At 61.9% G+C, this 57,671-nt stretch carries 49 protein-coding genes (2 of these 49 cut by a window edge); 38 read left to right on the plus strand and 11 right to left on the minus strand.

Annotation, left to right across the window (positions count from 1 at the left end; all coding sequences use genetic code 11):
* Positions 1-866: the 5' portion of a MocR-like pyridoxine biosynthesis transcription factor PdxR gene (gene pdxR / locus AR689_RS00755; protein WP_062065397.1), read on the minus strand. It extends 535 nt beyond the left edge of the window; 866 of the gene's 1,401 nt are visible here — the first part of the coding sequence; its start codon is at positions 864-866; its stop codon lies off the left edge, out of view.
* Between the two features lie 114 nt (positions 867-980).
* On the opposite strand from pdxR, the gene AR689_RS00760 reads away from it, so the two are divergent.
* Both AR689_RS00760 and AR689_RS00765 read left to right on the plus strand, forming a co-directional pair.
* Positions 981-1,757 (plus strand): dihydrodipicolinate synthase family protein, encoded by a 777-nt coding sequence (locus AR689_RS00760; RefSeq protein WP_353611601.1) that lies wholly within the window; start codon positions 981-983, stop codon positions 1,755-1,757.
* 115 nt (positions 1,758-1,872) lie between these two features.
* A complete protein-coding gene (locus tag AR689_RS00765; RefSeq protein ID WP_082697717.1) occupies positions 1,873-3,129 on the plus strand; it encodes an MFS transporter in 1,257 nt (418 codons plus the stop codon).
* 145 nt (positions 3,130-3,274) lie between these two features.
* Here the strand turns inward: AR689_RS00765 and AR689_RS00770 are convergent, their stop codons facing one another.
* Complete coding sequence (locus AR689_RS00770; protein ID WP_062065403.1) at positions 3,275-4,297, minus strand: DUF808 domain-containing protein; 1,023 nt, start codon at positions 4,295-4,297, stop codon at positions 3,275-3,277.
* Positions 4,298-4,502: 205 nt separating this feature from the next.
* Positions 4,503-5,279, minus strand: coding sequence for a type 1 glutamine amidotransferase domain-containing protein (locus AR689_RS00775; RefSeq protein WP_062065406.1), 777 nt, complete (start codon positions 5,277-5,279; stop codon positions 4,503-4,505).
* A 463-nt stretch (positions 5,280-5,742) separates the two neighbouring features.
* Between AR689_RS00775 and AR689_RS00780 the strand changes: the two genes are divergently transcribed.
* The 9 genes from AR689_RS00780 (at position 5,743) to AR689_RS00820 (ending at position 16,879) form a co-directional block, all read left to right on the plus strand.
* Positions 5,743-6,810 carry a LacI family DNA-binding transcriptional regulator gene (locus tag AR689_RS00780; RefSeq protein ID WP_062065409.1) on the plus strand — a complete coding sequence of 356 codons (1,068 nt, stop codon included), beginning with the start codon at positions 5,743-5,745 and terminating at the stop codon, positions 6,808-6,810.
* A 79-nt stretch (positions 6,811-6,889) separates the two neighbouring features.
* Positions 6,890-8,563 (plus strand): ABC transporter substrate-binding protein, encoded by a 1,674-nt coding sequence (locus AR689_RS00785; protein ID WP_062065412.1) that lies wholly within the window; start codon positions 6,890-6,892, stop codon positions 8,561-8,563.
* Between the two features lie 252 nt (positions 8,564-8,815).
* The gene (locus AR689_RS00790; protein WP_062065415.1) at positions 8,816-9,793 is read left to right on the plus strand and encodes an ABC transporter permease; all 978 of its coding nucleotides are present in this window, start codon (positions 8,816-8,818) and stop codon (positions 9,791-9,793) included.
* A gap of 10 nt (positions 9,794-9,803) precedes the next feature.
* On the plus strand, positions 9,804-10,742 hold the full coding sequence (locus AR689_RS00795) for an ABC transporter permease (protein WP_062065418.1): 939 nt from the start codon (positions 9,804-9,806) through the stop codon (positions 10,740-10,742).
* On the plus strand, positions 10,739-11,701 hold the full coding sequence (locus AR689_RS00800) for an ABC transporter ATP-binding protein (protein WP_062065421.1): 963 nt from the start codon (positions 10,739-10,741) through the stop codon (positions 11,699-11,701). The genes AR689_RS00795 and AR689_RS00800 overlap by 4 nt, the downstream gene beginning before the upstream one ends.
* A complete protein-coding gene (locus AR689_RS00805) occupies positions 11,698-12,792 on the plus strand; it encodes an ATP-binding cassette domain-containing protein (RefSeq protein WP_062065425.1) in 1,095 nt (364 codons plus the stop codon). The genes AR689_RS00800 and AR689_RS00805 overlap by 4 nt, the downstream gene beginning before the upstream one ends.
* A complete protein-coding gene (locus tag AR689_RS00810; protein ID WP_062065428.1) occupies positions 12,789-14,336 on the plus strand; it encodes a glycoside hydrolase family 32 protein in 1,548 nt (515 codons plus the stop codon). The genes AR689_RS00805 and AR689_RS00810 overlap by 4 nt, the downstream gene beginning before the upstream one ends.
* A gap of 146 nt (positions 14,337-14,482) precedes the next feature.
* A complete protein-coding gene (locus tag AR689_RS00815; RefSeq protein WP_062065430.1) occupies positions 14,483-15,907 on the plus strand; it encodes a glycoside hydrolase family 32 protein in 1,425 nt (474 codons plus the stop codon).
* Between the two features lie 27 nt (positions 15,908-15,934).
* Positions 15,935-16,879, plus strand: a complete 945-nt coding sequence (locus tag AR689_RS00820; protein ID WP_062065433.1) for a carbohydrate kinase family protein — start codon at positions 15,935-15,937, stop codon at positions 16,877-16,879.
* Between the two features lie 26 nt (positions 16,880-16,905).
* Here AR689_RS00820 and AR689_RS00825 read toward each other — a convergent pair whose 3' ends face one another.
* Positions 16,906-18,354, minus strand: coding sequence for an MFS transporter (locus tag AR689_RS00825; protein WP_197412785.1), 1,449 nt, complete (start codon positions 18,352-18,354; stop codon positions 16,906-16,908).
* Positions 18,355-18,456: 102 nt separating this feature from the next.
* On the opposite strand from AR689_RS00825, the gene AR689_RS00830 reads away from it, so the two are divergent.
* Positions 18,457-19,338, plus strand: coding sequence for a helix-turn-helix transcriptional regulator (locus tag AR689_RS00830; protein ID WP_062065439.1), 882 nt, complete (start codon positions 18,457-18,459; stop codon positions 19,336-19,338).
* 197 nt (positions 19,339-19,535) lie between these two features.
* Here AR689_RS00830 and AR689_RS00835 read toward each other — a convergent pair whose 3' ends face one another.
* Together AR689_RS00835 and AR689_RS00840 are read right to left on the minus strand one after the other, a co-directional pair.
* Positions 19,536-20,981 carry an SLC13 family permease gene (locus AR689_RS00835; RefSeq protein ID WP_062065442.1) on the minus strand — a complete coding sequence of 482 codons (1,446 nt, stop codon included), beginning with the start codon at positions 20,979-20,981 and terminating at the stop codon, positions 19,536-19,538.
* A 12-nt stretch (positions 20,982-20,993) separates the two neighbouring features.
* The gene (locus AR689_RS00840) at positions 20,994-22,112 is read right to left on the minus strand and encodes a PrpF domain-containing protein (RefSeq protein ID WP_062065445.1); all 1,119 of its coding nucleotides are present in this window, start codon (positions 22,110-22,112) and stop codon (positions 20,994-20,996) included.
* A 240-nt stretch (positions 22,113-22,352) separates the two neighbouring features.
* Here AR689_RS00840 and AR689_RS00845 point away from each other — a divergent pair, with 240 nt between their 5' ends.
* The 16 genes from AR689_RS00845 to AR689_RS00920 all read left to right on the plus strand — a co-directional run bounded on the left by AR689_RS00845 (position 22,353) and on the right by AR689_RS00920 (position 40,839).
* Positions 22,353-23,291 carry a LysR family transcriptional regulator gene (locus tag AR689_RS00845; RefSeq protein WP_062065448.1) on the plus strand — a complete coding sequence of 313 codons (939 nt, stop codon included), beginning with the start codon at positions 22,353-22,355 and terminating at the stop codon, positions 23,289-23,291.
* A gap of 122 nt (positions 23,292-23,413) precedes the next feature.
* Positions 23,414-24,088 carry a haloacid dehalogenase type II gene (locus AR689_RS00850; RefSeq protein WP_062065451.1) on the plus strand — a complete coding sequence of 225 codons (675 nt, stop codon included), beginning with the start codon at positions 23,414-23,416 and terminating at the stop codon, positions 24,086-24,088.
* Between the two features lie 22 nt (positions 24,089-24,110).
* A complete protein-coding gene (locus AR689_RS00855; protein ID WP_062065453.1) occupies positions 24,111-25,091 on the plus strand; it encodes a D-2-hydroxyacid dehydrogenase in 981 nt (326 codons plus the stop codon).
* A 114-nt stretch (positions 25,092-25,205) separates the two neighbouring features.
* Positions 25,206-26,795, plus strand: coding sequence for an ABC transporter substrate-binding protein (locus AR689_RS00860; protein ID WP_062065456.1), 1,590 nt, complete (start codon positions 25,206-25,208; stop codon positions 26,793-26,795).
* A gap of 32 nt (positions 26,796-26,827) precedes the next feature.
* A complete protein-coding gene (locus AR689_RS00865) occupies positions 26,828-27,769 on the plus strand; it encodes an ABC transporter permease (RefSeq protein WP_062065459.1) in 942 nt (313 codons plus the stop codon).
* On the plus strand, positions 27,753-28,598 hold the full coding sequence (locus AR689_RS00870) for an ABC transporter permease (protein WP_062065462.1): 846 nt from the start codon (positions 27,753-27,755) through the stop codon (positions 28,596-28,598). The genes AR689_RS00865 and AR689_RS00870 overlap by 17 nt, the downstream gene beginning before the upstream one ends.
* Positions 28,591-30,174 carry an ATP-binding cassette domain-containing protein gene (locus AR689_RS00875; protein WP_062065465.1) on the plus strand — a complete coding sequence of 528 codons (1,584 nt, stop codon included), beginning with the start codon at positions 28,591-28,593 and terminating at the stop codon, positions 30,172-30,174. The genes AR689_RS00870 and AR689_RS00875 overlap by 8 nt, the downstream gene beginning before the upstream one ends.
* A gap of 165 nt (positions 30,175-30,339) precedes the next feature.
* On the plus strand, positions 30,340-30,744 hold the full coding sequence (locus tag AR689_RS00880; protein WP_062065468.1) for a tautomerase family protein: 405 nt from the start codon (positions 30,340-30,342) through the stop codon (positions 30,742-30,744).
* 162 nt (positions 30,745-30,906) lie between these two features.
* A complete protein-coding gene (gene iolC, locus AR689_RS00885) occupies positions 30,907-31,932 on the plus strand; it encodes a 5-dehydro-2-deoxygluconokinase (protein WP_062065471.1) in 1,026 nt (341 codons plus the stop codon).
* Positions 31,929-32,900 carry a Cgl0159 family (beta/alpha)8-fold protein gene (locus AR689_RS00890; RefSeq protein ID WP_062065474.1) on the plus strand — a complete coding sequence of 324 codons (972 nt, stop codon included), beginning with the start codon at positions 31,929-31,931 and terminating at the stop codon, positions 32,898-32,900. Before iolC ends, AR689_RS00890 begins: the two co-directional genes overlap by 4 nt.
* A gap of 38 nt (positions 32,901-32,938) precedes the next feature.
* Positions 32,939-34,867: a 3D-(3,5/4)-trihydroxycyclohexane-1,2-dione acylhydrolase (decyclizing) gene (gene iolD, locus AR689_RS00895; protein ID WP_062065477.1), complete on the plus strand. Its 1,929-nt coding sequence runs from the start codon at positions 32,939-32,941 to the stop codon at positions 34,865-34,867.
* A 43-nt stretch (positions 34,868-34,910) separates the two neighbouring features.
* Positions 34,911-36,422, plus strand: a complete 1,512-nt coding sequence (locus tag AR689_RS00900) for a CoA-acylating methylmalonate-semialdehyde dehydrogenase (protein ID WP_062065480.1) — start codon at positions 34,911-34,913, stop codon at positions 36,420-36,422.
* 68 nt (positions 36,423-36,490) lie between these two features.
* A complete protein-coding gene (locus AR689_RS00905; protein WP_062065483.1) occupies positions 36,491-37,408 on the plus strand; it encodes a sugar phosphate isomerase/epimerase family protein in 918 nt (305 codons plus the stop codon).
* A 47-nt stretch (positions 37,409-37,455) separates the two neighbouring features.
* Positions 37,456-38,469: a Gfo/Idh/MocA family protein gene (locus AR689_RS00910; RefSeq protein WP_062065486.1), complete on the plus strand. Its 1,014-nt coding sequence runs from the start codon at positions 37,456-37,458 to the stop codon at positions 38,467-38,469.
* Between the two features lie 11 nt (positions 38,470-38,480).
* The gene (locus AR689_RS00915; RefSeq protein WP_062065489.1) at positions 38,481-39,353 is read left to right on the plus strand and encodes a sugar phosphate isomerase/epimerase family protein; all 873 of its coding nucleotides are present in this window, start codon (positions 38,481-38,483) and stop codon (positions 39,351-39,353) included.
* Positions 39,354-39,375: 22 nt separating this feature from the next.
* The gene (locus tag AR689_RS00920) at positions 39,376-40,839 is read left to right on the plus strand and encodes a sugar porter family MFS transporter (protein ID WP_062065492.1); all 1,464 of its coding nucleotides are present in this window, start codon (positions 39,376-39,378) and stop codon (positions 40,837-40,839) included.
* A gap of 100 nt (positions 40,840-40,939) precedes the next feature.
* On the opposite strand, the gene AR689_RS00925 is transcribed toward AR689_RS00920, so the two are convergent.
* The 3 genes from AR689_RS00925 to AR689_RS00935 all read right to left on the minus strand — a co-directional run bounded on the left by AR689_RS00925 (position 40,940) and on the right by AR689_RS00935 (position 44,281).
* Entirely contained in the window at positions 40,940-41,962 is a 1,023-nt protein-coding gene (locus AR689_RS00925) for a Gfo/Idh/MocA family oxidoreductase (RefSeq protein ID WP_062065495.1), read from the minus strand.
* Between the two features lie 124 nt (positions 41,963-42,086).
* Positions 42,087-43,106, minus strand: a complete 1,020-nt coding sequence (locus tag AR689_RS00930; RefSeq protein ID WP_062065498.1) for a sugar phosphate isomerase/epimerase family protein — start codon at positions 43,104-43,106, stop codon at positions 42,087-42,089.
* The gene (locus AR689_RS00935; protein WP_062065501.1) at positions 43,103-44,281 is read right to left on the minus strand and encodes a Gfo/Idh/MocA family protein; all 1,179 of its coding nucleotides are present in this window, start codon (positions 44,279-44,281) and stop codon (positions 43,103-43,105) included. Before AR689_RS00935 ends, AR689_RS00930 begins: the two co-directional genes overlap by 4 nt.
* A gap of 149 nt (positions 44,282-44,430) precedes the next feature.
* Between AR689_RS00935 and AR689_RS00940 the strand changes: the two genes are divergently transcribed.
* From AR689_RS00940 to AR689_RS00965, 6 genes are all read left to right on the plus strand, one after another.
* Positions 44,431-45,444, plus strand: coding sequence for a LacI family DNA-binding transcriptional regulator (locus AR689_RS00940; protein ID WP_062065504.1), 1,014 nt, complete (start codon positions 44,431-44,433; stop codon positions 45,442-45,444).
* 144 nt (positions 45,445-45,588) lie between these two features.
* Positions 45,589-46,584 carry a substrate-binding domain-containing protein gene (locus AR689_RS00945; protein WP_197412786.1) on the plus strand — a complete coding sequence of 332 codons (996 nt, stop codon included), beginning with the start codon at positions 45,589-45,591 and terminating at the stop codon, positions 46,582-46,584.
* A gap of 52 nt (positions 46,585-46,636) precedes the next feature.
* Positions 46,637-47,686, plus strand: coding sequence for an ABC transporter permease (locus AR689_RS00950; RefSeq protein ID WP_062065510.1), 1,050 nt, complete (start codon positions 46,637-46,639; stop codon positions 47,684-47,686).
* A gap of 13 nt (positions 47,687-47,699) precedes the next feature.
* Entirely contained in the window at positions 47,700-48,626 is a 927-nt protein-coding gene (locus AR689_RS00955; RefSeq protein ID WP_062065513.1) for an ATP-binding cassette domain-containing protein, read from the plus strand.
* A gap of 419 nt (positions 48,627-49,045) precedes the next feature.
* On the plus strand, positions 49,046-50,161 hold the full coding sequence (locus AR689_RS00960) for a Gfo/Idh/MocA family oxidoreductase (RefSeq protein ID WP_062065516.1): 1,116 nt from the start codon (positions 49,046-49,048) through the stop codon (positions 50,159-50,161).
* Positions 50,162-50,176: 15 nt separating this feature from the next.
* Positions 50,177-51,211 (plus strand): Gfo/Idh/MocA family protein, encoded by a 1,035-nt coding sequence (locus tag AR689_RS00965; RefSeq protein ID WP_062065519.1) that lies wholly within the window; start codon positions 50,177-50,179, stop codon positions 51,209-51,211.
* A gap of 70 nt (positions 51,212-51,281) precedes the next feature.
* Here AR689_RS00965 and iolB read toward each other — a convergent pair whose 3' ends face one another.
* Entirely contained in the window at positions 51,282-52,175 is an 894-nt protein-coding gene (gene iolB, locus AR689_RS00970) for a 5-deoxy-glucuronate isomerase (protein WP_062065538.1), read from the minus strand.
* Between the two features lie 44 nt (positions 52,176-52,219).
* Positions 52,220-52,960: a GntR family transcriptional regulator gene (locus AR689_RS00975; protein WP_062065541.1), complete on the minus strand. Its 741-nt coding sequence runs from the start codon at positions 52,958-52,960 to the stop codon at positions 52,220-52,222.
* A 231-nt stretch (positions 52,961-53,191) separates the two neighbouring features.
* Here AR689_RS00975 and AR689_RS00980 point away from each other — a divergent pair, with 231 nt between their 5' ends.
* From AR689_RS00980 to AR689_RS00995, 4 genes are all read left to right on the plus strand, one after another.
* Complete coding sequence (locus AR689_RS00980; protein ID WP_062065544.1) at positions 53,192-53,617, plus strand: ChaB family protein; 426 nt, start codon at positions 53,192-53,194, stop codon at positions 53,615-53,617.
* A gap of 151 nt (positions 53,618-53,768) precedes the next feature.
* The gene (locus AR689_RS00985) at positions 53,769-54,791 is read left to right on the plus strand and encodes a 3-oxoacyl-ACP synthase III (protein ID WP_024820908.1); all 1,023 of its coding nucleotides are present in this window, start codon (positions 53,769-53,771) and stop codon (positions 54,789-54,791) included.
* Positions 54,785-57,532, plus strand: a complete 2,748-nt coding sequence (locus tag AR689_RS00990) for an alpha/beta fold hydrolase (protein ID WP_062065546.1) — start codon at positions 54,785-54,787, stop codon at positions 57,530-57,532. The genes AR689_RS00985 and AR689_RS00990 overlap by 7 nt, the downstream gene beginning before the upstream one ends.
* Positions 57,529-57,671, plus strand: partial view of an NAD-dependent epimerase/dehydratase family protein gene (locus AR689_RS00995; RefSeq protein ID WP_062066069.1) — the 5' end (the start) only. It continues 844 nt past the right edge of the window; the window shows 143 of its 987 coding nt (coding positions 1-143); it begins with the start codon at positions 57,529-57,531; its stop codon lies beyond the right edge, outside the window. The genes AR689_RS00990 and AR689_RS00995 overlap by 4 nt, the downstream gene beginning before the upstream one ends.

Below are 57,671 nucleotides of genomic sequence, written 5' to 3' on the forward strand. Positions count from 1 at the left end.
ATTCTGCTGTGTCTGAATTCGCTGTCGTAGTCGTCCTCCAGCACAAGTACACCGTGCTGGTCCGCCCAGTTCAGCAGCCCCAGCCTTTCCTGAACGGTCATCCTGCCGCCCAGCGGGTACTGGTGGCTGGGTGTCACCAGAACTGCCTCCGGGATCTCCTTGAGCGATGCCAACTGTGAGCTCTTCAGGCCGTTTTCATCCACGGGCAGTGTGGCGAGCCGGGCGCCGGCCGCCGACATGACCCGGCGCGCAGTGGGGTAGCCGGGGTCCTCAACCAGGATTCGGGGCTGGGTGGCCCGGCTGCGGAGCATGGCGACGATGAGATGCAGCGCGTCGCTGGTGCCCCCGGTGATGATGACGTCATCAGCGTCGACGGCGAGGCCCCTGGACACGGCCAAGTGATCAGCGACAGCTTCACGCAGAGCCGGGATCCCCAATGCGGGCGGGAGTTCGACCTTGCCCTGTTCCGCCACGGCCAACTTCCAGGCACTGCGCCATTGCCTGTCCTGAAACGGGGATCCGGAGGGTCGGCCAGGCGTCAGGTCTATCAGCTCAGCCTGGGGCGAAGTACTTGATGGTTTCCTGCCCTGAGATGGGCGGCTGTGGATGTCCGGACGGATGGCCACTCTGGTCCCGCCCGCGCCGTTGCTCACCAAGAACCCCTCGCCTGAGAGTTGTTCAAACGCCCGCACCACAACACCTCTGGAGATACCAAGTTCCGCGGCGAGCCTACGGGTGGCCGGCAGGGTGTGCTCAGGCTGCAGGACACCGGTGAGGATGGCGGCCCGCAGCTGGCTGGCCACTTGGGCTGCGAGGGAATTGGGGTGGTTCCTATCCAGCTCGATCGGCAGCTCAGCTACTGCCATTTGGACCTCCAGACTTATTCATTCTTGGATCTAGTGTAGGACCAAAGGCTTTGGGAGCATGGAGAAAGTTACTTGAAGCGCTGCCTTCATGCAGCACGACGAAAGAAGGAAACAGTGTTCAACGGCCTCAGCGCATTTCCGCTCACCCCCTTGGTGGGCGAACGCGTGGACCTCAAGGCCCTCGGCAAAGTGGTGAACCGCGCTGCGAAGGCCGGAGTGGACTCGCTGGGTGTTCTCGGTTCAACGGGAAATTACGCCTACCTCTCCCGGGAGGAACGCAAAGCAGTGCTGGAAGCGGCGGTGGGGGCTTCCAACGGCGTCCCGGTACTTGCTGGAGTGGGAGCAGTGCGCACCCGGGATGTGCTGCTGCATGCAGGCGATGCCCAGCGCGCCGGGGCTCAAGCGTTGCTCCTAGCCCCGGTGTCCTATCAGAAGCTTTCCGACGACGAGGTATTTGGACTCTTCGATACTGTGGCGGCAGAGTCCGATCTTCCGATCGTTGTTTACGACAATCCGGGTACCACCGGCTTCACCTTCAGCGATGACCTGCACGCCAGGATTGCCAGGATCCCGGGAATTGCCTCCCTCAAGATTCCGCCGCCCGCGGCCGGAGAAGTCGCTGCCCGGGTCACCAAGCTCAAGGCCGGATTGCCCGGCCACACATCACTGGGCATCAGTGGCGATTGGGTTGCCGCGGACGCGTTGCTTGCCGGATGCAATGTTTGGTACTCAGCGATTGCGGGGGTGTTACCTCGCCAGGCAAGGGCCCTGGTTGATCACGCCGTCGCTGGCCGAAGAGATCAGGCGCTGGCGGCATCCGCGGACTTGGAACCCATCTGGGGCCCTGTTCCGTACCTATGGAAGCCTTCGCGTCGCCGCGGCTTTGGCTGAGGATCTTGGCGTGGTGACGTCCTCGGCTTTGCCGCTGCCACTGCGCGGTTTGGATGCCGAGGGCCGGGACTTGGTGGCCTCAGCCATTCGGCAGTGTGGTGTGGAGGCTTAGCCCTTGGCTCAGGATGAAACGTCCGGGACATTTCACGATGGTGGCGGAAGGGGAGTGGGCCTGGCCGGGAAAGGCCAGGATGCTGAAACGAACCAGCCAGGTAGTTTGGGTGGCCTTGCCCGCTATGTAGTAGCCGCCACCTTGGCACGCAGCGCGGACGGTGGGGCTGTTGTGGCGATAGTCCTGTTGGCGACCACTAGTGGTGCGTCAGGGTGGCTGGCCGGGATTCTGGGTGCGTGCATCACGGCGCCGCATCTCTTCGGGCCGCTGGTAGCGCGAAGGTTGGATACAGCCGAGGATGGCAGGACTGTTATTGCTTGGGCATGTGTATTCCACGGGGCCAGCCTGGCGGCGGCGGTTCTTCTTTTCCCGGTGACTCCGCCCTTGGTGCCCGGGCTCCTCCTGATCGCCTCCGGATTGGTGGGCCCACTCCTCACAGGCGGCATCAGCAGCAGGTTGACAGCAATTGCCGGACCGGAGCGGACCAGCCAGCGCCGGGCTCAAGGCTGGGACGTGGCCAGCTATGGCATCGGTGGCACCATCGGACCGTCCTTGGTTGCGGCGGTCTCGGCCTGGGCCAACCCGGCCGCTGCAGCATTGATCCTTGCAGCGTCGACTTTCGTGGCAGCGGCTCTCATCAGGCTTCTGCCCTACGCGCCTCCGGCCTCCGCTGCCGCTGACGTTCCACGGCCCGGCCGCACGCTCCTGATGATGATCTCCACCGGCCCGCTTCGACGAACCCTCTACATGACCATTGTGGTGGCGTTGGCGGTGGCCGTACTACCCATCACCGCGGTGGCGTCCACGGGGGAACTTGGCGCAGCGCCAGCCGCGGCCGGTCTTTTGACGGCAGCCTATGGGCTCGGCGGACTCCTGGGTTCAGCGGGCGTCATGACCCGGCCGCTGAAAACCGACGCGGATCCGTTGATGACCTGGCTGGCTGCTACTGTCGCGATTGCTCTGGGTGGTGCAGCCTTGGCGGGGACCTTCCCGACGGCGGTTGCGGCCTTTGCTTGTGCCGGCGTGCTGAACTCCTACTTCTTCGCCGCCACGTTGGCGGCCCGCAGCGAATACGCGCCGCCCGCTGCGCGAGGTCAGGTGTTCGTCTGGATCGGCGCACTGAAGATCACTGCCGGTTCAGCCGGCACAGCACTGGCGGGAGCACTCATCGCCCCTGCAACCCGCTTGCCGTTGTTCCTTGCATCCGGGCTCATTGTCTTGGCCGTCGTGACGTCCATGGTGGACCGGCGCAGCGATTAAGGTACTGCTGATGGATTCGCACGCCTGAGCGTCTTGGAGGCCTGACCACAGCAGTTCCCAACGTCAGAACGGCACCCCTCAGGCGAAGCTTGAGGGGTGCCGTTCTGAGGGTCCAACGGTGACCGTGCGGTCGGCCGCCAGCTTGCTAGGAGACTGGATCTTCGGTGTGATTCGTAGGCTTATGACCTGAAATTGCGGCGCGGACATCGCCTTCCTCGTGCCCTTCCTTCTTCTTGCCAAAAGGCAGCACCTTGAGCAGCGGGTGCAGGATGAGCATGATGACCAGACCCCAGACAGCTCCCAGAATGGCCGAGCACAACGTGTTGACGAGCCAGGCGAGGAAACCGCCAACCACCGCGATCCCGGCGAAGGGTGTCTCGAGTACATGAACAAGGTCATAAGGCCCGTGCCAGCCGAGGTCGTACGCACCCTGCAGCATGATGTGGCCGCCAACCCACAGCATGGCGATGGTCCCGATCAGGGTGATGGCAGCCAGTACAGCCGGCATTCCCTTGACAAGCAGGCGGCCGAAGCGCTGGGAACCCGCGGAGTCCTTGGTGGTCAGGTGCAGGCCGATGTCGTCCATTTTGACGATGAGCCCTACCGCACCGTAAACGAGGACGGTGATGATTACTGCTACCACCACCAGGATGAAAGCCCTGACCCACAATGATTCAGCGGCTACCTCATTCATGGCGATGACCATGATCTCGCAGGACAGGATGAAGTCCGTGGTGATGGCGCCCTTGGTCACCTTGGCCTCGGCCTCGGGTCCGCGTTGAACGGCTGGCGCTTTCTCATGCTCGGAGTGGCCGCGGAGTTTGTGCCAAACCTTCTCGGCTCCCTCGTAGCACAGGTAGGTGCCGCCCAACATGAGGATGAACGGAATAACTCCCGGGATGAAGGCGCTGACCAGCAGCAGCGCCGGGAGGATGATCACCAGCTTGTTTCGCAGCGAGCCCCAGAAGATCCGCTTGATCATGGGCAGCTCGCGGGAAGGGTCCGCCCCGGAGACGTACTGCGGTGTGACAGCGGCGTCGTCAATGACCACGCCCGCGGCTTTGGCCCCGGCTTTGGCGGCCCCTGCAGCGATGTCGTCCACGGATGCAGCCGCTATGCGGGCCAGAGCTGCAACGTCGTCCAAAAGCGCTACCAAACCGCCGCTCATCGAACCACCCCGTTCTGCTCATGGGTGGACAGCAGTGTATGGCTACGTAAGTAGAAACGCGTTATTGGCATGCTCGGATTATATGCTGGCGACGTCCACGGTTCTCAGCCCGGGAGCGGAGGCCGCACGGGCAGCCCTGAAACTGTCGGACGGCCCCCAATGAGGGGGCCGTCCGGATCAGTGCCAGTGGGTCAGTGCCAGCAGACTAGTGTTCGGCGTCCGCCGCTTCCTTTTTGGCAGTTTTCTCAGCGTCTTTCTCAGCACGCAGCGCCTCTGCCTCATGCTGCTCTTCAGCCTTTTCCTGGTGGATGACCTCGGCGAAGAGCTTCTCCATTTCTTTGGCGACGCCTGCCGCTGAGGCTGGATTCTGGCCGGTCACCAGCCGCTCGTCCACCGCCACCTTCTCTTCGAAGACACCTGCGGAAACGTGACGGGCGCCCTGTTCTTCCAAACGGTCTGCCAGGAAAAACGGGATGACCTTGTCCTTACCGGCGGCCACTTCCTCATCGTTGGTGAACGCGGCAACGTCCCGTCCTTGTACGAGGCGGAAACCGTTGTTCAGTTCCACGTTCAGCAGTCCAGCAGGACCGTGGCATACCGCGCCCACCAGGCCGCCGGCGTCGTAAACGCTGGCTACCAGGCGCTGGAGTCCTTCGCTGTCCGGGAAGTCCCACATAGTGCCGTGACCTCCTACGAGGTAGACGGCGTCGTATTGCTCTGGATCCACGACGTCCACCCGGGCAGTGTTGTAGAGTCCGGCGCGTGTGGTTTCATCCTTGGTGAAGGCAACCTGGATGGGATCATCGGCGTCTACCTCGTCGGCGGGAGGCTGGCCGCCCTTGATGGAGGCAAAATCAACAAAGTGACCCGAATCTTTGAAGACCTTCCAAGGATGTGCGGCTTCGGCGACGTTGTAGCCGGTCTTCTCGCCTGTGGTGCCGAGTTCGGAAACGCTGGTCAGTACCATGAGGATTTTCTTCATGAAGTGCTCCTTTCGTCCACCATCCACCCTACGCCCCACGTGATTCCGTCCTTGAAGCGTTCTGAAGCAACAGACGAATGGTTTAGAGCGTGACCGCGTCAGTCGAAAAACGTGCGGCGCGTGGGTCGGGCTCAGGTTGCCCGGACGTTTCCACCACAGCATCTTGGAGTGTGGGGACTGCCTGGCTGGAAGAGTGCCGAAATCCCCTGATTCCACTGTTTCTAGAGTTCACTCAGGCCACCTTGAATCTCAGGGGCTGAGGCATGGGGACCGCCGGGGCATCCACGCCTAAGGCACTTTCGCGCGTGCCATTTTGGGCTGTTGACATACTGGAAGTAACGCGGGTAACCTAAGTCACATGCCCAACAGGTAACGCGCGTTACCAACATCGTTCCCTGCGCAGCAGCCAGACAATGAAGCACTGGCAACACCATCTCATCAACCAAGAGCTCCGGAGTATTCAATGGCGAAAACCAACCCCGACGAGTCCGCACCTGTGCGGCAACGGGGAGTCACCATGAAGGACGTCGCCAACCACGCCGGCGTCTCCCGGACAGCAGTCTCGATTGTGCTGAGTAACCGCGAAAACGCCAGCATTTCCGAGGAAACCCGCACCCGGATCAATCACGCTGTGCAGGAACTGGGCTATCGTCCCAATGCCGGCGCGCGTGCGCTGGCATCCCGGCGCAGTGACTGGTACGGGATAGTCACCGAGATCGTCACGGCACCCTTCGCCGTCGACATCATCAAAGGAGCTCAAGACCAAGCCTGGCTTGACCGCCGGTTCCTGCTCATCGCGCCCTCCGACCAGGCCGATGCCGTAGGACCCAACCAGGGCCTGGAAGATGCCGCTACTGAAAAGCTGTTGGAGCAACGAGTGGAAGGACTTCTGTACGCAGCCACCTTTCACCGGGGCGTGCATGTTCCACAGAGCGCCAATGAAGTACCCACCGTCCTGATCAATTGTTTCGACGCGGACGGGAAGCTGCCCTCGATCGTCCCTGACGAGCGTGGGGGCGGACGCGTGGCGGTGGAACGATTGCTCCAAGCCGGTCACACCCGGATTGGCATCATCAACCTTGACCCGGATATTCCGGCTGCAGTGGGACGTTTGGAGGGTGCACGCGAAGCACTCGCCAACGCCGGACTGGAGCTTGACCCTGAACTGGTGGTGTCAGGATACGCAACGGCTGACGGGGGCTACGAAGCCACGTGCCACATCCTGGATCGCTACCCGGAAAGTGACAGGCCAACAGCACTGTTCTGCCTCAATGACCGCATGGCGATGGGCGCCTATGACGCCATCAAGGAACGGGGCCTGACCATCCCCGGGGACATCGCCGTGATCGGCTTCGACAACCAGGAACTTATTGCGGCCTACCTGCGGCCGAAGTTGACCACGGTTGCGTTGCCCTTCGAAAAAATGGGCGCCCTGGGCGTCCAAACGCTCGCCGCTCTTACAGCAGGACAGCCGATCCTTGCCGACCAGCAATTGGTCGACTGTCCGCTGCTAGAACGCTCTTCGGTCTGACCGCGAAATCAACGTCGAAGAGCAAACCCTTACCCACCCCTTCACCTTGGACGATGAAGATAGGAAAGAGATAACCATCATGACACAACCCCGATACTTCCGGGCTGCCCGGATGACGGCGGCAAGCCTTGCAGTGGGCGCGATGCTGCTCACCGGCTGCACAGCAAATGTCACTAAAACAAGTACCTCCGACGCCGGAGCGAACGCCGGCGCGTTCCTCACCATTCCGCGTGAGGACATGGGCACGTTCGTGCAGAACTTCAACCCGTTCGCTCCCACGGTGAACCCGATGGTTCAGCAGTCCATCTACGAATCCCTCCTGATCTTCAACCCGGCAAAGGGAGACACGGTGCCGTGGCTGGCCACCGAGTGGAAGGCGGCAGAGGACGGCAAGTCGGTCACCTTCACCCTTCGTGACGGCGTGAAGTGGTCCGACGGGCAGCCCCTGGTTGCTGATGATGTTGCCTACACTTTCGAACTTCAGAAGAAGATCAAGGGCGGTTTCGAGTATCTGGACACCGTCACGGCCGAAGGTAACAACGTCACGTTCAACTTCAACAAGCCGTGGTCGCCTGCCCTCTACGACATCGGCCAACTCATCATCCTGCCCAAGCACATCTGGGCTGCTTTGCCGGACCCGGAAAAGGATACGAACGCCAATCCGGTGGGTACAGGACCGTACACCGAAGTGGATACTTTCCAGGCCCAATCCTTCGTGCTGAAGAAGAACCCCAACTACTGGCAGCCGGAGAAGCAGAAGATCGCCGGCATCAAGATGCTCGCCTTCGCAGGAAACGACGGCGCCAACCTCGCCGCCGCGAACGGGGATGTGGACTGGGCTCCGCAGTACATTCCCAACATTGAAAAGACGTTCGTTTCAAAGGACAAGGAACACCGCCAGTACTGGTTCCCCGCCACCGGTTCAATGATCAACTGGCAGCTCAATACCACCAAAGCGCCGTTCAACGATGTTGACGTGCGCAAGGCGTTGAGCATGGCCGTTGACCGCGAACAGGTCACCAAAATTGGGATGAGCGGCTACGCCAAGCCGGCGGACTGCACTGGACTCTCCGGCAACTATGAAACCTGGAAGAACGCCGCGGTCAAGGACAACTGCACGTGGACCAACCACGACGTACAGAAGGCCAACGAGCTTCTGGACAAGGCGGGCTATCCCAAGGGAGCAGACGGGAAACGCACTCTCAAGGACGGGAAGCCCTTCGAGTTCAAGATTTCCGTGGGCGCCACTTCTTCCGATTGGCTGTCCGTGGCCAACGTGATCTCGCAGAACCTGGCCGAGGTGGGTGTCACTGCCAAGGTTGAGTCCCCGGACTGGGCTGCAGTGGTTGCCGGCTACGAGACCGGCGACTTCGACTCCGGGATCGTCTGGAGCGCCAACGATCCCAGCCCTTACAAGTACTTCAACACCACCATGGGCACCTCCACTGTGAAGCCGGTGGGCACCAAGACATTTGATAACTACCACCGCTTCGGCGACGCGAAAGCCGACGCCCTGCTGGCCGACTTCGCTGCGGAGGCCGATCAGTCCAAGCAAAAGGACATCGCCAACAAGCTGCAGGAAGAGTACAACGACGCCGCACCCCTGGTGCCGCTGTTCTCCGGCCCTGAATGGGGTGCCTTCAACGACACCCGGTTCACCGGCTGGCCCACCGAGGGCAACCCGTATGCCACCCTCTCGGTCCGCGCGCCCACAACGGTGCTGGTGCTGACCACGCTGGAACCGCGCGCGTAGTCCCCACCGCCGCCCTAACCTCGCAGCGCTTCGGCCAGGGAACCCGGGCGGCGTGGGCCCACCCACCGCCGCCCTAACCTCGCAGCGCTTCGGCCAGGGAACCCGGGCGGCGTGGGCCCATCACAGCGGTGGCCAGCCCTCACCGCACGCCCGGCGGCTCACCGCCGCTAAACCGGCCATCGCCGCCAACCCGGCCGTTGCCGCCGGGCGTGCCCTCTCACACTTTCCGCAATTCCCGAACGGAGGGAAACCGTGCGCTTCATCCTGCGCCGCCTGGGTTTCTACCTGATCGCCTTCTGGGCATCCATCACCCTGAATTTCCTGCTCCCGCGGTTCATGCCGGGAGACCCCGTGTCCCGCATGTTTGCCCGCTCCCAGGACCGAATGCAACCTGAACAGATAGAGGCCCTGCGCAAGCTGCTGGGTGTTGATGACCGGCCCATTTGGGAGCAATACATCGACTACATGCACAACGTCTTCACCGGGCAGATGGGTGTCTCCATCTCCCGTTTCCCCACCCCTGTCACCGAAGTCATCTCGTCCCAAATCGGTTGGACACTCCTGCTGGGCGGAACCGCACTGGTGATCGCCGCCGTCGTGGGCAACCTGCTGGGTATCCTGGCGGCTTGGCGGCGCGGCGGCGCGATCGACTCCGCGCTCCCACCGGTACTGGTGTTCATCGGCTCGTTCCCGTACTTCTGGCTCGCCATGGGTGCGCTGTACCTGTTCGGCGTGGTGCTGGGTTGGTTCCCCATCCGGCATGCGTTCACGGACGGTTTGGAGCCGGCATTCACCTGGGAGTTCATCGGCGACGTCGGTGCCCACCTTGTGCTGCCGGCGCTGACGATCGTGCTGGTCTCCATCGGCGGATGGATGCTCGGGATGCGAAACACGATGATCGCCACCAATTCCGAGGACTACATCACCATGGCCGAAGCCAAGGGCCTCCGTCCGGGCCGCATCATGCTCCGCTACGCAGCCCGTAATGCCATGCTCCCGTCCGTAACGAGCTTCGGCATGGGACTGGGTTTCGTGGTGGGCGGTGCCTTGCTCACGGAGGTGGTGTTCGCCTATCCCGGCGTCGGCTACCAGCTCCTCAATGCCGTTCAAGGCCTCGACTATCCGCTCATGCAGGGCTTGTTCCTGACCATCACTGCCGCTGTTCTGCTTGCCAACTTCCTGGTGGACATCCTGTACGTCCGCCTCGACCCGCGCGTGCGCAGCAACTAGAGGACTGACCATGACAACCGCACTTCTCAAGCAGCCAACCCAGCCCACGGCCGTCCGCAAGCCCAACCGCAGCTTCATCCACGGCCTTATCAGCAACAAGAAAGCGCTGACCGGCATGGCCGTGATGATCATCTTCATTGCACTGGCCTTGCTGGCGCCGCTCCTGTTTCCGGGCGATCCGTCAAGGATCACCGCCATGGCTTCCCTGGAACCATCGGCCGAGCACTGGCTGGGTACCACCGCCAAAGGACAGGACGTCCTGGCGTTGACGGTCCACGGTTCACGAAGCTCGCTGTTCGTGGGCCTGACAGTGGGCATCGCATCGACGTTCATCGGCATCCTGGTTGGCCTGGCTTCGGCGTACTTCGGCAAATTCATTGACGAAGCACTCTCCCTGGTCACCAACGTCTTCCTGCTCCTGCCCGGCCTGCCGCTGCTGGTTATCCTGGCCGCTTTCCTTCCGCCCGGCCTGGGCACGGTGATCCTGGTCCTGGTGGTGACCGGATGGGCCGGCTCGGCGCGGGTCCTGCGTTCACAGGCGCTATCCATCCGTTCCAAGGACTTCGTAGCTGCGGCTGTTGTGTCCGGCGAACGGGCCGGCCGGATCATGTTCCGGGAGATCCTGCCCAACATGGCCTCGATCGTCATGGGTACCCTTCTGGCTTGCGTGATTTACGGAATCGGCGCACAAGCTGGCCTGGAGTTCCTCGGACTGGGCGATGTCAGCACGGTCTCCTGGGGCAACAACCTCTTCTGGGCCGGCAATGAAGGCGCCTTGCTGACGGGCAGTTGGTGGGTCTTCGTACCCTCCGGCGTGTGCATCGCACTGGTGGCCTTCGCCCTGGCCCTGATCAACTACGCCGTGGATGAAGTCACCAACCCGCGGCTGCGAAAGATCAAAACCCCCAAAACAACACCCGCTAAAGTCGAAAGGAGCGCCGCCAAATGACCATCTCCCAAGTTTCCTTCGGCTCCCACGAACCTGTCCTGGACATCAAGAACCTCACGGTCAAGTACATCGGCGACACCCGCTCCACCACCGCCGTCGATCGCGTTTCCTTCAGCATTGGCACCGGTGAGGTATTCGGTCTCGCGGGGGAGTCCGGCTGCGGAAAGTCCACCATTGCCAACTCGATCATGAGGCTCCTGAAGGATCCTGCGAAGATCGCCGCCGGCAGTATTTCCTTCGGTGGAAAGGACGTCCTGGCCATGAGCCCGGAGGAGCTGCGGCGCTTCCGCTGGCAGGACGTGGCCATGGTGTTCCAGTCGGCCATGAACTCGCTCAATCCAGTGCTGACCATCGGCGAACAGATCGTGGACATTTTCACCACTCACGCCGGTTACTCCCGCAAGGAATCAATGCGGCGTGCCGGTGAACTGCTGGAACTGGTGAGAATTGACGCTGCCCGGCTTAAGTCCTATCCGCACCAGCTCTCCGGCGGCATGCGTCAACGCGCTGTGATTGCCATGGCGGTGGCACTCAAGCCGTCATTGTTGATCCTGGACGAGCCCACCACCGCCCTGGACGTGGTGGTGCAGCAGGAGATCATGGCCCAAATCAAGGAACTCCAACGCGAGCTTGGCTTCTCCGTCCTGTTCATCACGCACGACATGTCCCTCATGGTGGAACTCTCGCACCGTATGGCCGTGATGTACGGCGGGCGCATCGTGGAGACCGCCAAGGCCCAGGACGTTTACGCCACACCCCGCCACCCCTACACCCAGGCGCTGATGGGCGCGTTCCCGCCGCTCAGCGGTCCCCGTCTTCCGCTGACCGGACTGCCCGACGGCGTGAAGTTCCGTAACATCCCGGACCTCAGCGAGGCTGCACCCGGCCACTTTGTGGCACCTTTCGGTGCCGACGCTTCGGTTGCTGAATCCGCCAATCTGGAAGGAGCCGCACGATGAGCCACTCACTGATCACGCCATCGGTAGTGTCCAACACAGGCACCCCTGCCCTGGAGATTCGCGGTCTGGGAAAGACTTTCCCTCTTGGCGGCCTGTTCTCCCGCGATTCTGTTCGCGCCCTGCACGGGATCGATCTGACCATCGGCAAGGGCGAAATCGTGGCGCTCGTGGGGGAGTCCGGTTCCGGCAAGAGCACCCTGGCCCGCTGTGTGGCGCGGCTCGAAAAGCCGAGCTCGGGGGAGATCCTCATTGACGGCGTCGACGTCCTGAAACGCGACCGGTTCCAGGCCTCACGTGCGTTCAGATCACAGTTACAGATGGTGTTCCAGGACCCCTTCGGATCCTTGAATCCAGCCCACAGAATGGATCACTTCCTCCGGCGCTCCCTGGCAATCCACGGCAAGAGTGGCAGATCGGAGCGGGAGACCCAGAGTCGGCTCGAAGAACTCATGACCACGGTAGGCCTGCAGGCCGACATGCTGAACTCGTATCCGCACGAGCTCTCCGGAGGCCAGCGCCAACGCGTCGCGATCGCCCGGGCCCTCGCGGTTGAACCGCAGGTCATCCTGGCTGACGAGCCCACGTCCATGCTGGACGTTTCTGTCCGGATCGGTGTATTGAACCTGATGCGCAAGCTCCGCGACGAGCAGGGCATCTCCATGCTCTATATCACCCACGACCTCGCGTCTGCCCGCTACTTGGCAGACCGGACCGCGGTCATGTTCGCCGGCGAATTTGTTGAGGAAGGCGAATCATTGGACCTTCTGGCCAACCCTGCGCACCCTTACACGCAACTGCTGGTTTCAGCTGTCCCGGACCCCGCCCGGGCAGGCTCGTATGATCCGGTCCGCAGGGCCGAACTGCGGAAAGCCGTGATGGCCTCACAGCACTGTGCGTTCCATGGCGATCCGAACCAGGCCTGTTCGTCAGAGGAACCTGTGCGTCATCAGGTGGGTGACCCCGAAAACCGTCACTGGGTACGCTGCCACCTCTACCGGCCCTGGGCTGCTGCCAGCGGCCATGCCTTGGCCAGCGAGCCACTCCCACCCAGCCACCCGGCGTCGAACGCTCAAGAAAAGGCTTCCGCATGACTGAAACCATCCACCCACTGGCCACCATTCCACGGGAAGAACTGCTCTCCCGCGCAGAGGCCGACCCCCTCCGCCCGCGATTCCACTTTGTCTCGCCGGCCGGTTGGCTCAACGATCCCAACGGGGTCAGTCAATGGAACGGCACGTACCACCTGTTCTACCAATACAACCCTGAAGGTGCCTTCCACCACCGCATCCAGTGGGGGCATGCCACCAGCACGGACCTGGTCACCTGGACTGACCAGCCAGTGGCCTTGGAACCTTCCGCGGGACCCGATGCCGAGGGCTGCTGGTCCGGGGTGTTGGTGAACGACGACGGTACGCCCACCCTGGTGTACTCGGGACGGTTTGAAGGCAAGGAGCTTCCCTGCGTCGCAGTGGGTTCCCCGGACCTGCTGACCTGGACCAAAGATCCCGGAAATCCTGTTATTGCTGCACCGCCGGCTGGCGTCGACATTACGGCTTACCGCGATCACTGCGTATGGCGCGAAGGAGACACCTGGCGCCAGTTGGTGGGTTCAGGAATCCGTGACGTCGGGGGTACCGCGTTCCTGTATGAGTCCTCGGACCTCAGGACCTGGGACTACCGTGGGCCACTGCTGATTGGCGACGCCCAAGGGGATCCCGCGGACACGGACTGGACCGGGACCATGTGGGAATGCGTTGACCTGTTCCGGGCCGGACAAGGACGGTTGGGGTCCGCACCCGCTGACCACTCGCCCGATGTGCTGGTCTTCTCCGCATGGGACGACGGCGAAACCCGCCACCCGTTGTACTGGACCGGCCGCTACGCCGGGGATACTTTCACGTCGGAGGCGCTGCACCGGCTGGACTATGGGGGCCGCTTCTTCTATGCACCCCAGTCTTTCCTGGATGAGTCAGGCCGACGCGTCATGTTTGGCTGGATGCAGGAAGGGCGAAGTGACGCGGCGATGGTGGACGCCGGCTGGTCCGGAGTCATGAGCCTGCCGCGGCTCACCACCGTGGCCAACGACGGAACCTTGGAGTTTGCACCGGTTCCGGAAATCGGGAAGCTGCGCAGGAACCACACCAGCGTGCCGGCCCAAGTGCTGGTAGGCGCCGGAACACGGGTCACCACAGTTGTGTCCGGTAACCAGCTGGACCTTGAGCTGGATGTGCAGCTGGCTCCCGGGGCAGAGATTCGTTTGGGCGTGCTGGCGTCGGCTGATGGCGCTGAGCAAACGGTGATCGTGCTTGGCCGGGATGCTGACGGAACCCCTACCGGTACCCTTCGGCTTGATCGCACCCGCAGCAGCCTTGACTCTGCCGTTGATGTGGAGGAGAAGTCCGGCCCCCTTTCCATGACGGACGGTCGTGTTCGCCTGCGCGTGTTGGTGGACCGGTCCGCCGTCGAAATTTTCGCCAACGGAAAGCCGCTCACCGCCCGTATCTACCCGACGCTGGGCGGCGAGGGCGTGACACTGGCCGCCACCGAAGGCTCGGTGCGCCTGCTCTCCTTCGATGCTTGGACCATGGCTGGGGTCTTTGAAGAGACCCGTAGCCTCCTGCCTGAACGGAAGTGAAACCCATGAAGAATTCACCATCAGTCTCACGCCGAGGACTTCTCACCGGCGCCAGTGCGGTAGCCCTCGGCGGATCCTTGGCGCTGTCCACCCCCGTTGTGCCCGCCATGGCGGCGGGCGGCCCAGTATCGAAAGGAACATCCCGGATGCGCCCGGCCTATCACTTCAGCGTGGCCGACAACTGGAAAAACGATCCCCAGCGGCCCATCTACCTGGACGGGGAGTACCACTATTACTACTTGTACAACGCTGACTACATCAACGGCGGTGGTGGCACGTCCTGGCGCCGTGCCACCACTACCGATCACGTCGCGTTCCGGGACCGAGGTGTGGCGATACCGAAGTTCAGCAACGGCAACGGCGACTGTTGGTCAGGTTGCATGGTGGTTGATGAGGGCAATACTGCGGGATACGGAGCAGGTGCGGTCATTGCCCTTGTCACCCAAGCGCCGGAAGGCCGTCAAGCCCAGTACCTCTGGTACTCCAAAGACAGGGGCCGCTCTTTTAAGCCCGGAGGCCTTGCTCCGGTACTGCCCAACCCGGGGGTCCATGATTTCCGCGATCCCAAGGTGATCTGGGACGCAGACCGTGGCCGGTGGTTCATGGCCAATGCAGAGGGGCAAAAGCTGGGTTTCTACGCATCCCCGGACCTGCGGTCCTGGACGCGTGTTGGCGAGTTTCTTCGCAGCGACTTGGGGCTGCTGGAGTGCCCTGACCTCTTTAGGATGACTGCCGACGACGGCACCTCCCACTGGGTCCTCGGGACCAGCGCCAACGGCAAAGGGCGCGGATTACCTGCCACGTATGCGTATTGGACTGGAGCCTTTGACGGCAGTTCGTTTACCCCCGACCACGCCGAGCCGGAATGGCTCGATTACGGCTTCGACTTCTACGGCGCAGTGACTTATCCGCACCACCATGCCTCGGGGGCGGAAGACCCCACTCTTCGACGTGCCATCGGGTGGGCCAATTTCTGGGATTACCCCCACAACACACCGACCCTTGCCACTGATGGCTACAACGGCGATGACATGATCGTCCGCGATGTCCGCCTCAAGCGTGGAAACGGGTCCTATTACCTCGCCTCCGCCCCCACCTCGGCATTGGGAGACCACGTGAAGCGGACACACCGGCTCGGTGATGTGGCGGTTGCTGGCACTCATGACCTGAAGATCCGCTCGAACGCCTACGATCTGAGCTGCGAGCTGGTGTGGAACCCGGACGCACCGCCGGCCAATCTAGGGCTGGAGGTATGCCGTGCGCCCGGTGGAGGCAGGCATGTGGCGGCGGGCGCTTTCCTGCGTGGCCCGTTCACCTACGTCAACCGCCGCCCAACCATCAACCCCACTGGAGGCGAAACCCAAACCCCGGTGGACCCCTCCACTGGCCGGCTCACGCTGCGCATCCTTGTGGATCGCACCAGCGTGGAGGTGTTCGTGGCCGATGGTCGAGTGGTGCACTCACACAGGGTTTTCCCGCTTGAAGGCGACGACGGCATCCGCCTCTACGCCCATGAAGGATCGGCCACGTTCAAGGACCTGACCATCCGCGAGCTCAAGGTCACCCCCTAGTCAGCCCCGAAGACAGAGAGACAACTGATGGACTATCTGAAAACAACGTCAGACCAAGCGCATCCCGAGTTTGATGTGATGGTGGTGGGTGAAGCGCTCATGGACGTCGTGACCACCGGGACGCTCAGGGCTGAACACCCGGGCGGTTCGCCCGCCAATGTGGCCTACGGGCTTGCCCGCCTCGGAGTCAATACCTGCCTCCTGACAGCCATCGCTCCGGACGCGTGGGGGAGGCACATAGAAGAGCATCTCAGTGGCGCGGGAGTAGTGGTTCTGCCGGGATCAACATCACTCGCCAGGACGGCATCGGCCACAGCAACCGTTGCTGCCGATGGTTCCGCCCACTATGACTTCGACATCTCCTGGGATCTGGCGCCTCAGACGCCTGCGCACTTCCCGAAAATACTGCACACAGGGTCCATTGCCACTTTCCTTGAACCGGGCGCCGGTGTGGTGAAGTCCCTGCTGGAACAAGCCCATCGGCACTGCATGATCACTTACGATCCAAACATCCGCCCGGACCTTCTTGGCAGCCATGCCGAAGCGAAAGCGGTTTTTGAGGACCTGGTGACATACACCGATATGGTTAAACTCAGCGACGAGGATGCGCTGTGGCTATATCCGGGCATGACTTTTGACGAGACAGCCGCTCACATCCTGGGCCTCGGAACCAGTTTGGCGGTCATTACCCAGGGCGCCGCAGGTTCGTACCTGAGCACCCCGGGCTTTGACGTCACTGTTCCTGCCGTGAAAACCAACGTTGCAGATACCATCGGCGCCGGCGACTCCTTCATGTCCGCCCTGATTCTGGGATTACTCAACCGTGAAACGGAAGGCTTCGCTCCCGGTGTTCTGGAGCAGCTCGGACGCGCGGCGGCCGCGGCTGCGGCAATCACCGTTCAGCGCCCGGGAGCACATCCGCCCAGTCTTGAGGAACTGAACGGACTGCTCGAAAGTCAGCGGGTTGGATGAGAAGTATCGACGTGGCTTGAAGCCGGTCAGCGTGCGTGTGCTGCCTCAGGTGCAGACGCGGTCGCGCGGAGTGTCTTGCTGCGTGCGGCGAACTCGGCGGGGAGTATCAGCACGATGACAACAATCAGGGCCAGGAGCAGCAACACACTGGCGGTGGTGAGGGCTGCGCTGACCTGCGAGGCCAGGTCCAGTGTGGCCGTCCCGCTCGTGGGGACCGTCGCTGCGGCGGCCACTGCGATGCCGAGCCCTAGGCAGGTGCCTACTTGGTGGAACGTGTTCACCAGGCCCGATGCCGCCCCGGCGTCGGCGGCTGGTGCTCCGGTGACGCCGAAGGAGGTCAGGGGCGCGAACGCGAGCCCTTGGCCGGCGCCGATGAGCACCATGGGCAGGGCTACCCCGGGCATGTAGCCAGTCCCGACTCCCACCCCGCTGAGCCAGAACATCCCGGCGAGGGTGACCAGCACCCCGGCCAGCAGCGCGAGTGAGGCGGGCACCCTGCGGAGGAGGTGAGGGATGCTCATGGCTACAGCGAAATTGACCGCTGTCATGGGCAGGAATCCCAAGCCGGCCTGCAGGGGGTCGAATCCAAGGACTTCCTGCAGGAACCGGGTGGTGAAAAAGAAGAAGGAAATCATCGCTCCGAGGTACAGGAAGCGTGCCAGGTAGGCTCCGGTGCGGCGGCGGCTCCTGAACAGGCGCAGCGGCATGATGGGCTGGGCGGCTTGCCGTTCGATGAGGACAAAAGCGATTAAAAGTACGACGCCGGCACTGACGGCCGTGAGCGTCACAGGCGAGTTCCAGCCCGCTTCAGCGGTGTGGATGATCCCGAACACCAGGGCGCCGACGCCGAGGGTCGCGCTGAGGGCGCCGAACACGTCAAAGCGCCCGTTGACTCGTCCAGTCTCCGGGAGAAACCGGGGAGCGAGGGCGATCATTGCTACGCCGATGGGCACGTTGACGAAGAACCCTGCACGCCAGGAGATCCAGTGGGCCAGGGCCCCGCCGATGATCAGTCCGAGGCTGGCGCCGATCCCGGCGGTTGCACCGTACAGCGCCACGGCCCGGGTGCGTTCGCGGCCTTCCGGGAAACTCGCCGTGAGCAAGGAAAGGGAAGCCGGGGCGACGATCGCGGCCCCGATGCCCTGAACTGCGCGGCCTGCGATGGCCCACCCGCCCGACGGTGCCAGCCCGATCAGCAGGGACGCGACGGAGAACACCACCAAGCCGAACACGAAGACACGTCTACGGCCGAGCAGGTCTCCTGCCCGGGCGCCCAGGAGCAGCAAGCCACCGAAGACCAGCGTGTACGCATCTTGAACCCACGTGAGTTCACCGGTGCTCAGGTGCAGATCGGCCTCCAGGCTCGGCAGTGCAGTGAAGATCACCGAGTTGTCCAGCAGGATCATGAAGTAGCTGACGAGGATGATCGCCAGAATCGCCGCAGGGTGGACGGTAGTTGCGCGTGCAGGTTTCATGCTTTTCATGAAACCGTGCTGCCATCTTTGTGGGGAGTCACGGTTGTTCCGGGTACTGCCAGTCCCTCCCTCGGTCTGAGGCATCGGCGTAGCGTGGAAGCCATGACACATAGCGAGGACGTGCGGAAGTTCCTGACCACCCGCCGCGCCAGAATCACCCCTAATGAAGCCGGGCTGCTTGTCTATGGCGGCAACCGGCGCGTCAGCGGCCTGCGCCGCGAGGAGGTGGCGATGCTCGCCGGAATGAGCATCGACTACTACATCCGCCTTGAACGGGGAAACCTTTCCGGCGCCTCGGACAGCGTCCTGGAAGCGCTCGGACGCGCGCTGAAGCTCGACGACGCCGAGTTGGCCCACCTTTTCGATCTGGCCCGTGCCGCCACTGCTGTTCCCCGTGCGAGGCGCAAGCGCAGTCCGCAAACGGTACGGCCGAGTGTCCAACGCGTCCTCGATGCGATCACTGGGGCACCAGCTTGGGTCCGCAACGACCACGGAGATGTCCTGGCCGCCAACGACCTTGGCCGCGCACTTTATCTGGAATTGATGGCCGAACAGACAGTCCCGCCGAACAGCGCGCGCTTTACCTTCCTGAACCCGAAGGCGCGGGATTTCTTTGCCGATTGGGAACGTGCTGCCGATGACATGGTGGCCGTCCTCAGATCCACGGCAGGGAAAAACCCGTACGACAAGGACCTCACTGACCTGATCGGTGAGCTCTCCACCCGAAGCGAAGAATTCCGGGGCCGGTGGGCACGCCATGACGTTAAGTACCACCGCACAGGCCGGAAGCGCCTGCACCATTCGATCGTGGGGGACCTTGACCTGACTTTCGAAGCGCTCGAGCTGGCTGCGGACCCGGGGCTGCGTATCAACATCTATACAGCAGATCCCGGGACACCCTCCGAGGACGCCCTGAAAGTCCTTGCCAGTTGGGCCGCGACCCAGCGCCACGCCGTTGATGCCGTGGTGAAGGAGACGGACTAAGGAGCCTCGTTGACTACCAGCGTTGTGGCGTTGGCCACTGGATGAGCAAGGGCAGGACCACTGGTGGGTGGTCCTGCCCTTGCTGCGATGGGTCGCGCCCCTGCGCCCGTCGGTCGGGCTACCTGTTGCGATGGTGTGCTGGAGCGGTTCCTTACGCGTACCGAACGTATTTGTCGGTGTCCGTTTGTTCCTCGGGGCTACATGATGCCTGTAGGAACGAGCAGTGCCCAGGCCAGCGCCGGTGCCACCAGGACTACACCGCCGGCGTACATCATCAGCTGCTTGTAGACGCGCTGACGGTCATCTTCACGGGCGTTGGCTACTACCAGGGCACCGTCCGTGGAGAAGGGCGATACGTCCACCACCGTTGCGGCGATGGCGAGGGCCGCAACCGTTCCCGATGCACTCAGTGAGCTCGTCGCCAGCAAGGGGCCAGCCAAGGGGATGAAGGCCGTCAGCAGCGCGGTGGAAGAAGCAAAGGCTGAGCCTACGCCGATGACGTAGCAGAGAACCAGGGCTATGAGGAGCGGGGCTCCCAGTGCCAAGGCTTGCTCGGCGAGGGTATCGATGACTCCAACGTGCTGCAGGAGAGAAACGTAGGTGATCATGCCGGCGACGAGCAGCACGGTGGACCAGGAGACTCCGCCGATGAAGGTCTGGTGCTCTTTGATGTTGACCAGCGCCAACAGGAGCCCTGCCGAAAGTGCCACGAAGCCGATGGGCATGTGGAAGCCCAAGGCGCAGACCAGCATGGCGACGATGAGTCCCAGGGTCAGGATCTGCTGGCCGTGAGGCCGGGTGGCGCGTGCCTCGAGCTCGGCGTGCTGCCCGGCAGCGCCGTCGCGAAGTTTGCCCAACAGTGCGAACAGCACCACGGTGAGCACTGACAGGATGAAATTCAGTGCGAAGCTCGCTCCGAAAAGAGCGCCTTGGGAGATCGGGAAACCGTTCTTTACAGCGATGTCATGCACCAGGACGCCCGCCACGGAGAGCGGGGAGAAGCCGCCGGCGTGGGCGCCGTTGATGATGAAAGCGCCCATGAGAACCGGGTGAATACGTGATTCGTAGGCCAGTCCGATCGCAGCCGGTGCCAGCAATGCCACGGCGGCGGGGGAGAACGTGCCCAAGGCGGTGAGTGATGCAGCCAGGAGGAAGAATACCCACGGCAGAAGCAGCGTCTTGCCACGAACAAGCCGGACGCAGTTTTGGACGATGATGTCGATGGTCCCGTTCCGCTGGGCCATGCTGAAGAAGTACGTGACACCGATGATGGTGATCACGATGTTTGCCGGGAAATCGGCCAGGATCTCTTTGTCGGTCATCCCCAGCATGAAGTAGCCAACGCCGAAGGAGGCCACGAGTCCCATGACACCGATGTTCAGAGGCCACTTGGTGGCGACGACGAACATCACCACGAGTATTACCAGTGGGATGATCTGGATGGCGGTCATGGTCGGCTCCGATTCAGGGGTGGCCGCCGGGTTGAAGATGGCACCCCCAAACAGGATGGCAATCAGACCCAGGATGACAGAAGCGGCAACCGTTATCAGCAGGATACGGCGGCGGTTGTTGGGACGCTGGGAACCTTCTTCCCGGAGGTCGCTCTCAGCCTCGGGAGCTGGTGTGAAAATAGTCTTAGCCATGGTGTTATCTCCTCATCGAGTGGCTGTTGCTAGTGAGGCTTCGACGACGTTGCCGAGAGTCTCCGGGAGGTGAATAGTGCTGGAGGCGATGGTGCGCGCTGTTCGATCGACACCCACCAGAAGGGAACCATCGTGTTCCTCGCTCCAGGTTTCGATGACGCCGGCAGGCGTCCTGAGCTTCAGCGCTGCTGGGGATATGTTGCCGGCGAAGGTGTTCATCACGGTGCCGGGCGTACGGGCAGCGAGCGTTAGGGCAATGCTGCCGGTGATCGCCAGGGCCGGATGCGGCTTGCCCATGGAGAGCATCATGACGTTGACGTCACCTTCGGCGTCAGGCCCTTCGGGCGGGCCGACAATTGCGAGTTTGGGAACAGCCCGCGCGGCTTGAGCGGGAGTTGCTGCCATGCCCATCCGGACCGCAGCCTGGCGCCGTATGACGTCCAAGGTGTCCAACTGCAATTCGATGCCGGCTTTCCACGTGTCGTAGCGGGCAGTGTCCAGTCCAAGCTCCTCAGCCCGGACCATGACCACCGGTGCCCCAGCGTCCACCATGGAAACCGTCCAGCGGGTTCCGCCGGCAGTGATCGTGTCCGTTGCCGAGCCGGTGGGAAGTAGCTGTCCGGTGGTCTTGCCGGCCGGATTCTGGAATCCGAGCCCTACTTTGTACCCGGGAAACACGACGCCGGGCATCTGTGCGTCCGGGACGATCGGGAGGGCGCCGGCAGGAGTCGAGACCTGCTGAATGATGATCTGACCCGTGTTGGTGTTTCGTGTGACGATCCGGGTGGAATCGCAGTCGGGAACTACCCACCCTTTCTCTATGGCGTAGAGACCCACAACTGCCGAGCAGTTCCCGCAGTTGCTGCCCCAGTCAACAGAGGCTTCTTCGATGCCCACCTGGGCGAACGTGAATTCGACATCCACATCATTTTCTGCCGGACGGCTAAGGATCATGGCCTTGCTGGTGGTTGAAGTAGCCCCGCCTACGCCATCGATCTGACGGGAATCCGGGCTTCCGAAGAGGCGTGGCAGGAGGTCGTCCAGATTGGCGTTCGCCCTGTTCAGATCTTCAGTCTCAAAGACCCAGCACTTACTGGTGCCCCCGCGCATCCACTCAGCTTCGATCTTCATTGTGCTTCCCTGCCTCTCGTGGCATCTTGCGAATATTTGCTGCCTGTTACGAGGATGATGCGGATCACACATGAAGACAATGTTGGATTAATGTGGGGGAGTGTAGTGATCCTTCATTCACTGTGTGGGCATGATCAGGAAGAGCTTGGAGATTGCTGAATCCCTGGTTTGCACACTGCGGCGGGCGCTGAATGTCGCGAAACTGCTTAGAATGAACCAAAGACAGGGAAGGCTGAAGCAGTGCTTAACGATGAGAACGTGGATTTATTTGATATCCGGCGGCTCGCCCTCTTGGTGGAGGTGGTGGAACAGGGATCCATCACGGCCGCGGCTGACATCATGATGTATTCGCCCTCGGCTGTCTCGCAGCAACTGCGCAAGTTGGAGCAGGAGGTGGGGCAACCCCTCCTCAACCGTCGGTCGCGCGGAGTTGTCCCCACGGAGGCGGGCCAGGTGCTGGCGGGTCACGCACGAAAGATCGTAGGTCAGATGCGTGCAGCGCGGTCCGACTTGGGCCAAATCGCCGGTTTGAACCGCGGCTCGTTGACCGTGGGCACGTTTCCCACGTTGGCCGGTTCATTTTTGCCAATGGTGATCCGCGCGTTCAAGAAGCGCTACCCGGCGATCGGTCTATCCGTGCGGAGCGCCCGCTTCGATGAGCTCGTCTCGGACCTGGAGTCCGGAGTGACCGGACTGTGCCTGCTCTGGGACTACCCTTGGAACCGGTTCAACGATGAATCCATTCGCATCACGGAAGTCTTCCAGGAGAGCACTGTGATTCTGGTGGCCAAGGGGCACCCCCTGGCCGATCGTGACGAGGTGACCATGAAAGACCTCCGCAAGGAATCATGGATTGTCCGCGCGGAGGCCCATCCCGTGGTTGAGGTGCTTCAGCGATCCGCCCACGACGCCGGCTTTGAGCCGAACATCGGTTTTCTCGCCAACGATTACCAGGAGGCTCAGGCCATGGTGAGCGTCGGCATGGGTGTGGCGATGGTCCCCAAGACAGCGGTGGCCTTGCAACATCCGGACGTCAGGATTCTAAGCCTCGGCGCTGATGCCCCGCTGCGTCGGGTTCTCCTGGCCCAGCGCCAGGACAAGGTGTACGCACCCGCCGAGGTCGCTTTCCACGCAACGCTTCTGGAAATTGCGCGGGAACGGGGCGGCGACTATCTGTGACGTGATGGGCTGCGTTGGAGAGTGTGGAGGTTTATTTCGGCAGCGGCCCAGGTGGAAGAATTGGAGACCACCCCGCGGATGAGCGTCCCCGTAGTCTCACCCCGACCAGAAACGGAATTGACATGAAAGACACTGATCTCCGGCCGAAGTTCATCTCCTTTGACATCTACGGCACGCTGATCAATTTCGATCTCGATCCCACCACCCGGCATCTGCTTGACGGACGTATCTCCGACGAGCAGTGGCCTGCGTTCAAAAAGCAGTTCCGGGGGTACCGTTTTGATGAGGTGCTGGGGGACTACAAGCCCTATGAGCAGGTCCTCCAGGATTCTTTCGACCGGGTGTGCAAGCGTTGGGGCATCGGGCCAACCCGAGGTGCAGGTGCATCGTTCGCCGACGCTGTCCGCAGCTGGGGTGCCCACCAGGACGTGCCGGCTCCGCTAAAGCTGATGGGCGAGAACTACAAGTTGGTGGCACTGTCCAACGCGGACACCAGCCACCTGGACATCAGCATCCCCGCGCTGGGCGCCGCCTTCCATGCGGTGTTGACTGCTGAGCAGGCCCAGGCGTACAAGCCCAGGTATCAGGCCTTCGAATACATGCTGGACACCCTGAACGCCAAGCCGGAGGACTTCTTGCACGTCTCCTCCCACACCCGCTACGACATGCACCCCATGCACGATCTTGGATTCCGAAACCTCGTCCTGCTGGACCGTGGCTACGACCCCGTCACAGAGGGCTACGACTACACCACTGTTGAGTCGTTGGACCAGCTCAACAAGCACCTCGGGCTCTAAGCCTGCTACGAGGCGAAACATCATGACCATGGCTGAAGCCAAGCGAGCAATTGTGGCTGTCCTGTATCGGGACGCCTTGCCGCCCCGATTGGGCGAGATCGAGGAACTGGCCGAGGTCCGGCTGACAAAGGCCGATGGGCTCGCCGAGGCGTTGGTCGGAGCGGACGTGCTGTATCAATGGCATTCGTTTTCACCTGCGCTGCGTGCGAACTGGTCCGCAGCTTCGTCCCTCACGTGGGTGCATGTTTCTGCGGCCGGCGTCAGCGAGCTCCTCTTCGACGATCTGGTTGACAGCGACATCGTGTACACGAACTCGCGGGGCGTCCTGAGCAGGGCGATTGCTGAGTTCGCGCTGGGGTTCGTCTTGGACATCGCGAAAGATGCGCAAGGCTCACTCAGGCTCCAGCAAGGCCGACGCTGGCAGCACCGGATCACCCGCAAGATCCAGGGCCAGCGGACCCTTGTGGTGGGGACAGGCTCCATCGGACGGGAAATCGCGTCCCTCTTCGGCGCCGTTGGTTTGCGTGTCAGCGGTGCGGCCCGCAGCAGCAGGCCAGGGGATGCGTACTTTGACGTGGTTCATTCGTCGAGGGATCTGGCCTTGGTGGTCCACGATTTCGACTACGTTGTGTTGGCCGCACCTCTCACCGACGACACTCAGGGCTTGGTGGATGCGGATGTCCTTTCAGCCATGAAGCCCACAGCACATCTGATCAATGTGGGTCGCGGGGGATTGGTTCACACAGACGCGCTGGTGGACGCGCTCCGCTCAGGATCCATCGCCGGCGCGGCACTGGATGTGGTCCACCCGGAACCGTTGCCCGAAGAGCACCCGCTGTGGGCCATGGGCAACGTCATCCTGACCCCTCACATGAGCGGCGACACCGAAGGTTACCTTGAGGATCTGGACGGGGTGTTCGTGGACAATCTCCAGCGTTTCATCCGGGGGGAACGGCTGCTGAACATTGTGGACAAAAGGCTTGGGTTCGTTCCCGGGCCTTGATTTCAGGTTCCTTATGACGAGGCAGTGAATCCGGACACATTGTTACGGGTTCCCGGAGGGTTAATTTTCATGCAGAAAAAGGTAAGGCTAACCTAAATAGTCTCCATTTTCCCCATGCCCACCCGTTCGGGCATAAAACGCAGGCGGTTCCCTTTGCGCACTCCCAGCCGATCCACGGCAGCCCTCGGGCTGGCAGCACTCCTCACTCTTTCCGGATGTGGGCTCAGCGGCGGCCAGCCTGCTTCCGCCGGGAAGGTGGCCGACACCAACCAGCGCATCGTGGTGGACAACTTCCGCGCACCCGTGGCCAACTGGGCCCCCGAGTCCGACGCCGCGTATATCCTGTCACTGTCCGGCTGCTTGGAGACCCTCACCAAGTACGATTCCGCCCAAGGGAAAGTGGTTCCGTTCCTGGCCACCGAATGGAAGCAGGCCTCGCCGTTGGAATGGGACTTCACCCTCCGTGAAGGCGTGAAATTCCAGGATGGGACCGATCTCACCGCAGAGGCGGTGGCCGCCTCACTGAATCACGTTCTTGAGGCTAAAGTGCCTGCCCGGGCGTTCAGCCCAAGCGTGGTCAGTGCCGTGAAGGCCACCGATGCCAAGACTGTTCGTGTGACAACGCCTGTGGAGAATCCACTGGTGCCGTTCCGGCTTGCAAGCGTGAACACCGGCATTCTGGCCCCGGCTGCCTACGGGGCTGCCACTGTTGATCCCTTCGGTCACTGCACGGGCCCCTTTACTCCAGTATCGGAGAAGGCGAAGCAGTCTCTGACATTGGACCGCAACGAAAACTACTGGGGCGGAGAGGTTCAGCTTGCGGGTGCTGAGGTCCGCTTCATCACCAACGGCGCCACACGCGCTGCGCAGGTACAAACCGGCGAGGCTGATATTTCACTTTCCATCCCGGCCTCTGCCTTGTCCACTCTGCAGAGTGCCCCTGAGGTTTCCGTGCTGAAGGCAGACTCACCACGCACGGCCACGCTGTATATGAACAACGGCCGGGCGCCTTTCAACAACGTCGATTTCCGCAAGGCCCTCCGCTCAGCACTGGACCTTGAGGCGTTGGCTGCCAGCGTGTACGAGGGCGCCGCGCTTCCGGCTGCCGGCCCTTACGCACCTTCAGAACCGTGGGCCTCGAGCGATGCAACCCCACCCAAGCAGGACGTTGAGGAAGCGAAGAAGCTCCTCGCGGCCGCCGGCTACACGGCCGCCAAGCCGTTGGAAATCATCGCGATTGTTGAAAGGGCCGAGTTCGCCGACGTCGCAACCGTGATCCAGGACAACCTCAAGAACATCGGTGTACCTGTAACTATTCAGGCCAAGGAATACGCCTCCGCGGAACCCGACGTTCTGGCCGGCAACTACGACATGATCCTGAGTCAGCGCAACCGGCTCATCGACATCGCTGATCCCATTGGCTTCCTGACGGCCGACTACACGTGCAAGGGTTCTTATAACCTCAGCCATTTCTGCAACGAAGAATATGACGCGATCATTGCCGAAGCTGCCCGCACTTCCACTACCGAGGAACGCTACAAGCTGTATGCCAAGGCCGGTCAACTGCTGAACGACCAGGCAGTCAACCTCTGGCTGGTCAACGAACAAGCCACCGACGCCGTCCGCAGCAACGTCCTCTCCTACGTTCAGGATCCGCTGGCCCGTTACGTCCTAACGGCACAGACGGCCAAGTCCGGCTCCTAGCAACGAAACTGCGGGCCTACGGACAAACCGGCATGATAACGTTCCTCACGAAGCGGACGGCGACCCTTGTGGTCGCCGTCCTGTTGTCGTCTTTCGCTGTGTTCCTGATCCCTTATGTGACCCCGGGCGACCCTGTCCGGAAGATCATCCGTTCCCGCGTCGCCGGGGATGTGGTGGACGACGCGACCGTTCGGGCTTTGGGCGAGAGCCTTGGACTCAACGACCCCCTCCCCGTGCAATACCTGCGCTGGCTGGGGGACTTCTTCACCGGGGACATGGGGTTGTCCCATATCAGCAGGACACCCGTGGTTGATCAAGTGTTGCCGGCTTTGGGCATCACGTTGAGCCTGGTGATCGTCGCGCTGGGCACCGCTGTGGTGGTGTCTTTGCCGTTGGGGATTATTGCGGCGCTGAAACAAGGAAGTAGAACGGACAAGTTGATCACCACGGTCACGCAGTCCTTCATCGCCATGCCTGAATACTGGCTGGCGCCTCTATTGGTTCTGCTGTTTGCCCTCAAGCTGTCCCTGCTGCCCTCTGCGGGATGGAACACAGCGTCCTCGATCGTGCTGCCGGCGGCCACACTGGCGCTGCGGCCCATCAGCTTTTTCACCTCCGCCGTGCGGTCAGGAATGATCGATGCCCTCGACGCCGAACACCTTTCCGCCGCGCGCGCCCGGGGTTTGAGCCACGTTCAGACAGTCATCAGGCATGTTGTGCCGAACGGCCTGGTGCCGTTGTCCACACTGTTTGCGGTGTGGTTTGCGGGTCTGCTGGGAGGTTCGGTGATTGTGGAGGTGATCTTCGCGATTCCGGGGATGGGCAGGCTCCTGTTCGACGCCGTGGTCAACAGCGACATCCCGTTAGCCCAGGGCGGTGTGGTGGTAGTGGTGGCACTGGCAGTCGCGATCACCACTCTTGCCGATTTCCTGCATCGGATCCTGAGCCCGAAGGTGAGTGGCGCCCTTGCGTAACCGTTCAGCGATCGACGCTGCCGCCGTCGTGATTCTCGTGCTTATTGTCGGTGCTGTGGCTGCCGCACCGTGGCTGTCGCCGTTCCCACCGGATGATCAGAACCTCGCCGCACGGCTTGCACCTCCCAGCGCTACGCACTGGCTGGGAACGGACCACCTTGGGCGGGACACGCTGAGCAGACTGCTCGACGGCGGCCGCTTCTCTTTGATGGTTGCCTTACTGGCCACCGTGCTCACCGGCATCATGGGTTTGGTGATAGGTGTTCTCAGTGCCCGCCGCAAGGGCTGGCTTGATGAGCTGTTCACACGCACCAATGACGTCTTGCTGGCGTTGCCCGAAATGGTGGTGGCCTTGTTCATTGTGGCTGCCATGGGCACAGGCTTCACATCACTGCTGGTGGCCCTGACGGTGACAGGGTGGACGCCGTTTGCGCGGTTGGCCCGGACTCTGGCCTATGACATCTCGGCAAGAGGCTTCGTCGAAGCGGCACGGGTGGTGGGTTGTTCGCCGTCGTTCATTGTTTTCCGCCACATCCTTCCGCATCTGGCCGCCCCAATGCTGGGGCAGGCAACGCTGCGCTTCGGCCAGCTCCTGATCAGCGTAGGCGCCCTGTCCTATCTGGGGCTCGGCGTCCAGCCGCCGCAATCAGACTGGGGTTCCATGCTGGCGGCAGCGCAACCCTACGCAGAAAGGGCGCCGTGGGGGATCATCGCTCCCGGATTCGCTGTGTTTCTGGTTGCTCTATGCGTGACATTGATCGGTCAACGGGCATCGCGCCGGGCCTCGGATCCGGTGGACGTCCTGGTGGTGGAGGGCCAGCATGCCTGATCTAATAGTTGAGGATCTGACAGTCCACAGCACGGTGACGGGGCGCCCCATCCTGGATGCTGTCAGCCTGGCAGTGAAACCCGGCGAGTTCGTGGCGCTCGTGGGAGGTTCTGGTTCGGGGAAGACCATGACTGCGCGGTCGGTCATGCAGCTGCTTCCGCAGCCGTTGAGGGTTCAGTCCGGCTCCGTCCGGCTCGGCTCCCTGGATGTCACCGGGGCATCGGAATCAGAGTTGAACCGCATCCGGGGTGGCCGGTTGGGAATGCTGTTCCAGCAGCCAAAAAAGATGTTCAACCCCAATAAGAGCATCGGAGCCCACCTCCGGGAACCCCTCAAACTTCACGCAGGCCTGCGCGGCCACGCGGCGAAGACGAAAGTGTTTGACTTGTTGGCCGAGGTGGGCTTCGAGGATCCGCAGAGGGGCGCAAGCTCTTATCCGCATCAGCTTTCCGGCGGCATGGCGCAACGAGCCATGACTGCCATGGCCTTGGCCGGCCAGCCCGAGATCCTTCTGGCGGACGAGCCAACGTCCGCCCTGGACAAAGTTTTGGAGCAACAAATCCTGGAGTTGTTGGACCGGCAGCGGATCCAGCGCGGCCTGGGGATCCTCTACATCACCCATAACCTTGCCTCAGTAGCTGCCTTTGCGGACAGGGTGCTGGTCATGGATGCCGGCGTGATCGTTGAATCCGGCACTACCGAGACGGTCTTGGGGCGGCCCAAGACGGAGTACACCCGCAGGCTCCTTGAAGCGTCCAACCTTGCTCCCACGGGAATCGCGGCGCCACCCACCCACCAGCGCACCGCCCTGAGGCTGACAAACGTGGTGAAACACTTCGGATCCGGGAGGCGCCGTGGGCGACCTGCCCTGGACTCGATCTCCTTGGACGTCAAACAGGGAGAAATTCTGGGTGTCCTGGGCCAGTCAGGATCAGGGAAGAGTACGCTTGCACGGGCCATTGTTGGGCTCGAAGGCATCAGCAGCGGAACCATCAGCAGGACTCTTGTGGGCGGTGATGCAAGCCCGACAGCCGTGCAGCTGGTGTTCCAGGAGCCCCACGATTCCTTTGACCCGCGGATGACGCTCCGCGCAAGCCTCGAAGCACCGCTTCGGTCGCGCACGGAGCTCACGCCAGGGGAACGCTCCCGCAGAGTCACCGCCGCCATGGAAGAGGTGGAGCTGGATCCCGCCCTTTTGGACCGGCGCCCGGGTCAATGCTCGGGAGGGCAATTGCAGCGGGTCACCATTGCCCGGGCGTTGCTCTTGGAGCCCGAAGTACTCATCTGTGATGAAGCAACGTCCGCCCTGGATGCTCTGACCCAGCGGACCATTCTTGATCTGTTGCAGCGTCTTCACCGGGACCGCGCGTTGACGCTGGTGATCATCACCCATGACATGGACGTGGTGAGGCACATGTGCCAGCGGGTGGCAGTCCTCTACCAAGGACGACTTGTGGAGCTCGCTGACACGGACAGGTTCTTTACGGATCCGCAGCATCAGCACAGCCAAGCCCTCGTTTCGGCAGCCATTCCATGCCGGGGCCTGCACTTGAAGAAAATCAGGGCGGCTCATTAGGCCGCCTGCCGAGGTCACACCACAACCGATCACGCTCAACCCCCTTGCCGTCTGCGGTAAGGGGGTTGATTGTCGTCGTCGCAGGGAGGGCTTCCGCGGAGTTGATGTTCTTGAGTTTGCCTCCGCATATTTGTTAGTATGACAGGACAAACTTAGGAGATAAAAATGCCGCTTGTTCGAATCGACGTCAACCAAGGCCGCTCGCCGGAGGAGCTGACCGCCCTAAGCCGCGCCATCCATGACGCCATCCTCGCGGAGTATGGGATTCCGGAGAGGGATTACTTTCATATCCTCACTGAGCATGCCCAGGGTCAGATCGTCGCCCAGGATGCCGGCCTGGGTTTTGAGCGAAGCCCCGGCGTCGTCATGATCCAGATCTTCACCCAGGGTGGGCGCAGTCAAGCTTCCAAGAGTTCTCTCTTTGAGGCTATCGCCAAGGGCCTTGCGCGGGTGGGGGTGTCCGGCGAGGACGTCTTCGTTGGCTATGTGGAGAACTCGCCAGGCGACTGGTCGTTCGGCTTCGGACGCAGCCAATATGTCACGGGAGAACTGGCCGTTCCGAGCAAGTAGAGATGCTTGGTGTCATGTTGTAAATATGTCAGTACAAACCTTTGACAGGACATTAAATCTGGTGCAAAGTAGTCATGTGGCCCCGCTCACTGAGGGGTGGCAAGGCATTGGGGCCCAGCGCTCAAAGGTTTAGAGTTCACAAGAGAAAGGTCAACGATCACCGTGACCCACGAACTGCTTACGATCGGGCGCATCAGCGTTGATATCTACCCGAACGACATCGGAGTGGACCTGGAGGACGTCTCGTCCTTCGGCAAATACCTCGGAGGCTCACCCTCCAACGTGGCTGTGGCTGCTGCCCGTCACGGCCGCCGCACCGGCGTGATTACGCGGACCGGCGACGACGCTTTCGGCAAGTACCTGCACAGGGAACTACATAAGTTCGGCGTTGACGACTCGTTCGTCACCCCTGTTGCCGCCTACCCGACGGCGGTGACGTTCTGCGCCATCAAGCCCGCCACCGACGAATTTCCGCTGTACTTCTACGGCCGGACACCCACGGCACCCGATCTCCAGATCCACGCCGATGAGCTGGACCTGGACGCCATCCGGGACGCAGGAATCTTCTGGTCCACGGTCACCGGCCTGTGCCAGGAACCCTCCCGCACGGCACACTTGGCCGCACACCAGGCCCGTCCCCGCACGGAACTAAAGGACGGTCAGTTCACCATCCTGGACCTGGACTACCGGCCGATGTTCTGGAACTCCGAGGAAGAAGCGCGTGCCGAGGTGGCCAAGATCCTCCCGCACGTGACCGTGGCCATCGGTAACGACAAGGAATGCGCCGTGGCGGTAGGCGAGGGGACCCCTGATGAGCAGGCGGATCGACTCCTGGATGCCGGAGTCGAAATCGCCGTGGTGAAACTCGGCCCCGAAGGCGTGATGGCCAAGACCCGCACCGAGCGTGTGGTCTCCGCCCCGGTTCCGGTGCAAACCCTCAACGGACTGGGTGCCGGCGACTCCTTCGGTGGCGCCTTTGTCCACGGCCTGCTCTCGGGCTGGCCACTGTCCGAAGTCCTGGATTACGCCAACGCCTCCGGCGCCATTGTTGCCTCCCGGCTGTCCTGCGCGGATGCCATGCCCACGCCCCACGAGGTCAATGCATTGCTGGCCGAGCGTGGCCGCCCCATCCCCGGTGCTTCGGCCAATGCCGCAGCTGCACCAGTCACAGAAGGAGCCGTGCGTTGAGCCTCAGCGAAGACCCGCGCCGTTACGAGCACTTGAGCCGCCAGCGCTTGGAGGACCCGGAGTCCATTTCCCGCGCAGCAGCCACCCGTCGTCGGCATCCTGGCCTCAAATACGGTCAGCAGAGCTTCATTGTCGCGGCGGACCACCCTGCCCGCGGTGCGCTGTCAGTTGGTCCTCAGCCGATGGCCATGGCTGACCGGCGCGACCTCCTTGACCGCCTGCAGATCGCGTTGGCCAACCCGGCCGTGGACGGAATCCTCGCGTCACCGGACATCATGGATGACCTTCTTCTCTTAGGTGCGTTGGAAGGGAAGTTGGTGTTCGGTTCCATGAACCGCGGTGGCCTGGCCGGCCTGGTCAACGAGTTCGATGACCGCTTCACCGGCCACACGGCGTCTGCCCTGGAGGCGCTGGGCGCTGACGGCGGCAAGATGCTCACCCGCATCTGCCTGGGTGACCCGGATACCGTTGCCACCCTTGAGGCCACCGCCAAAGCCATCGATTCCCTGGCCGAGCGCAAACTCATCGCCATGGTGGAGCCGTTCCTCTCCATCCGCGACGCCAACGGCAAGGTCCGCAACGACCTCCGCGCCGACGCCGTGATCAAGTCCGTAGGTATCGCAGAAGGCCTCGGGTCAACCAGCGCCTACACCTGGATGAAGCTTCCGGTGGTGCAGGACATGGAGCGTGTGATGGCCTCCACCACACTGCCCACCGTTCTTTTGGGCGGGGACCCGGACGGCAGCCAGGATGAAGTTTTCGCTTCGTGGCAGGCAGCCCTTGCTCTTCCCGGAGTACAGGGCCTCACCGTGGGGCGCACCCTGCTGTACCCGCACGACGGCGACGTTGCAGGTGCCGTAGCCACGGCCGCCTCGCTGCTGAACACCCCGGCGCCCGCTGCCGCAGCCAACGCAAACAGCCAAGGGCATGCCTCCTCAGACCGCATTCCAGTGAAAGTATCGGAGTAATTCCCATGGGGACGAGTACAGGCACAGCAACCCGTCGGATGACCGTGGCACAAGCCGTGGTGGAGTTCCTGTCGAAGCAGTACACCGTTGACTCTATTGATGGCGTTCAGTTCCGTGAGCGCCTGATTCCGGGGACGTTCGGTATCTTTGGCCACGGCAACGTGGCCGGTGTGGGCCAGGCCCTGAAGCAGTACCAGGCCGCGGATCCCGCCATCATGCCCTACTACCAGGGCCGCAATGAGCAGGCCCAAGTGCACCAAGCCGTCGGCTATGCCCGCCACACCCGTCGTCGCCAGACGTTCGCGATCAGCACCTCCATTGGTCCTGGCTCGTCGAACCTGCTGACCGGCGCAGCGCTGGCCACCACCAACCGCTTGCCGGTGCTGTTGCTTCCCAGCGACACCTTCGCGACGCGTGCAGCGGATCCCGTACTGCAGCAGCTTGAGTTGCCGCACGCCTATGACATCACCGTTAACGATGCCTTCCGTCCGCTGTCCAAGTTCTTTGACCGGGTCTCCCGTCCGGAGCAGTTGTTCTCCGCGTTCCACCACGGACTACGGGTGCTGACCGACCCTGCTGAAACCGGCGCGGTGACCATCTCCTTGCCGCAGGACGTCCAGGCCGAGGCCTTCGACGTTCCAGAAGAGTTCCTGGCCGAGCGAGAATGGCGCATCCGCCGTCCCGAAGCTGAAGACGACGACATCCGTCGCGCGGTAGAAGCCATCCGGGCAGCTAAAAAGCCGTTGGTTATTGCGGGTGGCGGTGTTCTCTATGCTTACGCAAACGAGGAACTGGCCAGGTTTGCTGAGCTGACGGGTATTCCGGTGGGTAACACGCAGGCCGGCGTCGGCGTCCTTCCGTGGGACCACAAGTTCTCCCTCGGTGCCATCGGTTCAACCGGTACGACGGCGGCCAACGCCATCGCTGCCGAAGCGGACCTCATCATCGGCATTGGTACGCGCTACGAGGACTTCACCACAGCGTCCCGTACGGCGTTCCAGAACCCGGACGTGAAGTTCGTGAACATCAACGTTGCCGCGATCGACGCCTACAAGCACGGCACCACCCTGCCGATCGTCGCCGACGCCCGTAAGGCACTGGTGAAGCTCAACCAGGCCTTGGGCGGTTACCGCGTCGATGCCGACCTGGAAGATAAAGTCGCGGCGGAGAAGAAGCGTTGGAACGCGATTGTGGACGAGGCCTTCGAGACCCGTTACACCCCGTTGCCAGCCCAGAACGAGATCATCGGTGCCACCAACAAGGCCATGGACGACCAGGATGTGGTCATTTGCGCCGCCGGTTCACTCCCGGGCGATCTCCACAAGATGTGGCGCGTCCGGGACCCCTTCGGCTACCACGTTGAATATGCGTACTCCTGCATGGGTTACGAAATCCCGGGCGGCCTGGGTGTGAAGCGCGCCGCGCTGGCCGAGGCTGCCGCCGGCGGACCTGACCGCGATGTGGTGGTGATGGTGGGGGATGGCTCCTACCTGATGATGCACACCGAGCTGGTTACCGCCGTCGCCGAACGCATCAAGCTTATTGTGGTCCTGATCCAGAACCACGGCTACGCCTCCATCGGTTCCTTGTCCGAGTCCCTCGGGTCACAGCGCTTCGGTACCCAGTACCGCGTGCTGGACAAGGAGCAGCACAGTTTCGACGCCGGTGAGAACCTTCCCATCGATTTGGCCACCAATGCCGAATCCCTGGGTGCCAAAGTCATCCGGATCGAACCCGGAGAGAACGTCATTGAGGCACTGGGCGCCGCCATCAAGGAAGCTAAGGCGGCTCCTGAGGAGACAGGCCCGATCGTGATCCACGTTGAATCCGATCCGCTGCTGGATGCTCCCTCATCCGAGTCGTGGTGGGATGTTCCGGTTTCGGCCGTCTCCGAACTTGAATCCACCCAGCAGGCGTACATCACCTACACCGATCACAAGAGCCGTCAGCGCAAGCTGCTTGGCTGACTCCCAGACACGTAGATCCACAGACCATAAAGGAAATCCGCAGATGTCGACGACGACCACATTGACCACCATCCACCACTTCATCAACGGCGCTGAATCAGCCGGCGAAGGCGACCGTACCCAGCCGGTCTACAACCCGGCCACCGGCCAGGTCACCGCTGAACTGCGCCTGGCCAACGAAGCGGACCTGAACGCCACCGTTGCAGCGGCCCGCAAGGCAGCCGATTCCTGGGGCGATATCTCCCTGGCCAAGCGCACCGCCGTGCTGTTCAAGTTCCGCGAACTCGTTGCAGCGCATGTGGACGAACTCGCTGAGCTGATCACTGCCGAGCACGGCAAAGTCCTTTCCGATGCCAAGGGTGAGATCGGCCGCGGGCTCGAAGTCATCGAGTTCGCCTGCGGTATCCCCACCCTGCTCAAGGGTGATTACTCGGACCAGGTGTCCACCGGCATTGACGTGTTCTCCTTCCGCGAGCCCCTGGGTGTGGTGGCAGGTATTACCCCGTTCAACTTCCCCGTCATGGTGCCGCTGTGGATGGCACCGATGGCCATCGCCACCGGCAACGCCTTCATCCTCAAGCCCTCCGAGCGTGATCCCTCCGCGTCGATGCTGCTGGCCAAGCTCTGGAAGCAGGCTGGTCTGCCTGACGGCGTGTTCCAGGTTCTTCACGGCGGCAAGGAAACCGTCGATGGCCTGCTGACCCACCCGGACGTGGACGGCATCTCCTTCGTTGGATCCACCCCGATCGCCCAGTACGTCCACGAGACCGCCACCAAGCACGGCAAGCGCGTCCAGGCCTTGGGCGGGGCGAAGAACCACGCGATCGTCCTCCCGGACGCTGACCTGGACAACGCTGCCGACCACCTTGCCGCTGCAGCGTTCGGTTCCGCCGGCGAGCGGTGCATGGCGATCTCCGTTGCCGTGGCCGTGGGGGATGCTGCGGACCTGCTGGTCAAGAAGGTTGAAGAGCGTGCCCTGGCTGTTCAGGTCAACAACGGAACCGAACCCGACGCTGAAATGGGCCCGGTCATTACCCCGGCCTCCAAGGAACGCATCGTCAGGATCGTCACCGAAGCAGAAGCTGCCGGCGCTGCCATGGTGGTGGACGGCCGCGATCTGGTGGTGCCGGGCCATGAAGAAGGCTTCTGGGTTGGCCCCACCGTGATCGACCACGTCAAAACCGAAATGACCGCCTACACCGAGGAGATCTTCGGGCCGGTCCTGGTGGTTGTCCGTGTGGACACCCTGGAGGATGGCATCGCGCTGATCAACTCCAACCCTTACGGCAACGGCACCGCGATCTTCACCTCTTCCGGCGCCGCTGCGCGGAAGTTCCAGCGCTCCGTCACCGTGGGTATGATCGGCATCAACGTCCCCCTGCCTGTCCCGGTTGCCTATCACTCCTTCGGCGGTTGGAAGGCATCGCTGTTCGGTGACAAGCACATCTACGGCCCCGAAGGCGTCTCCTTCTACACCCGCGGCAAAGTCATTACCTCCCGCTGGCCCGAAACCCACCACGCCTCCGGCGCCTCCTACAACTTCCCCTCCAACTAGAACCCCATCCGTACTGCCTGGGCAGCCCGCCAGGGCATTACGGATCGGAGCAGAAAGACAACGCTGTCATGACTGATGTTGAGAACAAGCTGATTATTGGCACTGCACCGGACTCGTGGGGTGTCTGGTTCCCGGATGACCCCAAGCAAACACCTTGGGAACGGTTCCTGGATGAAGTTGCCGAATCCGGCTACAAGTGGATCGAGCTGGGTCCCTACGGATACCTCCCGGACGATCCCACCCGCCTTGCGGAGGAACTCAAGCAACGCGACCTGAAGGTCACCGCAGGAACAGTCTTCACGGCATTTCATCGCGGCGCCCAGCAGTACGAGGAAGCATGGGAGCCGGCCCGTAGGGTTGCCGAACTCACGGCGGCCATGGGCGGCGAGCACATCGTGGTCATTCCGGCCATGTGGCGTGATGACGTTACCGGCGATGCTGTGGAGAGCGGCGAACTCAACGACCGGCAATGGTCGGACCTCTTGGCCGGCCACAACCGCATGGGCAAGGTCCTCCTGGAGGAGTTCGGCCTGCACCAGCAGTTCCACTCCCACGCGGACTCCCACGTTGGTGCGCAGAAGGACATCGAAACCCTGCTGGCGGCAACGGATCCGCAGTACCTGAACCTTTGCCTGGACACCGGGCACGCTGAGTACTGTGGCGCTTCGAGCCTGGAACTGATCAAGAATTACCCGGACCGCATCGGCTACCTGCATCTCAAGCAGATCAACCCCGAGGTCCTTGCCGAAGTCAACGAGAAGAACATGACGTGGGCCGCGGCGAACCTGGCCGGTGTCATGACCGAACCGCCGAACGGGCTTCCTGACCTTCGCGCCGTGATCGAAGCCGTTGAGGCCCTCAACCGGCCGATCTTCGGCATCGTTGAGCAGGACATGTACCCGGTGGCGTTTGATGTTCCCATGCCGATTGCCAAGCGCACGCGGAGCTACCTGCTGTCCTGCGGGTCCCGGACCCGTGTCCAGTAGCGGCGGCCCACTCCAGTTGCAACCCCACTCACCAAAGGATTGAAACAGTGACAAAGACTCTCCGCGTTGCCGTCATCGGCGCTGGCCGCATGGGTGCGGACCACATCAAGCGCCTGAGCAGGCGCATTCACGGCGCTGAAGTAGCCGCCGTCGTCGACCTTGACCTTGCACGTGCGGAAGCCGCCCTTGAAGGAATCGACGGTGCCGTGGCGCTGGCAAGTGCCGATGAGGCACTCAACAATGGTGACGTCAACGCCGTCCTGATTGCCACCCCGGGTTTCCTCCACGAGGAAATCCTGTACAAAGCTCTTCAGAAAGATTTCCCTATCCTTTGCGAGAAGCCGCTGACCCCGGACGCTGAGAGCGCCTGGAAGGTAGTCCAGAGCGAGCTGGCTTTGGGTCACAAGCGCATCCAGGTGGGTTTCATGCGCCGCTTCGACGCCGAGTACGCGGCGCTGGGTTCCATCATCCGCTCCAGCGAACTTGGTGAACTGCTGATGTTGCACCACCAGCACCGGAACCCCACCACTCCCGAGGGTTTCACCAACGAGATGCTGATCAACGACTCAGTGGTGCACGAGTTCGATGCCATCAGGTATTTCACGGGTGAGGAAATCACTTCCGTTCAGGTCCGGCTCGGCAAGCCGACACGCAGTGCGCCCAACGGCCAGCATGATCCTCAGCATGTGCTGCTGGAAACAGAGTCCGGCGTGCTGGCTGATGTCGAAATCTATGTGAACGCCAAGTTCGGCTACCAAGTGGCCACGCAGGCGTCGTTCGAGGACGGAATTGTCAGCATTGGCGGGGACAACGGACCGTACGTCCAGGCCGCCGGCAAATGGGGCGGCAACGTCACCCCCGGCTTCGAGGAACGTTTCGGTGCAGCGTACGACGTCGAGGTGCAGGCCTGGGTGGACGCCGCACTTCGCGGCGAAATCGGCGGTCCAACCGCTTGGGACGGCTACGCCACCGCTGCTTGCTGCGAGGCCGGCGTCGAAGCCCAGAAGTCTGGCGAAAAAGTCAAGGTCCAGCTGAATACCAAGCCTGAACTGTACAAGTAGGGACACACCACATGAAAATTGCACTCGATCCCACACCGTTCCATCACAGCCACACCCTGTTGGAGTTCCCGAAAGTGGCGGCCGATCTCGGCTACAAATACCTGCAGATGACCCCGCACGCGGATCTCATCCCGTTCTATAACCACCCCAAGGCGGACGACGAACTAGTGGGCAAGCTGAAAGCGGCTTGCAGGGACGCAGGAGTCGAAATCGCTTCAGTACTGCCGGTCTTGCGTTGGTCCGGCCCAGATGAGGACGCACGGGAGGCTGCCGTCCGTTACTGGAAGCGAGCCATCCAAATTGCGGTAGACCTCGGCGTTCAAACCATGAACACCGAGTTCAGCGGGCGGCCGGAAAAGGCCGAGGAATCCGAGCGTGCGTTTTACCGCTCCATGGAAGAGCTGCTGCCGATCATCGAGCGCGAGGACCTGGATGTCCTGATCGATCCGCACCCTGATGACTTCGTGGAGGACGGCCTGGCTGCCCTCCGCGTCATCAGGGGCGTCAACTCACCGAACATCGGGATGGTCTACGTTGCGTCGCACAGTTTCCATATGGGCAACAGGCCTTTGGACATCATGCGGGCAGCGGGGGACAAGCTTCGCTTGGTGCACGTCTCGGACACCATGAACCACCACGCATCCCATGGCCTGCGGTACATCACCAATCCGCCGGGCAACGCGGTCCGCGTGCACCAGCACCTCAAGATCGGTGACGGCGACGTGAATTGGGACGAGTTCTTTGGCGGCCTGAAAGAGATTGGCTTCCTGGACAAGGACAACACCGTCATGGTCTCGTCAGTATTCGCCGAGGATGAGAAGGCCGACGATGTTTCCCGCTACCAGTTGAAGACGATGCTCGACTACGTTGCCCGGACACACTAAAGCGGTTGCGAGAAAGGACGCCATGACCAAGTCGTCATTAATCAAGGCCTCTACTGGGCCGCTTGAAAGTCTTCCCGCAACATCCGGCAAGACCCAAAAACCGGAAAATCCCAAGAAGTTCCTCCGCAAGGTAGCTCTGTTCTCTACTTTCGGTGGACTGCTGTTCGGCTATGACACCGGCGTAATAAATGGCGCCCTGCCTTTCATGCAGAAAGACCTTGGCCTGACGCCGTTGACAGAAGGCCTGGTCACCTCCACCCTGCTCTTCGGGGCCGCATTCGGTGCAATCAGCGCGGGACGGTTGTCTGATCGCTTTGGAAGGCGCAAGACGATCATGGGACTTGCCCTGATCTTCGCCTTCGCCACCGTGGGCTGCTCCCTGGCGCCAAGCACTGAGCTCCTGGTCCTTGCCCGGACGATACTGGGTCTCGCCGTCGGCGGTGCCTCAGTGATCGTGCCCGTCTATCTGGCAGAGATGTCGCCGGCCGCCCAGCGCGGCAGGATCGTCACCCAGAATGAGCTCATGATCGTGACCGGTCAGTTCCTGGCTTTTACCTTCAACGCGGTGCTGGGCAACCTGTTCCCGGAAGAAATGCATGTGTGGCGCTGGATGCTGGTGATTGCCACGCTTCCGGCTGTGGTTCTTTGGTTCGGCATGCTCGTGCTGCCGGAGAGCCCCCGCTGGCTGGCATCGGCGGGTCGATTCGGTGAGGTACTGGAAGTGCTTCGCTCCACACGCAGTGCAGGGGATGTCGGGGCTGAGTTCGACGAAGTGCGCCAGGCGGCCAGGGAGGACTATCAGTCCAAGCTCGGGACGTTCAAGGATCTCTCAGTGCCATGGATACGCAGAATATTCGTGGTCGGGCTTGGGATGGCCATCATCAACCAGATCAGTGGCGTCAACGCCATCATGTATTACGGGACCACCATCTTGTCCTCATCTGGTTTTGGGGACCAGGGGGCTCTTATTGCCAACGTCCTCAACGGCATGACATCCGTGGCCGCGGTCATCGTAGGCATGTACCTGATGACGCGGGTGCGCCGTAAACCCATGCTCATTGTGGGGTTGATCGGGACGGCGTCATCGCTGACGGCCATTGCGCTTATTTCCCTTGCCCTGCCGGAAAGTACCTTACGTGGCTATCTGGTGTTGCTGTTCATGGTGACGTTCCTTGCTTCCATGCAGGGATGTATTGGAACCGTGACATGGCTGACCATGTCCGAAATCTTTCCCATGCACGTCCGTGGCATCGGCATGGGTATCTGCGTTTTTGTGTTGTGGATGATCAACTTCCTGATCGGCTTCTTCTTCCCGCAGTTGGTCTCGCTCATGGGAGTCTCCGCAACATTCTTCATCTTCGTTGCGCTGCAGTTGTGCGCCATTGTGTGGGTCAAGCGCACCGTGCCGGAGACCAAAGGCAAGTCCCTTGAGGAGCTGGAGCACCTTTTCAAAGAGAAGGCTGGAAGTAGCCGGGTGACGCAGTAGAACGGTTTCCCTCTGAGGCCGTGTTTGTAAGATAACGACGCGGAAAACGCCCGACGCCGGCTGGCGTCGGGCGTTTTCCGCGTCGTGGAGCATGGACTCTTTAGAGCGCAATCACGACTTTCTCCAGCGCGCTGCGTCGGGCTGCGTCCAGGACTTCGAGGGTTTGGATCCCTTCTGATGCCGGTACTGGTTCGGGGCCGTCGCCACGGGCAGCCCTAGCGAACTCTGTGTAAAAGCCGGTGTAATTTCCTTGCTCGGACGGGACAAGCTCACGCCCGCCCCTGCGGGAAAGGGTTCCCCAATTCTCCCGTGCGTCAATGCCCCAGGTAGCGGGCTCCGTTGCCGGCCTGCGTCCCTGCTTCACTGCATCCGCTTGAACGTCGGAACCCGAAGCAATGTAGCTGCCCTCGCTGCCGTAAGCGCGTAGTTCCCTGGCTGCGGCGTGGTTAAGCTTGCTTGCCGACACGGTGGAGATCGCTCCGGAGGCGTGAGTCATGGTGACAAAGAAGCCGCAGTCCGTTCGCTCGCCAAACCGGTCAGTCCAATCCAGGATCGCGTGCACGTGGCTCACCGGCCCAAGCAGCCACAGCATTTGGTCGACCAGATGGCTGCCCAAATCGCGTAGCAAACCGCCGCTGACACCACCTTCCAAGCTGTCTGCATCGTCCTGGTCCATGACGGAATGCACGCGCCAGATCTGGCCCAGTTCTCCCGATGCCAACACCTTGGCGAGTGTCAGGATATCCGCGTCGCGTCGGCGGTTATGGAACACGTTTAACACCACGCCGGCTTCTGTGGCGGCATCGGCAAGTTCCCGCGCGGCGTCAGCGGTCGGGGCGAACGGCTTGTCAGCTACAACATGAACACCGGAACGAATGGCCTCCATCACCAAGTCATAACGGGTGTGCGGCGGGGTGGTGATGGTTACAGCATCCACGCCGGCGGCAAGGAGCTCGCTGAGGCTTCCGTACGTGGGCAACCCCGGAAAGTCTGACTCCACCGCCGCCTTGGATGCTTGCGAGCGGGCAACAACCCCCACCAGTTCGATGTCTTCAGCGGCTTCAATGAACGGTGCGTGGAAGTACTTCCCGCCGGCTCCGTATCCGACAATTCCAAGACGCATTTCTGACCCCTTCTTTTTACTGTGTTGCTACATGTTGTGTGGAAACAAAAGATGGGGACAGCGCATCAGCGCTGTCCCCATCAGAGCCCAGTGATGAGTCCCGAAGACTCCGGGCCACGGGGCCTCAGGCCGTTGGGTTCAATGATGCTGATAGTTCCGCATCGGCGTCCAGAAGGACCTGAGCTGCCACCTGCAGCCCTTCGATGCGGCCCAACGAGACATCCTCGTGCTCGATGTTGACGAGCATGTCCGCGTCCACTTCATGCAGCGCACGGAGGAACTCCGTCCAGAAGGCGGTGTCGTGGCCGCGGCCAAGGGCCACGAAGTCCCACGCGGACCTCTTTGGCCATTCATTGGCCCATTCGTCGCCGCCAAGGTTGGTGCGGTTCTCATCTGGCGAGAGCCGGCGGAAACTGTTGTCCAGCACTCCGTAGAGCGCCGCATTGCCAGTGTTCACTCGAACATCTTTTGCGGCCGCCTGGAACACGAGGGGACCGAGTTCGCGCACCACCGCAACAGGATCCATCTGCTGCCAGAAGAGGTGCGAAGCATCCAGTTCCACGCCAACGTTTGTGGCGCCGGTCAGATCGATGAGTTTGTAGACGTCCGCAGTGTTGAAGACGATGTTCTGCGGGTGCAGTTCGAGCGCTACCTTCACGTCGTGGTCCGCAGCGAGGCGGTCGGTTTCCTTCCAGAAATCTGCTGCGACACCCCACTGATAGTCCAAAACGTCAAGTGCCGCCGAGTTCCAGGCATTCACCACCCAGTTGACGGTGGTTGCGCCGGGCTCGCCACCAGGCAGCCCGGACATCGTGACTACCCGTTTCTGACCCAACCGATGCGCCAGTCGGATGGAACGCCGGATGTCTTCGGCATGCTTCTCACCAATTTCACGTTTCGGGTGCAGGGGATTGCCATTGCAGTTCAGGCCTGCGATTGAGACACCAGTTCCCTCGAAAAGAGCCAGGTAGTCATCGCGGGCGGCGTCGCTTTCCAGGATCTGATCCATGGTGGGCACGTGGACGGCAGGCAGAAACCCGCCGGTATTGATTTCAATCCCGGTCAGTCCAAGGTCAGCAATGACCTTCAATGCCTCCGGGAGCGGCCGGTCGTGGAGGATTGCATTGTAGACTCCGAGCTTCACAGCATGACCTTCTTCCCGTTGTTAAGCGCCGACTCGGCTACGGCGCCGAGCAATTCCATATTGCGAACACCTTCGTCGAAGGTCGCGCAGCGAGGGAGGGAGGTCTCCTCGCCAAGGCCTGCAACCTCCTCCAGGAAGGCGCGGGCCTGGTATCCGAACGCATCATTCTGGCCGAAACCAACCTCGGGAGCGTCCATGGCAAGGCCGCCTGCAATATAGGGGTGGCCTGGTCCCAGGATCACCTGGCGGTAGCCGTTGTCATGGCCGGAACCGTCATGGAGGAACAACTGGATCTCCGAAGGGCGACGTTGGTCGAACTTCGCTGCGCCCTTTTCGCAGAAGACCTCAAACTGGAGGCTGTTGGCGTGTCCTGCCGCTACTCGCGAGACTTCGAAGCTGCCTGCTCCGTTCGCAAACTCCGCGTTGAACGCTGCATAGTCGTCGTTCTCAACAGCTTCGAAGGTGTCGCTGACGGCTACATGGTCATGTCCCATGACTGCGCTAAGCGGCAAAGGCCGCTTATCGATCGCTGTGGTGAGGCGACCGCCGCTGATGGATTTTATGTCACCGCACAGAAACTCGGAGACGTACGTCAGATGGCTTCCGACGTCGGCAAGGGCACCGGAGCCGGGTCCGCCTTTGTAGCGCCAACTCATGGGGGCTTCAGGGCTGAAACCGTAGTCGGTCCAGTAGCGGCCGCTGAAGTGCAGGACGTTACCCAGAGTGCCATTCTGGATGAGGTCCCGGATGTAGGCGATGCCCGGAGTGCGGCGGAACGTGAATCCGATGCGTGCGATGGAACTGGCATTTCGGGCAGCGTCCGCCATGGCACGTGCGTCTTGCAGTGAATCGCTCAAAGGCTTCTCGCACAACACGTGCTTGCCTGCGGCCAGGAGGCCTTCCACCACTTCGCGGTGCAGTGAGTTGGCAATAACCACGCTCACTACGTCAATATCGTCTGCCGCTGCGATTGCCTGCCAAGAGGTGTCATTGCGCTCGTAACCGAAGCGACGGGCTGCGAGCGAGCCGAACTCGGCGTTCACGTCGCCAATGGAGACCAAACGGATTTCCGGAAGCACCGGGCTGTAGAGGGTGGACGCAGTCCGGTAGGCCGCTGCATGGGCCTTGCCGGCCATACCTGCGCCGATGACCGCGACGCCAAGGCTTTCAGCCATGATTTCTCCTTTGAAAATCTGCCGCGGCCTGAAGACTCGGCGGCATTTTGTAGCGCTACAATTTGTAGGTTGGATCTGACAGTAGTCATGTCTATATGTCCTGTCAATCCTTTTCAGCAATCGGATGATCCCTTACGAGAGTTGGCTTCATGAGCACGAGTACGCCGCAGGTGCGGCGCCCAACCATTTACGATGTGGCAAAACTGGCTGGCGTCTCGCCTTCGCTGGTTTCGCTGGTTCTCCAAAACCCCGGAAAGGTCAGCGATAAGCGCCGGCAAGCGGTCCTGGCGGCTATCGCAGATCTGGGATACCGGCCCAGTCGGGCGGCCACGACCCTGGCGAGCAGTCGGACTAAGAGTATTGGGCTTGTCATTGACGACTACCGGAACCTTTGGTTTGTTGACCTGCTGCGCGGATTGGAAACGGTCCTGGCGGAACATGGCTATCAGGTGACCCTCGCCGATTCCCGCCCCGGGGAAAACCGCACCAAGGAGGCCGTGGAAGGGTTGCTGGCCATGCATGTGGACGGTTTGGTGATCGCAGCTGAACCTGGTGCCATGGGGCTGCGCGGGACGGACGTTCCCACCGTGGTGGCAGGGTGGCGGAATGGCGTTCCGGATGAAGCTGATCTCATTACCAACGACGACGACGCCGGCGGTGCAATGGCGGCCGAACACCTCCTGCAACTTGGGCACACGAGGATTGGGCACCTTTCGGGTTCAGGCGGTGCTGCAGCCCACCGTAAAGCCGGCTTTCAGGGCCTACTCCGCCAGTCTCGTGTTGAACCTGTGATCGTGGGTGAGGCTGGCGATACCGCCGAGGAAGACGGCTACGCTTCGGCGTGCTGGCTTCTCGATCATCATCCGGAAACAACGGCAATTTTCGCCGCGAACGACACCATGGCGCTGGGTGCCTTTGGTGCGATCAAGGCACGCGGCTTGGCAGTGCCGGCAAATCTCTCTGTCATTGGGTATGACAACTCCGCTCTGGCGAAGTCACGTTTTCTCGAGCTGACGTCCGTGGACAACCGAAGCGACGTGGTGGGAGCTGACGTTGCCAGGGCGTTGTTGGATCGCATCCGGGGTGGCGCGCCGGAGACACTGCGCAGGCTGATTGAACCAGTTTTAGTAGTTCGGGGCACCACGGCGACTCCAAGATCTTGAGTACGCACAGAATCGCCACGTACAAACATACTAATGTCAGGACAAACTATTGACATTTGTGAGTCGGGTCACCATGATCGAGGTAGACGGTGCTTCGGAGGCTGCAATGTGGCAGCCCGAGCCTGGGAATCAAAGGAGATAATGGTGACTGTTTTTTCGTGGCGTAAGGCGGCACTTGTGGCAGCAGTAGTGCCGTTGGTGGCACTCAGTGCCTGTTCAAGCACTGGTGGTAGAGCGCCGGAGGCCGGCTCCGGCGGCGGAGGAGGCCAAGTGGCTTCGACTGCACGGATGAAAATTGCCCTGATCGCGCACGCACCCGCCGGTGACACCTTCTGGGACACCGTTCGCAAGGGTGCCGAGGAGGCTGCCGCCAAGGACAATGTGGAACTGCTTTACACCTCCGATCCTGAAGCCGGGCGGCAGGCACAGCTCATCGAACAGGCTGTGGATCAGAAGGTTGACGGTATCGCCGTGACGTTGGCTACGCCGGATGCGCTGAAAGATGCACTGAAAAAAGCAACTGATGCCGGGATCCCGATCGTCAGCTTCAATGCGGGCGAAGCGGCCTCTGCCCAGCTTGGAGCATTCACCCACTTCGGTTCGAATGAACAGCTGGCTGGCGAAGCCGTTGGCTCAAAGCTTGCAGAAGGGGGTTATAAGCACCCGGTATGCGTCATCCAGGCGCAAGGCCACGTGGGCCTCGAGGCCCGATGCGCTGGAGTGAAGGCGAAGGTACCCGGCACGGAAATCCTCTACGTCAATGGAGCGGACATGACGTCGGTGGAGTCCACCGCCACCGCAAAGCTGCAGGCCTCCAAGGACGCTGACGTGATCATCGGCCTCGGTGCCCCCATCACCTTGACGCTCTTGAAGTCCGTGACCACAGCCGGCAGTTCAGCCAAGGTTGCCAGCTTCGACCTCAACAAAGAACTCGCCCAGAAGGTAGTCGATGGCAGTGTGCTGTTTACCGTGGACCAGCAGCCGTGGCTCCAGGGTTACGGAGCAGTGGATGCTTTGTGGCAGAACAAGCGTGGCGGATTCAAGGTTGGCGGCGGACAGTCGGTCCTCACTGGTCCGGCAATAGTCGACCAGTCCAATGCCGCCGAAGTCCTCAAGTTCGCCGAACAGGGTATCCGCTAACAGCCCGCTGGCCGGGCTGGTCGAACCCAGCCCGGCAGCAAGGAGGAACATCATGACTATTACCCACAAAACATTCACAAAAGCTGCGATCGATGAACGGGTCGCGCAACGCAGTCCTTTGCAAAAGCTTCTGGGCCGGCCCGAGGTGGGTGCCCTCGTCGGCGCAATCGTCCTCTTCATCTTCTTCGCAGCGGTGTCACCGACATTTACCCAGCCCAATGCCTTGGCCACAGTGCTGTATGGAAGCTCCACCATCGGGATCATGGCGGTGGGAGTTTCGCTGCTGATGATCGGTGGTGAGTTTGACCTGTCCACCGGTGTCGCAGTGATCTCCTCGGCGCTAACGGCCTCCATGTTCAGCTGGTACTTCAGCACAAACGTCTGGGTGGGAGTCATCCTGGCTTTGCTGGTGTCCTTGGCCATCGGCTTCATCAACGGTTGGATCCTGATGAAGACCAAGCTGCCCAGTTTCATCGTGACCTTGGCTACGTTCCTGATGCTGACCGGCCTGAACCTGGGGTTGACCCGGTTGATCGGAGGGTCTGTTTCCTCACCTTCCATCTCCAACATGGACGGTTTCGACACCGCCCGCGGTGTCTTCGCTTCCTCGGTAAACATCGCGGGCATCGACGTCAAGATCACGGTATTCATCTGGATTGCCCTCGTGGCCGTTGCCACCTGGGTGCTCATGCGAACCCGTGTGGGCAACTGGATCTTCGCAGTGGGAGGCGACGAAAACGCGGCCCGCGCAGTGGGTGTTCCTGTCAAGGCCACCAAAATCGGGCTCTTCATGGGCGTGGGTTTCTGCGGCTGGATCCTGGGCATGCACAACCTTTTCGCCTTCGACACCGTGCAGTCCGGCGAGGGCGTGGGCAACGAATTCCTCTACATCATCGCCGCAGTCATTGGCGGTTGTCTTTTGACCGGTGGCTACGGTTCAGCTGTGGGTGGTGCCATTGGCGCCTTCATCTTCGGCATGGCAAACAAGGGCATTGTTTACGCACAGTGGAACCCTGACTGGTTCAAATTCTTCTTGGGTTTGATGCTATTACTCGCCACCATCGTCAACCTCATCGTCAAGCGCCGCGCGGAACTCAAGTAAAGGGCCCCGGAAAATGAATGCAAAAGCAATCGATCAGGAAACGCTGCTACAGAACGAGCGTGATCCCCTCACCCACACACCCGTCCATCTCCTCTCCCTGGAGGGAGTGGGAAAGCACTACGGCAACATCATCGCGCTGAGTGATGTCACCATGGCCGTGGACAACGGCCGGGTCACCTGTGTGTTGGGCGATAACGGCGCTGGCAAGTCAACGCTGATTAAGATTATTGCCGGCCTCCATCAGCACGACGAGGGCGTCCTGAACATCATGGGAGAGGACCGGAAATTCGGTTCCCCTCGCGATGCCTTGGACGCTGGCATCGCTACCGTCTACCAAGACCTTGCGGTAGTACCGCTGATGCCGATCTGGCGGAATTTCTTCCTCGGTTCCGAGCTCACCAAGGGCTTCGGGCCGTTCAAATACATGGATGTCGAGCAGATGAAGGCCATCACGCTCAAGGAACTGGCCGAGATGGGCATCGACCTTCGCGATGTTGAGCAACCCATTGGACAACTGTCCGGTGGGGAGCGCCAGTGCGTGGCAATTGCCCGCGCCGTCTACTTCGGCGCGAAAGTACTTATTCTGGACGAACCCACAGCGGCGTTGGGGGTGAAGCAGTCAGGCGTGGTCCTGCGCTACATCCTCCAGGCCCGCGACCGCGGCCTTGGCGTCATTTTCATCACTCATAACCCGCACCACGCCTTCCCCGTTGGTGATCGTTTCCTGCTGCTTAAGCGCGGCAAGTCCATTGGCTACTACGACAAGAAGGACATCACCCTGGATGAGCTCACCGCCCAGATGGCCGGCGGTGCTGAACTCGCCGAACTCGCACATGAGCTGGAGCAACTTGGCGGCCACGGAGATGTAGTGAAAGAAGTCAAAGCCGAAGTGACCGATGTTGCGGACAGCGTGAAAGCCGGCACCCCGAAACACGCCTAGCAGCAGCACTGTCCAGCCGCACGCGTTCAGCGGCATCATTCGGCGGGGTGCTCCCGGATTGTGGAGCACCCCGCCACGCTGCACGCATCTGCAGTAGGCAGAGACTCCGCCAACGGAAGGGACCATGGCCATCAGGGTGGGTGCCATTGGCGCCTCCCTCGATTCCACACGCGCCGGGCTGGTCTTGGAATGCTTCGCTCGAGGCACAAGCCGTGGGCCAGTCGCTGCCCGGCGATGAAGCGTCAATCAAGGTTGGTTAGTGGTGATGGCATCAACCGTTCCGTACTCCTGCTTACCTACGGTGCCCCCGGCCGGCGATCCGTAGCCAGCTGGGTGTGGTGGTTCGCGATAAAAGCGGCGTCCCGGGCGCCCCTGCACTAGATCCCCCCTAGCTCCACGAACTCTGAAAGGACCACCCCATGGCCTACTCCTCTCCGCGCTCCGTACCGCTGCCGACAGCTGTACGAATCGGCCTTATCGGGTCGGGCTGGATGGGTGCCTTCCATGCCGAGAGCATCGTCCGTCGTGTCCCGGGCGCGGTGCTCTCAGCCATCGCTGATCCCAACATCGAATTCGCCGAGGCCCTCGCAGCATCGCTCGGCACGGCCCTTGTCACGGCAAGCTCGGACGACGTCTTGGCCGATCCCAGCATCGATGCCGTGATTATCGCCAGTCCCGCCCGCTTCCACGCCGATCTGATCACCCAAGCCGCTGTGGCTGGAAAGGATATCTTCTGTGAAAAACCTGCCGGACAGGACTTGGCTGAACTCGAAGCTGCCTTGGCCGAGGTGGAGGCGGCTGGTGTCCATTTCCAAATTGGCTTCAACCGTAGGTACGCGGCAGACTTTCAAGCGGCTAAGCATGATCTTGCCGCCGGAGTTGTAGGCCGCCCGCAGCTCCTGCGCTCATTGACGCGCGATCCTGGCACCGGCACCATTGCTCACGCAGCCCACGTTCCGGCATGGACGATTTTCCTGGAAACACTCATCCACGACTTCGACACCCTGAACTGGTTCAATGAAGGGGCCGAGCCGGTGGAGGTCCATGCCGTGGCCGATGCGTTGGTGGAACCCGATCTGCGGGACGAGGGTTTTCTGGATACGGCAGTGGTGACCGTCCGCTACAGCAACGGAGCGATCGGTGTGGCCGAAGCAAACTTCAGCGCGCTTTACGGTTACGACGTCAGGGGCGAGGTTTTCGGTTCCAAAGGCATGGTCCAAGCCGGCCGTGCCACGGAAACCGCAGCCAGACGCTACACAGCCGAGGGCCTCGGAGCAGACACCCCGCGCCTCAACGTGGAACTTTTCCGTCAGGCGTATACGGATGAACTTGCTGACTTCACAGCGCAGGTACGGTCCCGGCGCGACGGTACGCCGTCGCCGTCGAACGTTTTTTCGTTAACGCCGGGCGCCGCTGATGCCCGACGGGCTCTCGCCTGCGCGCTTGCTTGCATCGAATCCGTCCAACAGGGCAGGCCAATAAAAGTGCCCCATGATGAAACAGCCCAACCCATCCGGGTCTACTCAGAACTCTGACTTCGAAGGATAATTATGAGCGATGTCATTCTTGGCCTTGTTGGCGTGGGGCGCATCGGCGTCATGCATGCTAACAATATCGTCGCCCTCAAAGAAGGGCTTAGCCTCAGGGGCGTCAACCTCCACCTGAGGCTCACGGATGTTGCCACGGAGCATGCGCGCTCCATGGCAGCTGACTTGGGTGCAGAGTTCCTGCCGTCAGTGGGCGAGTTGTTGGCCTCCGGACTCGATGGCTTGGTCATTGCTACGGGCACGGCCACCCACCCTGAGTTGATCCGTGCCGGAGTGGATGCGGGAATCCCGGTCTTCTGCGAAAAACCCGTGGCTTTGAACGTAACCGAAGCGCTGCCGGTGCTGGACTACGTCAGGGAGAACAACGGCGTGGTGCAAATCGGCCATCAGCGACGCTTCGATGCTGGTTACATGGAGGCGAGGCGCGCGTTCCAGGCCGGAGAGTTGGGATGGATCCATTCGCTGCGCGCCGTCACCTGCGATATGACCCCTCCGCCCATCGGGTTCCTGGCTTCGTCCGGAGGGCTGTTCAGAGACTGCTCGGTCCATGACTTTGACATTCTCCGCTGGCTGACGGGCCGCGAAATCGTTGAGGTCTATGCCAAAGGTTCCAACAATGGTGACCCTGCGATTGGAGGCGTGGGGGATGTGGACACCGCTGTGGCGCTCATCACCTTCGACGACGGCACGATGGGAACGGTTTCCGCCAGCCGCTACAACGGTGCCGGCCACGACGTCCGCCTGGAGATCCAAGGATCCAAAGGCTCGCTCGTGGTGGGTCTGGATGCTAAGACCGCATTGTTGTCGGCTGAAGGTGGGGTCACCTTCCCTGACGGGGATCCGCATCAGAGCTTCGCGGAGCGCTTTGACCAGGCCTATAACTCAGAAATGGTCGCTTTTGTTGAACTGGTGATGGGCGAACGGGACAACCCCTGCACTCCTGAGGACGCGGTCGCGGCCTCCCGCGTGGCAGATGCGGCCCAGGAATCGCTGGCATCAGGCGTCCCTGTACGGGTTGGGCTCAAGGTCTCCAGCTGACACGGCTGACAGAAATGCCCTCCCCATATCCACTGGATGCGGGGAGGGCATTTTCATTTCATGCATAAAGCTACGAGCCGAAAGGCAACCGGGGGTCGATGTCCTGGCCATCCCAGCTTTGCCGTACCCATCCGTGGTGGGGGTCGTCGCTGATCAACCATTCACGGACGGGACCCGGGCCCGCCATGACGTTCAGGTAGTACAGGTCATAGCCCGGTGCTGCCATCGCAGGGCCATGCCAGCCATACGGGACCAAAACGACGTCACCGGTGCGAACTTCCGCCGAAACGTCAATGGGCCGCTCATCCGAGGAGTAGACCCGCTGGTAACCGATTGCATCGGCGTCGGCCGGTGCGCTGGAACCTTCGGCAACCTGCGTCTCAAAGTAGTAGATCTCCTCGAGGTGGGTCTCACCGTCCTTTTCCTCATCGTGTTTGTGAGGGGGATAGGACGACCAGTTCCCGGCCGGTGTAATGACCTCGCACACAATAAAACGGTCAGCCTCCAGAGCCGCCGGTGTGCCGAAGTTGTGCACCTGGCGGGAACAGTTTCCGGCACCCCGCAACTCCACGGGTGTCTCGGCAGCGGTAATCAGCCGGGTGGGGTACGAGACATTGGCTGGGGCCGTTGCGATAGCGACTCGGCCGCCGTCTGTTGAGCTGATTGTCACAGACTTTCCGGTTCCTGAGTACAGGACGTCGCTGGGTCCATGGAACACGGAGGTCCGGCCTGCCAGGGCATGCTGGTGGCCGTCCACAGTGACGGTGAAGGAACCGTTGAGCGGGACCACGATGCGCTCCTCGCCAACAGCAGGAAGGTCGACGGCGGCACCGGCCGCGATGGTGGCGACCTTGAGGCCGGTGTGTGCCCAGCCGTCAACGGCAACGGTGGAATCGGCGGTGCCGAGCGAAATGTCCCACACGCCGTCGGCGGCGGAACCCAAGGGGTAAACCCAGTTGGTCATGGAAGGGAGTCCTTATTATTAGCTGTACAGCTTTGGTGGCTGTACTAGCGCTGTACGAGTGTCATTTCAAAACTGTAGGAATCGGCGCGGTACACGTGGTGACCCGTCTCGACATGGCGGCCGGTATCGTCCACAGCGGTGCGTTCCATGGTGACCAAAGCGGAATTTACGTCGGTCTCCAGGAGGGGCGCCTGGTAGTCATTGGCGATCATGGCGCCGATGCGTTGGGTGGCAAGACGGAAGTTAACGCCGCCTCTGCGCAGGATTGAGTACAGACCTTCCGCTCCGAGCATGGCTTCGTCCATGGTGGCGATGTCATCGCGCACCCAGTTTTCCATCAGGGCCAGTGGCTTGCCGCCCACTTTGCGCAGACGGGTGAAGTGGTACACCTTGGACCCGGCCGGCAGCTCAAGCGCCGCGAGGGTGGCGGCGTCGGCCTCTTCGTGGGAAAAGCTCAGCACGGTGGTGGTGGGCTTCTTGCCGTTGTTGGTGAGATCGTCAAAGAGGCTGGAGAGCTCCAGGGGCCGGCGGACCTGACTGGATACCACTTGTGTGCCTACTCCGCGTTTGCGGACAAGCAGGCCCGAACGGACCAGTTCATCCATGGCCTTGCGCATGGTGGGCCTGGAAAGGTTGAGCTGGGCCGCGAGGTCGATTTCGTTTTCAAGCCGACTGCCGGGTTCCAGTACTCCGCTGTGGATGGCAGCCTCGATACCCTGTACTACTTGGTGGTAGAGGGGCACGGGAGAGGATCGGTCGATGTTGAGACCAAGTTTAGTAACCACTGGAATACCCCGGGTTTCAGGCTCAACCCCTTGCCTCCCTGTGCGGGCGCCCGAGGCATGTAGCCATTTGTTCGCTTGATAGGACATACTTTCTCCCTCGATGGTAGCAGGCAGCTTCTGATGGTCAAATGGCCTCTTCGCCGTCGAGGCTCCGGTCCTTGATCCGGACACTCGGTTCCCATCAGACTTGAACCACTCGAGGACAACCATGATGCAGGGAGTTGGAGTGCCATGCCCAAGACCGGAAAGAATGATCACGCCCGCAAGGACGAGCTGCCGTCCACGCTGCAGCGCTCGGAACAGAAAGCCCAGGACACTTTTGCCAAGACCTACGATTCGGCGATGGAGACCTACGACGACGATTCGAGCCGTGCGGCCCGCACAGCGTTCGCGGCCCTGAAGCACAGTTACGAGAAGGTGGGTGACCACTGGGAACCCAAAGAGGAGCGCGGACCTTCCGATGACCACGCGGAAGAAGGGGCGGCCTCCACCAAGCCCACGGCCGGGGGAGTGGATGCCAACGCCTCCAAGGAACACCTTTACCAGCGGGCGAAGGACATGGATATCAAAGGCCGCTCAGCAATGGACAAGAAGGAGCTGGTGGAAGCGCTGCAGAAGGCTAACGACGCAGCTACCCGGAAGGCTCGCGAAGGTTAGCCCGCCGAAGTCCCTTATAAGTCTTGAGCCGGTCCGGGCTTCGCCAAATATGCAGGAACGGGTCCGCACCGGCATAGTTAACGTCTTGGGGTTGCACTTTATGGGTACAGTCACCGCATGAAGGCAGGACAGAAACGAACAGGGGCTTAACTTGGCAGGGAATGCGACCTTCCGGCACAGCAACACCGCGCTGCTCTCGGTGAGCAGCGTAGAGGCTCCGAGGATAGTGAGCTCCACGGATTTCGACCGGAGATTGGCTTCGACCCTGCAGCGGCTGAAGTTTCCACCACGATTGCTTGAACGCGTGGCGGGCATCACGCACCGCCGTTGGTGGGCCGCGGGGACGTCCTTCGATGATGCTGCCGTGGAGGCGGGCGCCAAAGCCTTGGCCGAGGCCGGCGTCGAAGCTTCAGAAATCGGCTTGTTGATCAACACGTCGGTGACGAGGCGCAACCTCGAACCCTCCGTGGCGGTCAAGATCCACCACGAACTCGGCCTGCCGTCCTCGGCTATGAACTTTGACTTGGCCAACGCCTGCCTCGGGTTCGTGAACGGCTTGATCCTGGCGGCCAACATGATTGATTCGGGACAGATCAAGTATGCGGTGATCGTCAACGGAGAAGACGCTCAGGGCACGCAGGAAGCCACCCTGGCGCGGCTCCAGCGTCCTGAAACCACCCGTGAAGACTTCAACCGCGAATTTGCCACACTGACGCTGGGATCGGGTGCTGCCGCAGCGGTTCTGGGTCCTGTTAGTGAGCACCCGGGGGCCCACCGGCTTGTGGGAGGCGTGATGCGCGCCGGCACGGAACACCACGAACTGTGCGTTGGGGGCATCGATGGCATGTCCACCGACACCAAAGGTCTGCTCGACGGCGGCCTGCAGCTGGTGGTGGATGCCTGGCACGAGGCCCAGCCTGAATGGGATTGGGCCAGCATGGACCGCTACGTCACCCATCAAGTCAGCAACGCCTACACCCAGGCCATCATCAACGCCATAGATCTGGACCCGGACAAGGTCCCCATCACGTTCCCGCACTGGGGCAATGTGGGTCCCGCGTCGCTTCCCATGACGCTCGCGGCGCAGGCGCAGTCATTGACCTCGGGCGACCGGGTCCTGTGCATGGGTGTTGGTTCCGGACTGAACGCAGGAATGGTGGAAATCGTTTGGTAGCCGCCAACTGGCCTGGCGTGGATCCGGATTGGTCCCGGACGATCCGGGTAAAGTCCACGTCGGAGGTGGACGCGCCCGGCGCTGTGCGACGCTGGCATGTGCTGGATAACGCCGCCCAGCTCAAACACCTCGGCCTGACCCCGAGGGGTACCTTGCTCTGCGTGCACGGCAACCCCACGTGGTCCTACCTGTGGCGAACGCTGCTGAGCGCCGGAGCGGACCCGGCGCATCCGTGGCGGGTTGTGGCCGTGGACCAGCTGGACATGGGCTATTCAGAACGCACCGGCACGTTCCGGCGCCTGGCCGACCGGATCAACGATCTCGGCGACCTCACGGACGCCCTGGGCTTGGAGGGGCCAGTAGTTACGGTCGGCCACGACTGGGGTGGAGTGATCAGCTCAGGCTGGGCCCTGAAGCACCCTCAGCTCCTCGCGGGCGTGGTGCTGACCAACACCGCCGTCCACCACCCCTCTGACTCGCCACTCCCTCCGGCCCTCCGGCTCGCGTTGCACCCCGCCGTGCACCGGTGGGGTACTACGACGTCGGACGCCTTCCTGCGGGTGACACATTCTCTGGCCAACCCGCCGCTGCCGGCAGAGGTGCGGAGGGCTTTCATGGCCCCCTACCGCGGCGTCGGCCGCCGGGCCGGGGTGGGAAATTTCGTCGCGGATATTCCCGCTAATGCTTCCCACCCCAGCTTTCCCGCGCTCACCCATGTTGCGGACGGCATGTGCGGGCTGAAAGTCCCTGTCCTGATGCTCTGGGGCCCCAAGGATCCGATCTTCTCCGACCGGTACCTCAAAGACCTCATCAGCCGGATTCCGCACGCGGAGGTGCATCGATTCGAAGGTGCCGGACATCTCGTGGCAGAAGACAGGGATATCGCCGCGCCGGTCTTTGATTGGCTTGCTGTGCACGGCGCTGAAATCAGTGGGAGCGCCGTCAGCGGCGATGACTCCCGGTTGGCCGGTGCTACGGGCGAGCCACTGCCCAAGAAGACGGACGAGGAAGAGAAGACGCAATTCCGGCCACTCTGGGACTCGCTCAGTGCCCTGGCGGCGGGTCCAGGGAAGGACGACGTCGCCGTCGCTGAAATGGCGCCCGACGGCACCGTGAGTGGTTCACTCACCTGGCGCCAGCTGGAGGAGCGCATTCTTGATCTGGCGGAGGGATTACGGGAAGCCGGCGTGGTCCACGGCAGCCGCGTCAGCCTGATGGTTCCGCCCGGAACCGATCTGACCGTGGCGCTCTACGCATGCCTGAGGCTTGGCGCGGTAGTGGTTGTGGCCGACGCCGGACTCGGGACCAAAGGCATGAGCCGCGCCGTTAAGGGCGCTACGGCCGACTTCCTGATTGGCATCGATAAGGCACTGGCAGCCGCCTCGGTGCTTGGGTGGCCGGGACGCCGGATCAGCGTTCAGGATCTCCCCACCGCCCGCCGTCGAATCCTGGGGGTTGAGACCTCGCTCCATGCCTTGGCAAAGAGCGGCGCAAAGAGCGGCGCACGGGGCCGCGTCGCACACGGGAGGGCCGTGCGTCAGCAAGACACTCAGTTGGTCACGGTGGACCCTGACGCGCCGTCCGCCGTGCTTTTTACCTCCGGCTCCACCGGTCCGGCCAAGGGCGTCCTCTACACACACCGGCAGCTTGCTGCGATGCGGGACACGGTGGCCGCTACTTTCGGGATCCGTTCCGGTGCCAGGCTTGTGGCGGGTTTCGCGCCGTTCGCTTTGCTGGGTCCGGCGCTGGGAGCCGTTTCGGTGACCCCTGCCATGGACGTCACTGCCCCCGGCACTTTAACGGCCCGTGCCCTGGCAGGCGCGGTAACTGCCATTGACGCCAGCGTGGTCTTCGCTTCGCCAGCGGCATTGCGTAACGTCGTCGCTACCCGGGACGACCTTAGCGGGTCACTGGTGCAGGCTCTTGACAACGTGGAGCTGCTCCTGTCCGCCGGTGCGCCCGTCCCCGAGCCCCTCCTTGCGGAGGTGCAGCAGTTGCTGCCGCAAGCTTCGTTGCATACGCCCTACGGGATGACTGAGGCGTTGCCGGTCACTGACATCAGCTTTGAGGAAATTCAGGCGGCCGGCGCCGATGCGGCTGCCGGCACGGTCCTTGGAGCCGGCAACGGGGTCTGCGTGGGTATGCCGGTGCATGGAGCCCGGGTGTCGATCGTCGCGCTGGCGGCAGATGGAACAGCACCAGGAGAGAACCTTCTGACCGAGGCTGGGGTGACTGGGGAGATACTGGTCAGCGCCCCGCACGTCAAAGAAGCCTATGACAGGCTTTGGCTGACCGAACAAGAGAGTGCCGGCCTGACCGGATGGCACCGAACGGGCGACGTTGGCCACTTCGACGCCGCTGGCCGCCTGTGGGTGGAGGGCCGTCTTGCCCACGTTGTGACAGCGCCCGGGGAAGTAGTAACTCCCGTTGGTGCCGAGCAGTGCATCGAACGCCTGGACGCCGTGAGGCTGGCTGCCATCGCCGGTGTAGGACCGTCAGGGACGCAAGCCGTGGTGGCCGTCGTCGAGACCGTGCCTCCTGTCCCTAAAGCCGGTCCCGCAGCGCCGCAACTCGCTGGGCTTGTCCGACGAGCGGCCTCCGAGGCCGGCGTCCATGTCAGCGCCGTGCTCGTAGTCCCCGCACAGCCCACCGATGTCAGGCATAACGCCAAGATCGACAGGACGCGACTTGGGCGGTGGGCTTCAAAGGTGCTGGCCGGCGGCCGCCCGGCCAAGCCATGAGGGTCCTCGTCACGGGGGCCAGCGGGCTCCTCGGAGGGGACGTGGCGCGGCAACTGCTCCGACAAGGGCATAACGTGGCCACGTTCCAGCGCCGCCCGTCGGGGGTTGACGGTGTGGAGGACTTCCGCGGCTCCATCAA

Origin of the sequence: Arthrobacter sp. EpRS71 (genome assembly GCF_001512285.1) — a bacterium.
Taxonomy (GTDB): Bacteria; Actinomycetota; Actinomycetes; order Actinomycetales; family Micrococcaceae; genus Arthrobacter.

Excerpts from the sequence above, each read along its gene's own strand:
- AR689_RS00855 (WP_062065453.1), top strand. The coding sequence starts at position 24,111 with ATGACCATGGCTGAAGCCAAGCGAGCAATTGTGGCTGTCCTGTATCGG.
- iolB (WP_062065538.1), bottom strand. The coding sequence starts at position 52,175 with ATGACCAACTGGGTTTACCCCTTGGGTTCCGCCGCCGACGGCGTGTGG.
- AR689_RS00905 (WP_062065483.1), top strand. The coding sequence starts at position 36,491 with ATGACTGATGTTGAGAACAAGCTGATTATTGGCACTGCACCGGACTCG.
- AR689_RS00815 (WP_062065430.1), top strand. The coding sequence starts at position 14,483 with ATGCGCCCGGCCTATCACTTCAGCGTGGCCGACAACTGGAAAAACGAT.
- AR689_RS00955 (WP_062065513.1), top strand. The coding sequence starts at position 47,700 with ATGAATGCAAAAGCAATCGATCAGGAAACGCTGCTACAGAACGAGCGT.
- AR689_RS00920 (WP_062065492.1), top strand. The coding sequence starts at position 39,376 with ATGACCAAGTCGTCATTAATCAAGGCCTCTACTGGGCCGCTTGAAAGT.
- AR689_RS00775 (WP_062065406.1), bottom strand. The coding sequence starts at position 5,279 with ATGAAGAAAATCCTCATGGTACTGACCAGCGTTTCCGAACTCGGCACC.
- AR689_RS00785 (WP_062065412.1), top strand. The coding sequence starts at position 6,890 with ATGACACAACCCCGATACTTCCGGGCTGCCCGGATGACGGCGGCAAGC.
- AR689_RS00980 (WP_062065544.1), top strand. The coding sequence starts at position 53,192 with ATGCCCAAGACCGGAAAGAATGATCACGCCCGCAAGGACGAGCTGCCG.
- AR689_RS00860 (WP_062065456.1), top strand. The coding sequence starts at position 25,206 with ATGCCCACCCGTTCGGGCATAAAACGCAGGCGGTTCCCTTTGCGCACT.
- AR689_RS00795 (WP_062065418.1), top strand. The coding sequence starts at position 9,804 with ATGACAACCGCACTTCTCAAGCAGCCAACCCAGCCCACGGCCGTCCGC.
- AR689_RS00865 (WP_062065459.1), top strand. The coding sequence starts at position 26,828 with ATGATAACGTTCCTCACGAAGCGGACGGCGACCCTTGTGGTCGCCGTC.
- AR689_RS00835 (WP_062065442.1), bottom strand. The coding sequence starts at position 20,981 with ATGGCTAAGACTATTTTCACACCAGCTCCCGAGGCTGAGAGCGACCTC.
- AR689_RS00830 (WP_062065439.1), top strand. The coding sequence starts at position 18,457 with ATGACACATAGCGAGGACGTGCGGAAGTTCCTGACCACCCGCCGCGCC.
- AR689_RS00850 (WP_062065451.1), top strand. The coding sequence starts at position 23,414 with ATGAAAGACACTGATCTCCGGCCGAAGTTCATCTCCTTTGACATCTAC.
- AR689_RS00960 (WP_062065516.1), top strand. The coding sequence starts at position 49,046 with ATGGCCTACTCCTCTCCGCGCTCCGTACCGCTGCCGACAGCTGTACGA.
- AR689_RS00965 (WP_062065519.1), top strand. The coding sequence starts at position 50,177 with ATGAGCGATGTCATTCTTGGCCTTGTTGGCGTGGGGCGCATCGGCGTC.
- AR689_RS00875 (WP_062065465.1), top strand. The coding sequence starts at position 28,591 with ATGCCTGATCTAATAGTTGAGGATCTGACAGTCCACAGCACGGTGACG.
- AR689_RS00950 (WP_062065510.1), top strand. The coding sequence starts at position 46,637 with ATGACTATTACCCACAAAACATTCACAAAAGCTGCGATCGATGAACGG.
- AR689_RS00915 (WP_062065489.1), top strand. The coding sequence starts at position 38,481 with ATGAAAATTGCACTCGATCCCACACCGTTCCATCACAGCCACACCCTG.
- AR689_RS00925 (WP_062065495.1), bottom strand. The coding sequence starts at position 41,962 with ATGCGTCTTGGAATTGTCGGATACGGAGCCGGCGGGAAGTACTTCCAC.
- AR689_RS00940 (WP_062065504.1), top strand. The coding sequence starts at position 44,431 with ATGAGCACGAGTACGCCGCAGGTGCGGCGCCCAACCATTTACGATGTG.
- iolD (WP_062065477.1), top strand. The coding sequence starts at position 32,939 with ATGACCGTGGCACAAGCCGTGGTGGAGTTCCTGTCGAAGCAGTACACC.
- AR689_RS00900 (WP_062065480.1), top strand. The coding sequence starts at position 34,911 with ATGTCGACGACGACCACATTGACCACCATCCACCACTTCATCAACGGC.
- AR689_RS00880 (WP_062065468.1), top strand. The coding sequence starts at position 30,340 with ATGCCGCTTGTTCGAATCGACGTCAACCAAGGCCGCTCGCCGGAGGAG.
- AR689_RS00800 (WP_062065421.1), top strand. The coding sequence starts at position 10,739 with ATGACCATCTCCCAAGTTTCCTTCGGCTCCCACGAACCTGTCCTGGAC.
- AR689_RS00825 (WP_197412785.1), bottom strand. The coding sequence starts at position 18,354 with ATGAAACCTGCACGCGCAACTACCGTCCACCCTGCGGCGATTCTGGCG.
- AR689_RS00820 (WP_062065433.1), top strand. The coding sequence starts at position 15,935 with ATGGACTATCTGAAAACAACGTCAGACCAAGCGCATCCCGAGTTTGAT.
- AR689_RS00810 (WP_062065428.1), top strand. The coding sequence starts at position 12,789 with ATGACTGAAACCATCCACCCACTGGCCACCATTCCACGGGAAGAACTG.
- AR689_RS00840 (WP_062065445.1), bottom strand. The coding sequence starts at position 22,112 with ATGAAGATCGAAGCTGAGTGGATGCGCGGGGGCACCAGTAAGTGCTGG.
- AR689_RS00805 (WP_062065425.1), top strand. The coding sequence starts at position 11,698 with ATGAGCCACTCACTGATCACGCCATCGGTAGTGTCCAACACAGGCACC.
- AR689_RS00770 (WP_062065403.1), bottom strand. The coding sequence starts at position 4,297 with ATGAGCGGCGGTTTGGTAGCGCTTTTGGACGACGTTGCAGCTCTGGCC.
- AR689_RS00780 (WP_062065409.1), top strand. The coding sequence starts at position 5,743 with ATGGCGAAAACCAACCCCGACGAGTCCGCACCTGTGCGGCAACGGGGA.
- AR689_RS00935 (WP_062065501.1), bottom strand. The coding sequence starts at position 44,281 with ATGGCTGAAAGCCTTGGCGTCGCGGTCATCGGCGCAGGTATGGCCGGC.